Below are 57,671 nucleotides of genomic sequence, written 5' to 3'. Positions count from 1 at the left end.
AAACTCTTCATCGACTTGATGGGTTGGGATAGAAACGTGCTGTTCTTTACCTTTTGTGTCGGTAAAGCGTAAATCAACGAATTTCGCTTCGCTTTCTTTGATTAATTCTAAGGCCTTTGCTACTGACATGGTGTCCTCCAGGTTATAGGCGTTAATTTATAAAGTACAAAACTCTTTGGTCATTCGCACTGCGATATTCATGCCATGACATAATGGCCGGTCTAACCCGCATTGCTACATTCAAATTTATTCTCTGCCTTCTTGCGATGCACCAAAATGATGCAATCGTGCATTGTCTTGGTGCTTTTGAGCGTTGCGGGCTGCTAGTTAATGAGTCCTAGCATAGTCGTTAATTGCCAGATGTGTAAAACTTTAATCAGATTAATTGGGCAGATTCGGTTTTTGCTTAAGTTGATGGGGCAGTTTGGCTATTCTTGCGGGTCAGGTGTGTGTTTGCCAGAAGCTAAACCATAAAAAATTAGCTCAGTTGTTTAAATCTTCATCGCAATATCGCGCAGAAATCTGTACAATCCGCGCTCTTTAACTTACTGGCACATCCATTGCGTTTAGCGAAGGTAACAGTAAGGTGTTTTTCAGCCCTTTTTTTGGCATTAGGTAATGAACAAGACTGACATTAGCAAATTACGCAATATTGCGATTATTGCCCACGTTGACCATGGTAAAACGACTTTGGTTGATAAACTTCTCCAGCAATCCGGAACCTTAGAAGGTCGTGGTGAAGCGCAAGAACGCGTAATGGACTCCAATGATATTGAGAAAGAGCGCGGGATTACTATTCTTGCCAAGAATACGGCAATCAACTGGAATGATTACCGTATCAATATTGTTGACACTCCCGGACACGCCGATTTTGGTGGTGAAGTAGAACGGGTAATGTCGATGGCTGACAGTGTATTGCTGCTTGTCGATGCGCAAGAAGGGCCTATGCCACAAACGCGTTTCGTAACCCAAAAGGCCTTTGCTCAGGGTTTAAAGCCAATTGTGGTCATTAACAAAATTGATAAGCCGGGTGCTCGTCCTGATTGGGTAATGGATCAAGTTTTTGATTTGTTTGATAATTTGGGTGCTACCGACGAACAGTTAGATTTTCAGGTGGTGTATGCGTCTGCGTTGAATGGTTGGGCGTCAATGGATGCTGACGATCCGGCAACTGATATGACGGCATTGTTTGAAACTATCGTTGATAAAGTAGAGCCGCCAGCCGCAGACCCAGAAGGCGCGTTCCAAATGCAAATTTCTCAGCTCGACTACAACAGCTATGTTGGTGTTATCGGGGTTGGGCGGGTAACTCGTGGTACGGTGAAATCGAACCAGCAGGTCACAATTGTCGGCGCTGACGGCAAAAAACGTAACGGTAAAGTAGGTCAAGTCCTTGGCTATTTGGGGCTTGAGCGTCATGAAGTTGAATCAGCTTCTGCGGGCGACATTATTGCGATCACGGGTCTTGGCGAGTTAAAAATTTCCGATACCGTGTGTGACATCAATACGGTTGAAGCCTTACCGCCCCTGTCAGTAGATGAACCCACAGTAACCATGACTTTCCAAGTGAATACGTCGCCTTTTGCTGGTAAAGAAGGTAAATACGTGACGTCACGTAATATCTTGGAACGTTTACATGCTGAACTTGTTCACAACGTTGCGTTACGCGTAGAAGAAACCACTGATCCGGATAAATTTCGCGTATCAGGCCGCGGTGAATTGCACTTGGGTATCTTGATTGAGAACATGCGTCGTGAAGGCTATGAATTAGCGGTTTCACGCCCAGAGGTGATTTTACGCGATGTAGATGGTGAGGTGCATGAGCCTTATGAAACCCTAACTATCGACTGTGAAGAGCAACATCAAGGTTCGATTATGGAACAGCTGGGTATGCGGAAAGCTGAGCTGAAAGACATGTCGCCCGATGGTAAAGGCCGTGTCCGTCTTGACTTTGTCATTCCAAGTCGCGGGTTAATTGGTTTCCAAACCGAATTTATGACACTAACGTCAGGCTCTGGTTTGTTGTACCACACGTTTGACCATTATGGGCCGCATAAAGGTGGCAATATTGGGCAGCGTAAGAATGGCGTTTTAATTGCTAATGCACCAGGTAAGGCGTTGACCAACGCATTGTTTAACCTGCAAGAACGCGGGCGCTTATTCATTGGTCACGGCGTTGAGGTATATGAAGGCATGATCATAGGTATTCATAGCCGCGACAACGACCTAACCGTTAATGCTTTGAAAGGTAAGCAGTTAACCAACGTACGAGCTGCTGGTACTGATGAAGCACAAACGCTTGTGCCGCCCATTAAAATGACATTAGAGCAAGCGCTTGAGTTTATTGATGATGACGAATTGGTTGAAGTTACGCCAGAGAGCATCCGTATCCGTAAGAAGCTTTTGACTGAAAACGATCGTAAACGTGCGAGTCGGAGCAAAGATAAAGCATAAAGCGCTTTGCTGAAGTCGTAATAAGAAGCCGTTGATTGTTAGCAATCAACGGTTTTTTTTCGCTCAAATTTAGTGTCAATTAATGGTTGTGTTACGCTCGCGATTACGCAAATGATAGCGTTCATGATCCATTAATTGGTTTTCGGCAACTATTCGTTAGAGACAACTATGGACTTACAATTAATCGGCTACATAGCAGCAATTTGCACTAGTATGTCATTTTTACCACAAGCGATAAAAGTCATTAAAACGCAAGATACTGCGTCTTTGTCCTTATCAATGTATTCGGTTTTTTCCTTTGGGGTTTTAATGTGGTTGATCTACGGTATCGTCTTGCACGACGCGCCTATGATCATCGCCAATACGATAACCTTATTTTTTGCGCTGATCATACTGTCGATGAAAATCTATCATCGGTTGCAAGCGCGCGCCTGAGCGCGCGTTGCGTTAACTTAAATACTAGCCGCGAGCTCTGCACCTTGCCGGATAGCGCGTTTTGCATCAAGTTCAGCTGCCACATCAGCACCACCAATAATGTGTACCTGCATGCCTGCACTGGTGAGACTATCTTGGAGTTCTCGCAATGGCTCCTGACCCGCACAGATGATGATTGAATCGACGGCTAAGACTTTGGGTTTATCGCCAACCCTTATGTGCAAGCCTGCATCGTCGACCTTCTCGTAACTGACACTATTGATCATTTGTACTTTATGGTTGGCTAACGAAGCGCGATGCACCCAACCAGAGGTCTTACCTAAGCCTTTACCAACCTTTGTTGTTTTACGTTGCAGTAAATAAACCTCGCGCTCTGGCTCTGGTAGTTCTGCTGGTTTCAGTGCGCCCGGTTGAGAATAGTCTTTATCAACTCCCCAATGTGACATCCACTTGTTTAGGTCTGTGGTTAGATGCTCGTTTTCAACTAAGTATTCAGCAACATCGAAACCAATCCCTCCTGCGCCAATGATTGCCACGCGCTTACCTACGGGTTTGTGATCACGCAGTACATCCAAGTAACTCATAACGGATGGATGGTCGATCCCAGGAATAGTGAGGTTGCGCGGCTTGATCCCTGTTGCCATAACCACATGCTCAAAGCCTTTTTCCTTAAGCAGTTTTGCATCCACTCGGGTATTGAGATGCAAAGAAACGCCGGTAGTTTCGATGCGGCGTTGGAAGAATCGCAAGGTCTCGTAAAACTCTTCTTTGCCAGGTATTTGCTTTGCATAGTTGAATTGCCCACCGATTTGATCCGCTTGCTCAAATAGATGTACATCATGGCCGCGCTCTGCAGCGTATGTTGCGAAGGCTAGTCCAGCCGGGCCAGCGCCAATCACCGCGATAGATTTTGGCTGTACTACGGCTTTGAAAATGAGCTCGGTTTCATAACAGGCCTGAGGGTTGACTAAGCAACTAGCGCGCTTTTGCTCAAATGCATGATCCAAACACGCCTGATTGCATGCAATGCAGGTATTGATTAGATCCGACTCATTGCGCTCAGCTTTAATTACAAAGTCAGGATCCGCGAGGAATGGCCGTGCCATAGAAACCATGTCAGCGTGCCCCTCAGCCAATACTTGTTCAGCCACCTCTGGCATATTGATCCGGTTTGTCGTGATCAACGGGATCGACACTTCTTGTTTCATGCGTTGTGTGATCCAAGTAAATGCGGCACGTGGTACAGAAGTGACAATGGTTGGTACGCGTGCTTCATGCCAGCCGATACCCGTATTAATAAGCGTTGCGCCAGCCTGTTCAATGGCTTTAGCCAGATACACTACTTCTTCCCATGGGGCGCCGCCTTCAACTAAATCGAGCATGGACAAGCGATAAATAATGATAAAGTTACTTCCCACTTTTTCGCGTGTTTGACGCACGATTTCGACGGCTAAACGAGCTCTGTTTTCAAGACTACCGCCCCATTCATCATCGCGTTGATTGGTACGCTGACAAAAGAATTGGTTAATTAGATAGCCCTCTGAACCCATCACTTCAACACCATCATAGCCAGCCATTTGGGCATAATGGGCACAGTTAACATAATCCTTGATCGTGCTTTTAACCCCACGACTCGACAACGCGCGTGGTTTAAAGGGGGATATTGGGGCTTTAATTGGGCTAGCTGATACCGCAAACGGATGATAACCATAGCGACCAGAATGCAGAATTTGCATACAAATCTTACCACCTTCTTTGTGCACAGCTTCGGTTATCACGCGATGCTTCTTGGCGTGTCTGCGGCTGCTCATTCGCCCCGCAAAGGGTGCTACCCAGCCCGCTATGTTTGGGCTAATTCCACCCGTTACAATTAAACCGGCACCGCCTTTGGCACGTGCTGCATAAAACGCGGCGAGCTTCTCAAAGCCGCCCTTTTCCTCTTCCAACCCTAGGTGCATCGAGCCCATAAGGGTTCTATTTTTGAGTGTGGTGAAGCCAAGATCCAGAGGTGCCAATAAATGTGGAAAAGCGCTTTCGGTTGTCATATGGTTGCCCTTTTAGTTCATTCCCAAAGAGTATTAACCCGCTACGTATTATGCAAGTGATGTTAGTTTTTCGGGAGTAAATAGTCAGCATTTTGCCCTATGGTCGATTATCAACCTGTGCTCGACGCACTCAAACAGCGGTATCCAACGCAAAGTTTTGACAAGATGTTTCCAATTCAGTCCTTGTGGAGTGGTTATGGCGAGATCGCGCGCTTGCAAAATAGTGATCAGAGCTTGAGCGTCATTGCCAAGATTATTCAACCGCCGGTGGACCATTCGCATCCGCGCGGCTGGCATACCACAACCTCGCATCGGCGCAAGCTCGCTTCATATATTAATGAACAGATGTTCTATCAACATTATGCGCCCATGCTCAAAGGGCAATGGCGAGTGGCTAAATTGCTAGCCAGCGCACAAACGGGAGAAATCAGTTGGTTGCTACTTGAGGATTTGGATGCTGCTGGTTATCCGCAGAGGGTAGAGCAGGCTAGCGGTATGGCGGTGAACAGTATGCTCAAGTGGCTGGCTAACCTGCACGCGGTATTCTTACAACAATCTTGTGGCCGAGTCTGGCAGCGTGGCACCTATTGGCACTTGGCAACACGTCAAGATGAGTGGCAGGCAATGCCTGCGGGAGCGTTGAAGGAGTCGGCGGTGCATATTGATGCTCGCTTAGCGAACTGTCGCTTTAAAACGTTGCTGCATGGTGATGCTAAAGTCGCTAATTTTTGTTTTAGCTTGGATCTTAAGCAGTGTGCAGCCGTAGACTTCCAATACGTTGGATTAGGGGCCGGCATTCAGGATGTTGTGTATATGTTAGGTAGTGTGTTTAATGGCGTAGAACTCGAACAAAATTATGCAGTTGCCATTGAGTATTACTTTTCCTGCTTACATCACGCACTTGCACATACCACGCTTGACTATGACCAGCTTGAGGCTGAGTGGACCAACCTTCTACCGTTTGCGTGGGCAGATTTTGAGCGCTTCTTGTCAGGCTGGTCGCCAGGGCATCGCAAGCTCAATCAGTTTTCAGCGCAGCAGACATCGCTAGCACTTGCCGAAATAGCGTCAGCCAGAAACCCCTAATTCGCCCACAACCACCTGTAGATTTAGGCGTTCATTTGCACGCACGACTTCCAGTTGCATGACAGTTCCGGGAGCGGTTTCGGCTACGCGGTCAAGAAACTTGCCTGCACTTTCAACTTCGATCCCGTCAACGGCAATAATGGTGTCGCCAACTTGCAATCCAGCTAGCTCTGCTGGACCGCCGGCGCGCAGTGCGTTGACCGTGACCCCAGGGCGATTATTGAGTTCATTTCCGGCAAAGCCAAGCTCACCTCTTGTTACCTTACCGTTAGCGATAATTTCGTCCATCACCCGTTTCGCTAGCTCATACGGCACGGCAAAATTGACGCCATCAACACTGCGTACGCGCCGGCGATTATCCCTTACGAGGAAACTCGCATTAGTAATGCCGACTAAAAAGCCGTTACTGTCGACTAAAGCGCCGCCCGAATTTCCTTGGTTTAACACGGCGTCCGTTTGGATAAAGTCAACATAGTTGGCTAATCCGTTTCTACCTGCCGTGCGACTCACAATGCCATGGGTAATCGTTTGGCCTAAATCGTAAGGATTGCCGATGGCCATGACCACATCGCCAACCCGCGTTTTAGGGCTCTCCAATTGTGGAATAACATGCAAGTTATCGGCATTAACTTTTAATACTGCGAGATCAGTAAATACATCGAAACCGACCATTTCAGCTTCTAAAAGTCGGCTGTCTTGCAAGCGAACCATAATACTATCGGCATTTTCAACGACGTGGTGACAGGTCAAAATATAGCCGTTGGCAGTCATGATCACGCCAGAGCCTAGATTGATGCGTTCACGCGAGCGCGGTTGACTAAATAGATTATTAGAGACTTCGATGCTTTCGCTATATATATTGACTACGGCGGGTGCTGAAACACTCAGAGCGTCGTAATAAGTTGCACGTGGTATAGGTTCCGCTTTGCCACTGAACCACCCAGTATTAAATCCAGCGCCGATGCGTAGATCAGGAATAAATACCAAGAGTAACGCCGCGACAATCAGCCCAAGAAAGACAGAGCGCAGCACAAAGGTAATAAAAGCGGTAAGATTCGACATGACTGGCAGGAAACTCTCTTCGTTATGATTGTGATTGGGCTGCCGCGTAATCCGTAAAGTGTACCAATACTAAGCCAGAAAAGCCAAAGCACGATTGACGAATGCCCTATAAAAAAGGGCAACTGACGTTGCCCTTTCTGGATTCATACTAGGTATGCTAAAGATTATCGAATGACCAGATACAGCGTTGAATTACCCCTTTTAACATTCAATGCAATTACGCCGCTAGCGCCCTCAATCGCAGCTGAAAACTCGCCGATAGTGGTTACGCGCTGACGATTAACCCCAATGATCACATCGTCTTGTTGTAAACCAATCCTAGCTGCGGGGCTGCGCGCTTCAAGTTCGCTTACTTCAACACCGCGGTTACCGCTATTGTCTTGCCCATTCGCGAGAGTTGCCCCCTCTAATGCCGGATGGATATCTTTGGCACTGGCTACGGTCGCTCCGGCATCACCAAGAATCACTTTCTTGGTTATTTCTTCGCCTTGACGCACGATCGTTAATTCAATTTCGGTACCTGCGCCTAAGCTTGCAACCTTGGCACGCAACTCTTCGAAGGAATGCAACGAGCGGCCATTCAAGCCAATGATAATATCGCCGGGCTGCAAACCCGCTTTTTCGGCTGCAGAGTCTGGTGAAACTTCGTTAACAAATGCTCCCTTATTAACCTTTGACTCCATTGCTTCAGCAAGACCCGCGTCAATATTGCTACCTAAAATACCAAGTAAGCCTCGACGCACTTCACCATATTCTATGATTTGATCAACCAAACTCTTCATCATATTGCTGGGGATAGCAAAGCCAATACCTACATTACCGCCACCAGGACCAAAGATTGCGGTATTAATGCCGATAAGCTCACCGCGCAAGTTGACAAGCGCTCCGCCAGAGTTGCCCCGGTTAATAGCGGCATCGGTTTGAATGAAGTCTTCATAACCGCCAATGTTTAAGCCAGACCGGCCCAATGCACTGACAATGCCAGAAGTCACGGTTTGGCTGAGGCCAAAGGGGTTACCGATAGCAACTACAAAATCACCTACACGCAATTCGTCGGAGTCCGCTAACGGTATGGCTACTAGGTCCTTACTGTCGATTTGTAACAAAGCAATGTCGCTTTGCGGATCCGCGCCAAGCTTCTTAGCTTCTAACTCTCTTCCATCGGTAAGCTTAACGGTAATATTGTCAGCGTTATCAACCACATGATTGTTAGTGACCACGTAACCTTTTTCGGCATCAATAATAACGCCAGAACCTAACCCTCTAAATGGGCGCTCCTGCACCTGTTCATTCGGACCACCAAAAAAATAACGGAACATTTCAGGTACTTGTTGCCGTGCTGTTTGAGTGCCCTCGACGGCGATGCTTACCACTCCAGGTGTTGCCTCTTCAAGCATGGGGGCTAAGGAAGGTACTTCATCCTTACTGGAATTAAAAAATGGTAATGCAGACAAAGCGGAACCGCTCGCAAACACTGACACTGCTGCAATACTAAAAATAACTACCAACGACCGTAATTGTTTGCTCATTAAGGTTGATACTCCTATTTTATTCTTAGCTAAAATGACTGCTTTATCGAAAATAAGTTCAGCTCGGACTATTCTTTCGCGTTTGATTGCCGTTTATCATCGACGAATAGCCCCGATGCGCCCGTGCTAGCAAAATCACGCGGTTGTTCTTCAGAATTAGCGTTAGATGCACTCTTACGCTGACGCTGCGAATTTCTTAATAATGCAGTTGTTTGTTCGCCAAAAAAGGTCATTTTTGGTGAATCCTCATAAGCCTCATCGGGTTGAATTTGCGCTTCATAGTCACCGATTTGTTCTTCTAACACATCAATTTGATGTTTTAGCCCTTGTAAGGTTTGACGCGCCTGAAATACGTGATGTTCAGCTTGCTGCACCAGTACTGCACGAACCGATTTCTCGGCTGCTTTTGCTGCTAATTCACTCCCTTGCTGCGCGTAGACAAAACGTGCAACGAAAAAGCCGATTACGGCGCCAACGATAACTAATCCGATCGAAATCGCAATTTCCATGGTTACTCCATTCATGCTTTGGACTAATAACTGTTTAAACTATACCAAAGCATCATCGCATTTGCGCAGATTCATTAGTATGATTTACGCTTTGTTACTCTTAACCCCTAAATGGGGAGTCAGGGCTCAGTTTCAAGCGTAAGCACGAGTAAAAGGTAGTATTCATTCCGATGACGCCAATTGAAAAATATCAGCACGATCTTAAACAACCGGATTTTCACTATGACGCTGCGCAAGAAATGGCAGTGCAAGAGTTGCAGCGTCTGTACGATGAGTTGACTCAACCGCAGAAAAAGCTGACATGGCGAGTGAAAATAAAGGCAACCTTTGGTAAAGGGATGACGAAACCGTCAATCCAAGGTCTTTATTTTTGGGGTGGGGTTGGCCGCGGTAAAACTTATTTAGTTGACACCTTCTATGAATGCCTGCCCTTTGAAAATAAGCTGCGAATACATTTTCACCGGTTCATGCATCGCGTGCATCAGGCGCTAAAACCCTTAGCTGGGCAAAGTGATCCGCTCAAAACTATTGCTGCAGATTTAGCCAAGGAGGCCAGAGTTATTTGTTTTGATGAGTTTTTTGTTTCCGATATTACTGATGCCATGATCCTAGGGACCTTGTTTGAATATTTATTTGGGCATGGAATTGTGCTGGTAGCCACTTCCAATATCATTCCTGATGAGTTGTATCGGAATGGCTTGCAGCGAGCCCGGTTTTTGCCTGCGATAGATTTAATCAATCAGAACACCCGCGTGATAAACGTGGATAGTGGAGTGGATTACCGCTTGCGGACCCTTGAGCAGGCCGAAATTTATCATTATCCCCTCGATGCTGCTGCAACCGAGAATCTGCACCGATACTTTACGCAACTGGCACCTGATGTGGGTAAGGAAAACTGTGAAATCGCTATTGAAGGACGAAAAATTCCAGTTTTGCGAGATGCTGACGGTGTTGTCATGGTTGAATTTGCTGCACTCTGTGATGGGCCACGTAGCCAAACGGACTACATTGAGATAAGCCGGATCTATCATACGGTACTACTTGCGAATGTTAAGCAAATGGGCCAAGAAAACGATGATGTTGCGCGTCGCTTCATTGCTATGGTCGATGAATTTTATGAACGCCATGTAAAGCTGATTATTTCTGCCGACGTTGCGATGGAAAACTTATACAACCAAGGCCGCTTAAGTTTTGAATTTAAACGTTGTTTAAGTCGTTTACAGGAAATGCAGTCGCATGAGTATCTGAGCAAGCAACATTTACCCTAACTGCGACTGTTATCCCAGCCAGAAAATAGGTAGAATCCGCACACATTATAGATTCATTTATTTATCCGGTTGCGTCTGGCGACTAGTCACAGGCGAAATTGGTTTTAGTTTAGCAAAAGAGATTACGATGGGAAGAGCATTCGAAGTACGTAAAAATGCCATGGCAAAAACTGCCGGCGTGAAAACTAAGGTTTATTCGAAGTACGGTAAAGAAATCTATGTCTGTGCGAAAAATGGCGGCACCGACCCAGATGCCAATCTTTCTTTGCGCCGCTTAATGGACAAAGCTAAGAAAGACCAAGTACCGAGTCATGTCATCGAGAAAGCGATTGATAAGGCAGCAGGTGGTGCCGGAGAGGATTTTGTACCCATGCGCTATGAAGGCTTTGGTCCTGGTAATTGCATGGTGATTGTTGACTGCCTAAGCGACAACGCGAATCGCACCATTACTGATGTGCGTAACTGTTTTACCAAGACCAAGTCGAACTTAGGCGCGCAAAATTCAGTGGCGCATATGTTTGATCATCAGGCCATTTTCCAATTTGACGGCGAGGACGAAGATGCTGTGCTTGAAGTCTTGATGGAGGCTGATGTAGATGTAACGGACGTTGAGCAAGAGAACGGCAAGATCAGTGTGTTTGCACCGCATACAGAGTTTTATAAGGTTAAAACCGCGCTGACAGAAGCCTATCCGGACATCACGTTTGAAACAGAGGAAATCACCTTTGTGCCGCAAACACACGTGGACATTAGTGGCGACGATGTTGCGATGTTTGAAAAGTTTATGGGCATGCTAAACGATTGTGACGATGTGCAAGACGTTTATCACAATGCAGTTTTACCTGAGTAGTTTGCGCCTTCGTGTGACCTGACAACAATGTCTAAAGCCCTCATTTAAGAGGGCTTTTTTGTATGTGATTTGCAGACCCAATACTGGGCCATAGATCAGCTGTTTTTGCTTTTCTCCCATAATACACTGTTAACTGCCAATGGAGGCAATGATTTAAACAAAGGAATATGTATGAAAACGTTAACTAAGGTTGAAATAGCCGATGTATCAGGTGGGTGCTCAGAACATTGCTGGGGTGACTTTACTGCGGGTGGACTTGGGCTTTCTATGGCTGCAGGTTTAGTCGGTGGTATTCGCGGCGGATTGGGTTATGCGGGTAGCAAAGTCGGCGACAAAATGTCAGAAAGAACGACAGATACCTCTGATGAATAATGCTAGAGGGAGATGACTCCCTCTTTTTGGAGATACAACGATGTTAGCTAGAGTCAAGCACCTTTCATTTTTAGTGCTCTATGGTTTAACCTTGATTTTCGCAATAATCTTTGCTGCTCGACTGGCCCTTGGATTGTTCAATGTCAATGCGCAATGGCTGGAGATTGTGATCGTCGCCACGATAGTATTAGTTCTGGTCGGTTTGTTTACTGAGGTAGGGCGTAAAATGGGCTTGTTCCAACGCGACGAATAGATTTACCACTCGAGGTTTGTATTTCAGATTGCTGAGTGTAGGAAATCCAACGCTATTTTGTCTTTGATTTATTAGACTCTATGCGATTAATGGCTCCCACAATACGAGTTTTTCCTGTACTGCTGATTTAACCCACTCACTAAACTTATAGTTTTTTTAACTCTGTCATCTCTTACAGAACGTCAGTGGCAAATGCACATGTTGAATTTATGAACAGGGTAATTGGCGTTTCGATGAGAGCCGTTTCAGATATTTGCAGTTTATCTTTGTTAGTTTTTTCCATCAGTTGGAACGATATGTTATCAGCTAATCCCATATCAACTCTTTCCAACAAAACCAATTGTACGCTGGCTTGGATTGTTTCCACATAAGCCAGATCCATCCCAGCTTCGATAAACTGTTGACTAAACTCAGAATTTTCTCGAGTCCGTAATATGGCTACAGATTTGCCGCGAAGCTGCGCAAGTGAATCCCATCTAAATGGGGAGTCCTCAACCAACCTCACAAGGCCAATTTTTACCGGTGTTTGACTCAGCTTAATCGCAGTTACTCCATCTTCTTTATGTGGGGGGTAAAAGCTTCCACACCAAGCATCTGTTTGCAGCATTTGGGCTGCACGTGCAGGGGGGACAAAAAGTGGCTTTATCTTAACTTTATGCTCTCTCAATTTTTCTTTCAGTAAGGTAAAGGCGATGCCACCATTAGGCTCTGTCAGGGTTGTGAACGGCGGATATTCTATTGCGAGGATATTCAGCTCATTGGTTTTACTGAAGCTTGGATTAGAGCTGATAGACAGGCCGAGAAGTAAAACAGTCTGGAACAGCCATTGAATTTTTTTACGCAAAATCATTCGCATCATTGAAATTGTACCAAGCAAATCGATTAGTTCGAGTGATTACGGTTAACTAAATTATAGCGTGGCATATCGGCGGTGGCGGTTTTTATTCAGTCTTCGGTTCGATATGTACCACAACATCGTTAATGTTAAACTCCGTGGCGAGTAATCTTTCGATTTCATCAGCTAATTTGTGGGATTCAAGCGCGGTTAAATTTTGCGGGGTAATAATGGTGATATCGCCAATATGCCGTTCGCCATCGAACCGCGTGCGAACTTGACGAATAGAGTCAACGCCTTCTAAACCCTGTACTTTAGTTTTTACATCCCGGTGGTCGACCGTTGTGCTATCCACCAAAATCGGAATGGATTGCTTGAACAAGCGATAGGCAAGGTAGGCAATTATCATCGCCATGATGAGAGCGAAGACAGTGTCTAACCATGGCCACCCCAATACGGCCAACTGCCAACCCACGATGATGGCAATAGAAGACAACACATCACTTAAGGTGTGTTTCGCATCAGCAGCCAATAAATTGGAATCAAGGCGTTTAGCCCAATAGCTTTGCCATACGGTGAGGAGGACATTTGCGCCGAGTGCACCGAGTAAGATAATCAATCCGACGTAACTTTGATTGACCGGTTCGCCCAAGCGCTCGATGGCAGTAATGACCACTTCTACCGCCAGTACCATTAGCAGCGTAGCTAAAAAGAAAATCGCTAACGGGATAAATTTTTGATGACCATAGGGGTGATCACTATCTGCAGGGCGCTCCGCCTGCTGCAATGCGAACCATGCGACTACGTTATTACCCACATCAGTTAAAGAGTGAAAAGCGTCAGCAATAATTGCTGTGGAATGGGTGGCAAGACCCACCACCAGTTTACACGTCATGATCAACAGATTGCAGCAGCCTTCTATGATCAAAACATGTTTAACTTGCATACTGGGTTCTCTCTTTCTCAGCTGGCTATGGGCTCGTTATACTCGTTAACCGAATATTAAACCATCGCGCTACTGGGCAATAAGCTCTGCGTATAAGCGCCTTTAATCGTAAAAACCGTAGTCATTAATTGTCTAAAAATGTCAGGACTTCAGATGCGGCTAACAAGAATGCGCTTGTTCCAAAGTATTCGGAGTTGTCAAAGCGACTGGCACCCGGTTTATCAGCAAAAGATTGAACAAACCCTACGTTGCCGTTGGCGTCTATATTTTTTATAAGTGCTTGCCAAGACCTATAGATACTATCTGCATATTGGGTTTGGTCGAGAATGCCATTATTCACTCCCCATGTGATCCCATAGGTGAAGAAAGCCGTGCCACTAGTCTCTGGCTGAGGAAAGGCTGCTGAATTTAATAAGTCAGATGACCACGCTCCATTTGCCATTTGAATGGTTATTAATTTTGCAGAGAGACTTTTATACAAGCCAAGGTAATCTGCGTAATATGGATCTGTGACAGGTATTCTTTTGAGAATATCGACAATACCGGCGTATACCCATGCATTCCCTCTGCTCCAGAATACCCCTGGTTTGTTTCCATCGGCAAAAAAACGGCTATCGCGATAAAAGAGTTCTTGCTCGGTGTCATATAGCAATTCAGCTGACGCCCAAAACTCACGATGCGCAAACGCACTGTAGGCCGAGTCCCCGGTTAATGATGAAAGTGAATGCCAAATCGGAGGAGACATATATAAAGCATCCGCCCAACACCAACGTTGGATGCAACTAGGGTAACCATTTGCACGTTCAGCCTCTGTTGGAAAATATAAACTACCTGTTTGTGGACGAGCTAGAATAAAATCAAAGGTATTTTTGAGGTCAGTTAGGTCTGAATCTGTAGGGTTTAGGGTATACAGTTCCGTGTATAGTCTTCCAATCAAATGATCATCAGCTAAGTATGTGTCATCTCCTAATTGCCATGCGTTCATTTCTGCTGTAGTGAAAAAAAATGCCTCTAGCGCTGGATGTTGGATAATCTTATTGGCAGCAATAAGCCCTGGTATGGCGCTCGCCAAAACCCAGTTACGTGAGCCAAATTGACCACTCTCAGATTTAGACCGGGAAAACTCCGCTGGTAATTCTGACATTTGCTTTAACACAACCAAATTAATTAGCCCTTCCACATCAGAGGCTGTAAATTCATCGTACTCGTGCTGTATTGAATTGTCGTTACAACCAATACAAATTAGCAATGTTAATGAAATTAGAGTAGCGGTTTTGACCTGCTTTATATTCCACATTGATTACCGTCTCAAAGTTGACTAGGGTAACATTTACTCGGCTAATGTTACGCAAGGTTGCTGTTAAACACTAGCAAGAGAATATTGTGGTCATTATTGCTTTGCAATCGATAAGTCCCCTCTTGGAAAGTTTTAAATTGCTTCGCCTTCAACGCACGGTATAATGCTACCGAGCCAGCCAGACAATCGCTGTTTTACCTTGGTAAAAGAGAGGAAAGTCCGGGCTCCATAGGGCAGGGTGCCAGATAACGTCTGGGCGGCGAGAGCCGACGACAAGTGCAGCAGAGAGTAGACCGCCTAAGCATATTCGTATGCCGGTAAGGCTGAAAGGGTGCGGTAAGAGCGCACCGCGCGACTGGTAACAGTTCGTGGCGAGGTAAACTCCACCCGGAGCAAGACCAAATAGGATCCCATTTTGTGGCCCGCATCGGGATCGGGTAGGTTGCTTGAGCCAATGAGTGATTGTTGGCCTAGATGAATGATTGTCACGCTAGCAATAGCGCACAGAACCCGGCTTATCGGCTGGCTCAATTTCTGCTATACACTGGATTACGCCTATGGCCAGCCTATTGCGAAAGTGACATGTCTGAAGATTTAAACAAGCGAATCGAAATTCTTGAACGCAAGCTCGAACGTCAAATTAGGGCCCGTCGCAACGCGGAAGAACAACTCGAACGTTATTCCAAACAAGTTCATCAATCCAGTGAGGCCTTGCGCCAATCCGTGCTGGATGCACAAAAAAAACAGTCTGAACTCGAATTTTTAGCGCGTTCAACCACATATACAACGTCAGAAGATAGTTTAAGTGACTTGTTCTCTACCACACTGCAATTATGTGGCGAATTTAGCCATGCGCTATTGGGAGCATGTTTTTTTGTGCGTAAAGGGAAACTATCAGTCAATTCAAAGCCCTTGATTTGGTCACCGGAGCAACCGGTTACTACCTCAGGTGTTTTGCCCTCTGTTATCCTCGAATATTTGCCTTTTCAACATCAAGCGTTATTACAAAATTGGTCGATAAGAGAACTTGAAATAGCAGAGCGCCCAGAAATGAGATGGCTGGTAGCAATTAATTTTCCCTATTCTGAAGGTCAATTCGCTTGGATAGCACTGTGCTTACCTTCTCAGCTGCTAGATGAAGAAGCATTGTTTGTGCTGGATACTGCAAAGAAACAACTCAGACAAGGCGTGGATAAACGTTTAAAAAGCGCAACCTCATATATTCAACAATCTGTTCTTGAACAAACAGCAGAGCACCTTGCTTCAGCCAAAAAGCAGCTGATAAAAGCCGAGCGAATGTCAACATTAGGGCAAATATCAGCGGGGGTCGCGCATGAAATTAATAATCCGGTAGGATTTATTAAGTCTAATCTGGATATTTTGTCTGGTCATGTGAAAAACCTTACAGATTTTTATCACGCGCTCACAGCAACTTTAATTAACAAGCCAAACGCCGCGTCGGCAGTGACTAAGCTAGCTGATAAGTTTGATGTGGAGTATGTGTTGCAAGATAGCCTTGAGATTGTTGCTGACAATCAAGAGGGGGTACGGCGGATTAGCGACATTGTCGCAAACTTAAAAAGTTTTTCTCATGTTGCTGAAGTAGAATTTGAAAAAGTAGATATTAATCACTGTGTCGAGCAATCCGTGAAAATTGCCCGTACGTCTTTTCAGCAAGAGCACAAAGTGTCTCTAGAATTCGCCAGCGAGCTGCCAGCTGTGCTGGGTAATTCGGGGCAATTACAGCAGGTGTTTATAAATCTTATAGTAAACGCTGCCCAGGCGATGGAAGATGTGGGTCAGTTAAAAATTGAAACTCGCCATACGCCTAAAGGTGTTGGTATCACTATTTCTGATACGGGACATGGCATGGACGAGGCAACCCAAAGTAAATTATTTACTCCATTCTTTACCACCAAAGACGTTGGTGAGGGCACCGGTCTTGGCTTATCTGTCTCACGCACACTGATTGAAGCCCACCAAGGGGATATATTGGTTGAGTCAATGCCGGACATCGGCACGAAAATGACCGTATTGTTACCCGCTTACTTTGATTAATGCAGGTCAGATCGAATACAAACGCGTATTTCACTCTTAGTATTACGCTCGTAGGCAATTAGACGGTCGATAGTGCTGGCGGAAAAAATGTGGCCTTCAGACAGTAACATGACATGGTTCTCGGCAAATAATGGCTTAGCCAACACCATACCAGGCGCCAGTTGTATTGGCGATAATGTAAAATCATGGTCTGTTTGTACAGATGGTGTGTAGTTTTCTATAAGCTCAAGGATTTTCGGGTCATATAAAAATCCTTCCTGTTTTTTCATTTCCTTTAAGGTTTGCGAATGATTCAGTCGAACCTTCAGCATTGTGCCGTGTAAATAAGCACAATAATCTCGAGCGACATGCAACACCCGTGCAGCAATAGGAATGGCTTTACCTTTATGCCGCTTTGGGTAACCTTTACCTCGGCCATAGCCTTCGAACTGTAAACACAGCATTTCTTGCAAGCCGACAAGATGATGTACTGGTGAAAGGATCAAAGGTATTGCATTGACCTGCTGCATATACTGCTGTTGTTGTGCGTAGTTCAAACTCAAACGGGGTAAAGTGACTAGCCCTTTATCTAGCGTTAAAAGACCTAATTGATGCAGTAAACCACCTAAATAAAAATAACTCGATTCTTGCGGTGACAAAGCAAGTGCATGTCCAAGATATACGCAACAGTGAGCGACGTCACGACTAAGGCTTGGGTTGTATGATGGATGCGTATGTAGCAAGTTATACAGTACTTTTTCTGTCGATTTTTGCTCATATTGGATTTTTTGCACGGCCTGCTTTATTTGCTGAGTGCGCAATTTTACTTTTTGTTCTAGTCCTTCGTTGGCCTTTTTTAATGCGTTTCTTGACCGTTGTAGGGCCACTTTGAGCTGCTTGTTTTCTTCCTCCATGCGAATGCCATTCATCAGCTTTTCAAATAAAGCAACCAGCTGTTCTGAATCCCATGGTTTTTTCAATAGATGCTGAATACCCCCATCGTTGATCGATGCGATAATTGCTTCAACATCGGAAAATCCAGTCATGAGCAAGCGCTTGGTGTGCGGGTGATTATCAGCTACGTAAGCTAAAAATTCAGCACCATCCATTCCCGGCATTTTCATGTCGCTCAAAATTATGTCTATATTTTGAGTAGCGAGTAAGGCGATACCCTCTTCACCGCTATTCGCAAAATGCAAATGACCTGCGAGAGTGCGAAGACTACGTTTTAGAGACCGAAGGATCTGCAGATCATCGTCAACACAGAGTATATTAATTGTCTTTTTACTTTCTGAAAAAGCATTTAAAACAGTCACTTAATACTTCCTTTAGCAGTTTATATTTAATTATCAGTGCGCATATCAATTGTTGAGTTCGATATCGGAACAACATAAGCTAGCATTTCCAATAGTGCTTCACGTATTCAGTACAGCATGATGCGTGCCATTGATATAAACGGTAGGAAAACAATGGAATTACAACAAAGAATCTTGCTCGTTGATGATGAAGTGGCGGTACTTAACTCTCTGAAACGCGTGTTAAGGCCTTTGGATATGCAGATAACCACCGCATCCTCTGGTCAAGAAGCGCTTGTGGAGCTAGCGAAAAACCCAGTCGATATCGTTATTTCTGACCTCTCCATGCCTGGCATGTCAGGAATCGAATTGTGCGCAGAGATAGCCAAGCAATACCCTGAAACTATTAGGATTATGTTAACTGCCCATGCTGACAGTCAGCATATTTTAGATGCCGTTAATACTGGTCGAGTGTGGGGATATCTGCAAAAGCCTTGGGACAATCAACAGTTGATGATTTTGATTAAACAGGCGCTACGTGATCATCAACTGCAAGCGGAACGTCAACTATTACGCAATACCTTAGAGCGGTATCGCAAACGCAGGCGCAAAGACTTTGGTGGCTTTGTTGGAGACTCTATTGCAATGCAATTTGTGTATAACGCCATTGAAAAGTGTGCCCCCAGCACGGCATCGGTCTTTATTACCGGTGAAAGTGGCACAGGTAAAGAAGTTGCTGCAACCGCAATACATAATTATTCAAAGCGTAAGAATGATCCGTTTATCGCACTGAACTGTGCTGCTATACCTGCTGAACTAATGGAGTCTGAAATTTTTGGGCATGTAAAGGGGGCATTCTCAGGTGCGGTTTCCAATCGCGACGGCGCTGCAACGATGGCTCATGAGGGAACATTGTTTCTAGATGAGCTGGGTGAAATGGACATTAGTTTGCAGGCTAAAATTTTGCGTTTTATTCAGACCGGAACATTTAAACGCGTAGGAGCTAGCAAGGAAGAAAAAGTCGATGTTCGTTTTATTTGTGCAACAAATCGCGATCCGATGCAGGCAATTAGAGAAAACAAGTTACGTGAAGACTTATACTATCGCTTGAATGTTATTGCCATCGAATTACCCCCGCTCCGTGAACGTGAAGATGACATAATGCAAATAGCGGTGCACTTTTTACGTCGCTTCGCCGCTTTGGAAGAAAAGGAGTTTGTTGGCTTCTCAAGTGACGCAGAAGCGTTGCTCAAGGCATTTGCATGGCCAGGAAACGTTAGACAACTGCAAAACGCAATTCATGGCTGTGTCATAATGTCTGATGGCCCTTTGCTCAACAGTGACATCATTGGAAACCAATTAGGGTTGTCAAATCATGATATCAGGGAGCTGAGTGTAGCGACCAAAATGACTACTCCTAACACCCAACCTCAAGAGCCCGCTGAAGAGATAGTGGCGACGCCAACCGAGAATAATGCTGACCGTTACTCAACGACAGCGATTGAAACTCTCGCCACGGTTGAGCGGCGCGCCATTGAGCATGCTTTGACTTACTACCATGATAATGTGGTAAAGGCCGCGACAGCGCTCGGCGTAAGCCCTTCAACGTTATACCGAAAAATGCAAACTTGGTGAATATTGCCTTGTTGCAGTTTGCACAGTACGTGTTTGCAAATTGCAAATAGCATATCGAAGATATTGATAAAATTCATTTAAAACAATGGGTTAAAATTTTTTATTTAGTTGGAATGATAATTGGATAGTCACTACCACAGGAATTTAAATGTGGTGATGGCATGCGAGACAGTTATGCGCAAAGAATTATCAAACTGCTACGTCAACCGTTATTAACAAACACGGCTTGGTTATTGGGAACGGAGCTCACTGGGAAAGTCGCCAGAATTTTAACTGTGCTCGCTTTGGCGGCTTTTTTGGATACCGTGATCTATGGAGTGGTAATGCTGACAATGGCATGCCACGACCTTTTCAGGATCACGCTTAAATGCGGTCCTGGGTCACAAGTTATCCAATGTTCTGATGCGGATTTGGCGTCGTTTACCAAGAATGGAGCAGGGCTGCAGTGGATAATTTGTACTTTACTTGCGCTGCTCCAATTCATATTAGCGCTGGCTATCGGTGAGTTTTATCAGTCAGATGACGTCGCCTTTCTATTGCAATGCTTGGCCCCAGTGTATTTATTTTACCCACTTACGAGTAGCAATGTATTTTTGATCCAACGCCAAAATAACATGCGTTACTTTAGCCTCTGGAATGGGGCCTGCTTAACTTTTGAAAATCTTGTATTAGCACTTTGCCTGTTTCTTGATTACGGCATGTATTCAGTACTAATCACAAAATACTTTGGCGTGCTTCTCTGGACTGTCGGCTTTTGGTTTGCTCCAGTTAAATCCTACGGTACCGCTTTCGAGATAGCGGTGTTTAGTCGTTTATTTCGAACTTCTTCAACCTTGTTTTTTACCGAATTTTCACGGTCGCTAAAAGGGCATGCAGACCTGTTTATTGCTGGCAAGTTATTGCTACCCGAAGTGTTTGGACTTTATGCATTTGCTAAGTCGGTTAGTGTTGGTCTCAGTCAATCATTGATCAATGCGTTTTCTAACGCATTGTATCCGCATGTGTGCGCTCTGCATCGTGACGAAAAGCAGCATATAGCCCGCCGCCAGATATTAATCATGACCGTTTCAATGGCGGGAGTTTTACTTTTGCAGGGAATGAGTGCCCCGCTCTATGTGCCATTGTTATTTGGTGAAGAGTGGGCTGCAAGCATTCCCATGGTAACGATTTTGTGTGTCGCATCAGTAGGTAGCTTGGTCTTTGATATTCGCTGCCTGGCACTGCGAGCCTCAGGGTTATTCTCCAAGGAACTACAGGAGCAGTTAGTTTTTAGCGGTGTGACAGTCACCACTATTATCATTTTTTGGCCTACAGATGCACTGCAAATGTCACAGGCCGTTTTGCTCGGCACGGCGTTTGCCGCCACTTTCTATCTAAGTAAATACCTTTTCAATACCATTCTCGTTGGTGGGTTCATAAACCAACGAATTTTCGCGAGGTTTAAATAATGTCAAATAATCCAATCGTGTCGGTCATAGTACCCATGTACAACGTTGAAAAATATATTAAGTTCTCATTAATGTCAGTGCTAAACCAAACGTTAGAAAACTTTGAGGTTATCTGTGTTGATGATGGCGGTAACGATGGAACAGTAGCATATGTAGAGTCTTTGACTGATCCTCGCATCCGTTTGATCCGTCAGGCCAATCGGGGTTTAGCTGGTGCCCGGAATACGGGTATTGCGGCTGCTCGTGGAGAGTATGTCGCCCTGCTCGATGCCGACGATATTTGGCTCGAAGACAAGCTAGCACTGCACGTTGCACACTTGCATAATAGCCCTAACGTTGGCGTAAGCTATTGCCCATCTTTATTTATTGATGAGCAGGGAGAGCGGCTGGGCATTGGCCAATATCCAAAACTAACCGGTATTACCCGCAAACACATATTTTGTCGAAATCCGATAGGCAATGGTTCCGCGCCTGTGATCCGTAAAGAAGCGCTGGAGTCTATTGCTTTCTCGACGTCCTTAGAACCCTCTCGGCGACAGTATTTTGATGAAACGTTTCGACAGTCTGAAGATATCGAGTGTTGGTTGAGACTGGCGTTAAATTCTTTTTGGCAATTTGAAGGTATTCCTCAGCCCTTAACTCTCTATCGAGTGAATGCTTCTGGTTTATCGGCGAATTTGTCTAAACAGTATCAAAGCTGGCGCATGGCCGTTGCGAAGAACTATGTGGGCAATGAAAGTTTCTTTGCGCGCTGGTTTGACTTAGCAAATGCTTATCAGCTGCGGTACTTATCGCGTCGAGCTGTGCAATCGAGAAATCCAAAGAGCGCTTGCAAAATGATGTTTGAGGCCTTAGTAAGTTCGCCTCGAATGATTCTTGAAGAGCCTAAAAAAACATTCTTTAGTCTTATGTGTGCAGTTCTTGCTTGGTTACCTGCACGAGTTTACAGCGCTTTGGAAAGAAGTGCGATGTTAGTGCTAGGGCGCTGTCGCATGTCACTATAAAATTTATTGGCGGAATTGCTAGCCTCTGCCCAATGTGTGCTCGTCATTGACGAAGAGCACGTATTGGGCCTATTTATCTTACATGATATTTTCCTACCGAAACCCCCTTTGTCGTAAACCTCGGTGAGCATCCTGTTTATCACACGCACTGGTTGTAACAAATGAAACTAAATGCATAGTTAATAGCTTGTCGTATGCTGCAGATTGGGGTAGCTTGACCTTGAGTGTGCTCACGTCTTATGGGGTGAGAACTAGTTAAGAGCACTCGTCAGGCCTTGGTGCGAGACGAATGAAGTTAATGCCATCATCCCTTTTACTGCTTATTCTCTATCCCTGATCTCAATGGTTATCAACTAAATCATATCAATACATGTCATATCCATAGGCCACGTCTCTTGTATTGGTTTATGGATAATTCTCATTGTTGTGCAGAATCCGCTTTAACACGTAACTCAATAAATTGAACAGTTAGCTTATTCGTTGGACAGGTTTACAGGCAATAAAAAGGCCAGCGAAAGCTGGCCTTACCGTACTTAGTTAGAGTCTCATGAAGTGGCTTTGTGATTGCCCCCAAGCCCTTGTATAGCGATGTTGATAAGTGCTTTCACATTTTGCCAGCGCCACTGACAAAAGAACTTAATTTCTTTGAGTTGATAGCCTAACTTATCCTGCCAAGGTAAGTGATACTGATTGTCGTTATTGTATACGAATAAGGTTTTCGCTGGTTTCACCCAACTCGCAACTCGCTGTTTGGCTGTGACATGCACAAAATTAGCGGGATCACCAAACCGGATCTGATTTCGCTTTTCTAACTGCTTTAAAGTGCGGTGCGGGTAGTGGCGAATAATCGTCGCCTCCTTATATACCTTGTTAGAGAAGGGGGGGACCCGCGCAGATGTGCCCTCGGGCCACTTTTTAGAGGGATCGTTCTTAAAGAAACGCCATTCCTTCCAGTTGATCCGGTAATGTTGTCGGCGCAGGGCTATCGGTTGAGTGTAATCTTCTGTATCTGCGTTGCCCAAATCGATTTCGGTAAAGTAGAATTGCGCAAACCATGATTTAACACAGGTTTTTTTCGCTTCAGCAGCTTGAGATAAAAGCGGGACTGGCGATTCAGAAAGCATCTCATCAGCATCCAGAATATACCACCAATCATCACTGCTATATTGCTGATGATAGCGATTATACACACGATTACGTAATTGGTTACTGAACGGCTCATCACTGTGATAGGCGATTTCGATTTGTTTGAATCGTCCAGCCATAGCACAGATGGTTTCCCACGTGCCATCCGTTGAACCATTGTCGAATAGGTATATCCGATGACAGTACTTCATGGCATTTAGGAGTGTTTCTTCGATGATGTCGGCTTCATTTTTAAGGATACAAATGGCATTAATTTTCATGATTAACTCCTAACTGGCTGTGAACTTGAAGCGTTTTTTGAATTTCTAGGTCGTTTTATCACCAATAAGTAAAGTTGCTGGAGCAGCGCCCAAACAGTAAAAACGAAGAAGTGTTTTGGTTTACGCAGACAACGTTTATCCAGCAGCAAGCGCAGCGCCACTTGAGGCTGTTGATGCCGCAGGTTTTGTTTGGCTAGGTGACAGAGATGAGCAGCGGTATAGCGCAAGATTTGACGGCACAAATGCTTATTAACATTGGCTGTTTGAGCTAGCGTGTGTAAACGGTGGCTAAACCCGCATTCCTGATCGGGGATATTATTGTCGCACGCACGGTTTTGCGTATCGCGATGATAAAGTAAATTAATATTGGGGCAGTATGCGATATACCCATGGAGCGCAAGGCGAGCAAAAAGGTCTTGGTCCTCGCCCATTTTTTCACCGACGGGAAAGCCTCCGATTTCATCCAAGACTGACTTTTTGACCATCGTTGATGAGGTCATAAATGGGAGGTCACCCTTGGACGCTAATTCAAAATAATTGTCAACCTTCATGCCATATGGGTCAATGGTATCTAAGTGAATTTTGGCATCAACATAGATATTGCCGGGCTCAACACATTGATACCGGCTTGCATATGCACTCGCGTCAGGAAAGCGTTGCACCAAGTGCATCATTTCCTCGGTAAAAAAAGGTAACCATTGATCGTCGGCATCCAAAAATGCGATATAGGGAAATTTTGCCGCAGCAATTCCAGTATTACGTGCAACTGATACACCTTGATTTTGTTGCTTGATTAGACGCACGTTGTGGATATCACAAGCTTCTACCCATGCAGCGCCGTTGTCGGTTGACCCATCATCAACAACGATAATTTCAGAAACTGGGTAATGCTGGTCAATCACACTTTGAATTGTTTCAGCAATGTGTTTTTCTTTATTGAAAAGCGGGATGACAACCGAAATTTGTATGGCGTTCATAGTACATGCTCCAATTTTTCATAGTTTGCTCGAGTGCTTGGTGATGGCTGAAGGTAGTACCTAGCTGCCCAGTGGATAAGGCATTCATCACAGCGTTATAAAGTCGTGCGCGATCAATTTGATGGGCATCGAAAACGTAATCTGGGGATAAGCCGATTTGTTCAGCCCACGCAAATGATTTCGGGTGATAGCTCAAATTAATCGAGGGGGTTTCGGTTAAAAATGCGAATATGTTGGCGTGCAACCGCATACCTACCATTAACTTGAATTGACTGATCGTATTGAGAACTGCGATGGGATCAGGATGGTATGGTATCACGTGCACAGGCACTTGCTTATGCAGCAGTCGCTGTAACTGTTGTGAAACTTGTATATCACCTAACGTATCGTGACCGTTAAATTGCATCAGATAAATCGGTTCTGCGGATAATTGCCAAACCTGATTGATGATGTCAGCTAATTGATTTAACCGCTCTTGTTCGGCATGAGAATCGGTACTTCCATACGCATCTGTTGGCGCAGGGCAAACGTTGATTACGATCCCACGGCGCTGACCTTGGTTTGGCTTATAGTCTGGATGGGTAATGAGTAGTGGTGCTAAATCAAAGCTTCGGATGATATTGGCACGCGGTGCAATAGTTTTGGCGAGCTTGTAGCTATCGTCATCGCGCACTGCCACCAAGCCACATTGGTTAAGAAATTTTTGGCAGGCAGCTTGTGCAGCAGTTGTTTTAAAAGGCTCAATGCCAACGCCCAAGGCAAGTGCTTTTTGCGAGCCTGATAAATACATCATAGCGCGCTTGATATTGATATCGTGTTCACTATGCAGAACCGACCCCCCACCGAAAATCACCCTGCGGCAGCGCGCTGCATTACTATAATGGATTAACCGATTCTGACCACTGAAGGATTGGACTTGCTTAAGATTGGTAGGCCGAAAACCAAAGCGCTGTTCTGACAATGTCCCTGCGTTTGATACCAACGTATTAGAGGCGCCCAGAAAGCGCTGACTGCCAAGCAGTGTGGCGGCCAAAAGCGCATCATCACCGCTATTCTTCATCCCATAATAGCCCACCACGTAGGCATCGTATTGTTTTATCATAATGACAACCTGTTAAACCCGATAATCTGGTTCAGCAGGTATCAGGCCAACTTGTAAGCTATTGAAATGTAATGAAATATGAATATTTAGACGTTGGCTTTTGCAATTTGCGATGTACCAATATGCAAATTGCAAGAGCATGGATGATTTACCAGCGTTGGGTTTTTATTGGATTTAACGCCATACCGATGAGGATTAAAGCCGGCCAAAAAATGTACGCCAGAATCTCCAAGTTTTCGAAGAAGCTGTAGCACACCATAACAATCGTTAAACACAGCGCTATGTGGGCAAGGCGACTGGACTGGGAGTGCCAAAACAAATAGATGATTGTAACTCCCAGTGGCACTGCAAGAGCATACAATCCTACAAGTCCCTTGATAAAAAGTAGCCCATACCAGCTGTGGTGTGAACCAATGGCCATTTCTTCAACTATTTTCCCCCCCGATTCTACGACGCCATGGCCAAACCAATAAGCTTCACTTTCCCAGCGTTGCATAGCAATATTAGCCAGAGCAGTGCGCACTCGCGTTGAGTCGGGACGGGCCTCCTTAACTTGTTGATAAGAATCCATTACCCACTCAAATACGGGTTGTCCGAGGATCAATAAGGCAGGGACTCCAATCCCGAGAGTTAGCAATATCCACGGCTCTTGCAGTTTACGACCGAATATTAACAGTGGCCATAGCATCACAAAGATAACCAGACCTGCTCGAGATTGAGACAAAAGACACATCATGGCCGCACCTGCGATACCAAACCAGCGCCATTTTTTATCTTCTTCTAGTTGGCTGATCACGAAAAAAAGACAACCCAAGAACCCGGCTGCGGGTGCCCATGGACCAAAAAACTGCCAGCGACCAGCGCCGGTTTCAGGGTTTAAGCCATAGAGCGATACTGTGAATACACTCAAGCCCGGGCCCCCGATGGCTTTGAGTGGTGAAACATAGAGCTCGCCAGGGATACGAAGTATATAAGTGAGTAGTGTCAGACCTGCAAAAATCAGCGTATGCATGCCAACAATACACACCCCACGCGCGATCAATTTAGGGTTAAGGGGCATGCAGGCGCCAAGAAAAATAAATAGGGCGATGAGTGCCCAGCCTTTGGCCCATCCGATGGTGGATTTGATGGTTTTACCCGTCCCTAATGACCAGTTTGCATGGCCTATCCATAGCACAATTAACATGACTGCCATTGCCACAATCCACATCCATACCATCAGTGGCGTAATCGTTTTGCGCGGTTTGCCATGCACGAACCAACGTAACATCATTACACCAAATACCAACCAGCCCAGTAATGAGCCCACCAAATACAAGCTACCAAAAAGGTAGATTGGATAGGTGCCGGCCAGGCCTAGCCAAATTAGCTTCTCTTCAAGAGTAGATTGACTATATTGCTGCGTTGCCATGTGACAATTAATCCAAAGGTGATAAAAAAGACGCCCGCTAGACCTGCCGCAATTGCAATGACAGGGTTAGGACTGATTTGCTTGACTGGTGTTGAGGGAGTGGTTAACAGCTGTACTACGGGATATGAAGCAAAAACATCTGATTTACCTGCCTCAAGGCGTGCGGCTGCTGATGTGTATATTGCTTCAGCCATATCAAATTCTCGCTCTAAGCGATCAAGTTCCGCGACTTCTCTAGAGTAAAGTTTGAGTTCTTCCTCAAGAACTGAAATCGCAATACTTAAATCTTCAATTAACGCGTCCATGCCTTGTTTTTTAGCATTAGCGTTAATCAAATCAGCGAAGAGCTCAGCCCGTTTGGGATTATTTTCCAAATTTAATGCCATAAACTCATTCAATGCATCCACACCCGTTAACAGCATGCCGCGCTCAACCAGTGAAGTTCGGGCAAGTTCAACACGCTTTTGTGCAGCAATAACCTTGGGGTGCTTATTGCCCCATTTGGAGCTGAAATCAGATAATGTACTGCTACTCAACGCAAGCTCTTGATAAAAGCCACTGAATTCGGGATCCGATTTCATCGCCAATGCCTTACCCGCCATTTTGGGCGTTACCTGCAAGGTGAAGCTGAGTTGTTGAATATAATCATCAATTTCTGAAGCACTGGCGACAGCGTCGATTTTTTTACTTTTTATCTGTGACAAAGTGGCTATGGCTTGCTCCATTTGATCACTCGAGACCAACAAAGCCCGTTGTTGAAACTCAACGATATTAGCGCGGGCTGTATTGGTTTGCTCGCGATAGCCTTGCAGTACGTTTTTAATACTAGCGTCACGCCGTGATACTTCGTCGGCCCGCAGCACATCGAGTTCTTCTTGCAGCGACTCGTACAACGCCCATGCTTTATTGCTGGCCTGGTCGGGACTGCCGCCTTGCACGGTGATCGATATGATCGACGTTTGCTCCGTGAGTTTTACTTTAGGCATGCCAAATTGATGCGGAGCCAGGGTGAGTTTGTTTGCCGCTCGTTCTAACACGCCTCGGCTGGTTAACATCTCTTTGTAGTTAACACGCGGGTTAAATCCGCCAGCGCCGAAGGGCGTTGTTGTCTGTGAAACAACCTGACCCACCTCATCAAGGCTGACGTTGCTACTCGAACCTGTACCAGGTAGTACCAAATCCATTTCACTTTTAAAGGTCGGTGACTTCATAAGGTACAACGTTACCAAGGCACCGATGAACAGATAGCTCACCAAACCCGTCACAAAGTAGGGCCATTTCAAGATGCGGTAAACCGCGCTTCTGAACTGGTCCCATCGCGTGGGCACAACGAGTGGATAACGCATAATGCCTCCTTAAAACAACGCAATGGGTTTCAGAATGTCGTACAAGGTGCCAGCAATATCGCGCAGATTGGTCACATTTGAGTCATAGCAGGCAACGGCATCATCCGGCATTAAGTAAGGATTCATATCGTCACGAGTTGCGAACCGCACCAACTGCTCAACCGAGCGTTCAACCACTTGAATTTCACCTGTAATTGGGTGCGTGCTCGCTAACATAACGCTACGTGGCGCGTTGGTCCAGGCTTTGCCGCCAACACAGTTAGCCGAGATTGCCGCTTGTAGTAAGCGCGAGCCATACGTTAGGTTAGTTGAGTAGCGTCCCACCGATGCTGCGGCATTGCCGCCGGCGGAATCAATTAAGTTGGACATATAAACTCGGAAGCCTTTTGGGGTAATTTGACTGGGACGAACCAAATGGCGTTGAAAGCACCCTGTACTTGGCACAATAACGTGGTCTCCGGCAATTAAGGGAATATCTCTTACCGGGTTTCCAGTCAGAATTCCGGTAAGGTCTACCTCAACTTGCCAACCATTTCGGATCAAAATGATTTGGTCAACTTTTGCATCGGGGCGTGCGCCCGATGCAGCCCGAATCGCTTCAGAGAGCAGGCGTTTATCGGAAAAGTCGCCGTATGCCGCAATTTGCTCATCGAGTAAATTATTCGGGTTTTTGCTGTTGATCAGCACCCGGCCCGGTTGAAATACCGCACCGGCCACACTGACTTCAATACCAGCGAGGTTCATAATTTGCACCGATACAATGGCTGTCGCGGGTTGAAAAATTTCATTTTTAATTAGCGCTAGCTCAATCTCTTGAGCAACACTAACCGCAGGCTTACCTGCGGCATAGATTGGGCGTAATATAGGTAAATTAATATAACCATTCGGATCGAGCACGTAGCGACCGTTGAAACCATCACCATTTTCAATCACAACTTCTACCAAGTCGCCAGGGCTTAATGGTAGCCCGAACTTATGATCAGCGATGTGCTGCGGTGACGCTAAATGAGAATCTACGGTTTTTAAGGTTTTATCAACACGATAATGCAGTGGTGCAGCGAAATGCTGACGCTCAAGACAATCTATTTCAGCAGCAAAAATAGCTTGTGCAGGTTGCTCATGCGGCACCGCTGTACCTTGATTGTGTGTGCCACCAAAGAAACTACCCGATGCACTCTCAACCTCATGTAAACCATGCGTTTGTGTGCAGCCAATGAGTAGCCCTGCAAGCATCGCAGTCAGTGTTTGGCGTAATATGATGTGACTCATGATAGTTGATCCCACTAAGCTATTTGATATCTATTACGCAGTAACCAGGCCAACTTTTAAGTCGTTGAAATTATTTGTTTTATTTTATTTTTTCTAAGTTTTTTTGCAGAATGCGAGGGCGTTTTTTTTGCAGTTTGAAAAATGCAAAAAGACAAGATTATATTAAAACGCCCACCTTATAGCGTAAGGTAGGCGTGGATTCGCTTAATAAGCGCCCTTGGCTTTTAACACCGCAGGAATAGTAGACAGCAAAATGCCAATATCCATGATTATGGATTGTGCGTTGACGTAATGCTTGTCTAACCATATTTGTTCATCAAAATTGGTATCGGCACGACCATTCACTTGCCATAATCCAGTAATACCTGGCTTGCAAAACATACGCGGCATGATGTCACGATTGTAGGCACAATACTCAATATCTAACGGTGGACGAGGTCCAATCATCGCCATGTCGCCGGTGACGACATTCCACAATTGTGGTAATTCATCGATAGAGTATTTGCGAATAAAACGTCCTACACGCGTGATCCGTGGATCGTTAATGTATTTCTTGCAAATCCCGTCGCGATCACTTTGTGTGGGATCGGGTTCTTTGAATTTCGGGTCGGTTTTCAAATACATTGAACGTAACTTATAGCAACGAAAATGCCGTCCAAATTCTCCTATACGTACTTGCGAGAAGAAGATGGGTCCACGACTCTCTAATTTGATGCACAGTGCTGCAACGATGATTATGGGGGAAAGAACTAGCAAAGCTAGCGCTGCAGCGGTTTTTTGTAGAGCTACCGGGATCCCTTTATGAGCGAAATCCACGCGTTGCTTAACGGCTTTATATTTTGCGTTGTTTGTAGGTAAAGTCATAGAGGTCATGATCAGACTCCTTTAAAAACTTGTTGAGTGAAGAAAATACGCATTAAAAATTCGGGCGTACCCAGTACGTAGCGAGTAAACTTTGTCTTTGGCTCTTGCATTAATCGCCAGATCCATTCAAGGCCCATTTGACGCATGGCTATAGGCGCTCGGGCAATTTTTCCTGAGTAAAAATCGAATAGTCCACCGACGGCAATTAGGGCATCACACGTTAAGAATTGGGCGTATTTGGCAATCCAAGCCTCTTGCATTGGCGATCCAAAGGCGACGAGGACAATATCGGCGTTACTGCTGTTTATTTGGTCAATAATGTTTTGTGTTTCTGCATTATCAAAGTAGCCGTGCTGTATGCCGGCGATCTGTAGTTTCGGGAACTTCGATACTAAATTTTCTGCAGCTTTGGCGGCGACACCCGGCTTTGCACCGACCAAGAAGATACGTTTTTGCAGTCGCTCTGCTTGAGCACATAACAGCGGTAGCATATCGGTACCGTTAATGTTGTCGTGCAAGCATTTTTTGGCCTTTTGCGCCGCTAGACGCATACCACTGCCGTCAGCAAACAGTGCATTCGTACTTTTTAATGCTTTGGATAATGCTGGTGAGCGCGCCATTTGATTAATCGAGTGCGCATTAACAAAGCAATAAGTATTTGCTTTTTCCACTGTTTGACGTGGAGCCATAATTAAGTCAACGGCAGTTTGCATCGATTGATTGAAGATGCGCAAACCAAATAACTCAATTGAACTATCAGCTGTTGTGAGGGGCTTAGTGAAAAACGTACGACAGAACACGTATTTAAATATCAAACCTAATCGCGCTGTAACGCCCATACTTAATTGCTGTTCAACGAGTGACACTGCAGAGGTGAAGCTCACGCCTGTTTGTTTGTGCACATCCACAAGACTGACCAAGCCTGGTTTAAGCGCATGGCATCGCTGGCTGCGCAACCATTCGGTGACCGATGAATCGTTCTGCAATGGGATCCCACAAAACGATACTTGGCCAACTAACACATCAAAACAAACGGCACTCGATTTAGCGTAACCTACACTGAATCCGTGCAAAACCACAGTTCTGCCAAGCGCGTCCTCACGCTCTGTCAACGTAAATACCGGTTTATGAGTGACAATTGCTAGTAGTGCGTTAACAATCATGATGGGGAGCAACGCGAAGAGCCACAGAGCCGCTAAGATAATATCGAGATAGCGTTGGCTAGACTGCATATAAGCACTATTAAACGGAGTTATATTTCCCATTTGTAAGCTCCAAAAGCTGTGAATAGGAAACTAAAAGCGATTCGTGTGCCAACAATGCTTTTGCACTGTATCTTTATGTTTTTAAAAGGTTATCTTTGTGATTGGTTGATTGTGTGAGGGTGAAGTTTGCGTTTTGAAAAAGAATATTTTCAATCTGCAATACAGTTTGCAAATAACGTCTGTTGAACACATAAAGATAAGCAAATTTTGCGCTTAATCGTCACTAAACCAATCCCAAATTCCTAATGAATACTCGTCAAAAAGATTAATACCTAGCGCAGATTTAAGCAGATACAAAAGCAATAGTAAAAGGATGACCAGAGAGGTTGAAACCAGAGCCAAACAGAGCAGAAACACTAAAATGGCAATGCCTTTTTCCTTTTCGGAGAGCGCGCGTTTATTGCGCCCGACTAAAAATACCAAATAGTAACTAAACGGCAAGAAAGGCAAGCGAAACGTGGTTCGAAAGTCAATGCCATGTACTTTTCCGCCCCTTGTTCCAACGGCTTCTTGCAGACCAATTAGTTGCTCTGTGGAAAAGCTTGCTGCGATATTTTCCGGCATTCGATTTAACAAACGTTTAATCGCGGGATCATCTTTAGGATGTATTGGCACGTAACCTCCTTTTGTAATCAATGGCACAGAAATTGGAAGCAAGCTAAATTTGTTGTGTAAGTATACACAAATAAAAAGTACTGGCGCAGTTCAGCAAAATCCGCTTCACTTGATGATAAAGTTGAGCGAACAAAGAAATGCGTTTCGTGTAATTAACGTTGTTAATCTAGTGGTGGTGGTATGAAGGGGATCGTGTTTGACGAGTTTACCCAAATGGTAGAGTCTGAATTTGGCGAGGAAATGTTAGATACGCTGATCGACGAATGTGCAGAGCAACTGCCCTCTGGAGGGGCCTACACAACTGTGGGAACGTATGATCACAATGAAATCTTAGTATTAGTTGCTGCGTTAAGTAACAAGGTAGATACTCCTGTGCCAGATTTGGTGAAAGCCTTTGGTCACCATTTAGCGCAGGCGTTTCTGGCAAAATTTCCTGCGTTTTTCTATCAATGCAACAGCGCTATCGAATTTTTCAAGACCATTGATAATCATATCCATAAAGAAGTTCACAAGCTTTATCCAGACGCGGAGTTACCTAAATTCTCCTATGAGCAACAATCAGAACAGCAGCTAAAGCTAACCTATGAATCAGCACGTGATTTCTCCATGTTAGCGTTGGGACTATTGGAGGCAACGGCAAAGCATTACGGACAAACTCTTCGAATTGATATGCAACCAGAGCCCGCCGAGGATAAAACACGCGTTTGTTTTATGATTTCAGAACAACCAACAGCCACAACATAAATGACCGAGCAGCGACAAGTATCAGCCGCCAAGTTTGAGCGGGAACGGACGGCGCGCAGGCATGCCGAGCAATTGCTGGAACAAAAATCGCGCGAATTATATGAGAAGAACAGTGCGTTAGAAGCGCTGCATCTTTCGCTTGAAAAAAAAGTCGAAGAGCGCACTGCTGAAGCGTTGCGGCTAAAAAATGAGGCACTCGCCGCCTATCGAGTGAAAACTGAATTTATCGCCAATATCAGTCACGAACTTAAGACACCACTAAACGCCGTCGTAGGATTCGCAGAGAGTCTCAAGGCTGAGAGTTCTACCAGTGAAAATGCTCAAATAGCAGCCAAGATGATCCTGCAGAATAGTTTGCATTTAGTGGATATTTTTGAAGAACTTTTAGATGAAGCCGCGGATGATAGGGATAGTCAGTTGGTTGCTGAAAGGTTTAATTTGGAAAATGCTCTATCTCACGTATTGTTTAATGTTGAGTCAGAAGCCGTTACTCGTGGTAGCGAAGTTCATTTGCATTACGCGTCTGATTTGCCAAAAGACATTGTTGCGGATGAGCGTTTTGTCAAACGCGTGGTGACTAAACTGCTGCTCAATCTGCTGCAACAAACGAAAGACAGTGACCTTGCAATAGAAGTGGCATATGCACAGGCTTCGTCAGCTATTAGTGTTTTGCTAATGGTCAATGAGCGTGGTGCGCGTTGCGCGACGCTAGGTTCGCACGCTACTACCGCTGCGGACGAGCCACATCTAGAGCAAAATAATCAAGCGTTAGCCCTCGGAATGGATATTGCGCGCGGCTATGCCGCTATGCTGGGGGGCTCTGTAGCAGTGAAAAGCATTCCCCGCGCCAATTACGCAATTGAATTTCGTTTTCCGGTGTCTGCGGTGTTTGTTCAAACAGAGTTTGCCGCTGAAGAATCGATACCTTCATTATTAAAAGGAGTCACAGGGAAGATTTTGGTCGTTGAAGACAATGCCATTAATCAGTTATTGATAAAGCACATGCTCGTATCACTGGATGTGCAAATAGCGATTGCACATAATGGTGAAGAAGGTGTGAGTATGGCATTGTCGGATGACTTTGATCTTATTCTAATGGACATTCAGATGCCCGTGTTGGATGGCATCCAAGCGACACAGATGTTGCGCCAACTTGGATATAGTAAACCAATTGTTGCTATTACCGCTCATGTGTTGAAGCAAGATTTTGACGGTTTAAAACTGCAGGGCTTTAATGAAGCGATCCAGAAACCGATAAAAAAACTGGAGTTTGCGCGCGTGATTTCACGTTTTCTAAGCTCTAATGACTCTAATAATAAAGCTGGTTTGCAGTTAAGTGATGATAAGCGGCAAGAATTAGAATCTCTGTTTCTTGCATCGTTGGGGCAATACAGTGAAACTATCCAAAAGGCGTGTGACTCCGAAATAGAACAGCAGTTAGCCTCTGAACTTCATCAGTTAAAAGGTCTTTGTGGTAATTTCAAATTTACCGATTTGACTGCAGCGTCCGCTAAGGCCTATCAGTTAAATCGTGATACCCGCATGGCGCTTGAGAGTCTAAACACAATCATCAAGGAGCTAGTGAATGAGCGCACATAACATATTGATCGTAGACGATATCGCTACCACTAGAGAGTTGCTGCGGAGCTTGATCCTCAGTACCGCGCGAGAAAAAGAGCGAGAAGAAGAGATTGAGATTTTTCAGGCATCGACAACAGCTGAAGCGCTCAAGATTTTGGCTCGAGTCTCCATTAACTTGGTCTTTTTGGATATCGAACTGCCCGACATTAGTGGGCTAGATTTAATTGATGAAATACACAGTGATTATTCGCAAGCTAAGATCGTGATGGTCACTGGTGATAGTTCTATCGAAACGGTGAAAGCGGCGATCGCTAAAGGAGTTCAAGGCTACATTGTTAAGCCTTTTAACGCCGTTAGAGTCGCAGAAGCATTAGAAAACTGTTTAGCTAAGTGAGGTAATAATCCTTTGCCTTCCATCATTGATATAGAAGCCAGTGGTTTCGGCGCAGATAGCTACCCGATTGAGTTAGGTGTGGTGCGAGATGATGGTGCGCGCTTTTGTCGTTTAATAAAGCCCTTTGAAGACTGGTGTCACTGGGATGAGCAAGCTGCCAGTTTACATGGTATTACGCGTGACAAATTGCTGCGTCATGGCAATGACGGGATTGATGTCTGTTTGGCACTCAATGCCTTTGTTGGTGCGAGCACGCTTTATAGCGATGGTTGGGTGGTGGATCAGCCTTGGTTGATCAAACTCTATGCAGCGGCTAATTGTCAAATGACCTTCCGCGTTAGCCCATTAGAATCATTATTAAAAGAAGTACACTTACTTAAATGGGACATGATCAAATCGGATGTCACTGTTGAGTATGGTGGCTCACGTCATCGCGCCAGTGTTGACGCTATGATCATTCAACAAACCTTTCAACGGGTAACGAGCATCACTAATTAACTTTTGGGTTGATTTAACTAGGCGCAAAGTACAGGTTTTATGAGCCCAGTGCAGAACGGGTTAATTTTCTGACCATTGTGTTTCTTTTGGCAAAATAACTGTTACTTTGCAAATCTCAAATCTCAAATCTCAAATCTCAAATCTCAAATCTCAAATCTCAAATCTCAAATCCCAAATCCCATTTCACGGTAACCTGTCGAAGTCACAGAACTCTTCTACTTAAAGTACGCAGCTGCAGCAAGGTGTTTCGCACGAATTCAGCACTAGTTTTTAATCTAATTTTAATGTTTACGTAAGGTCTTTTTCAGGCTAACTCAATAAGCTCTGCACTCAATAATTAGTCTGTTAAAGGTGCTATATGAAAAAGTCTTACTTGTCATTACTAATTGCTGCATCTGTCATGGTGCCAATGTCGGCGTCTGCCTTTAAATATGGGGATATTGTGGTCCGCGGCGGCTTTGCTACGGTGAGCCCTGATGATGCCTCATCCAATGTATTTTTGGATGACACGGATCTAGGTTTTAACTTGAGTGTTGATAGCAACACGCAACTTGGATTAACCATTGCGTACTTCTTTGCTGACAACATGAATGTTGAAGTGTTGGCGGCGACCCCGTTTAAACACGATGTGAATTTTGGGGTAAATGACCCCTTGGGAACGGGAAATTTATTAGGCGAGGTCACTCACTTACCACCAACCGTGACGGTGAATTACTACTTAGGTGATAACCAAACAACCTTTAAACCTTACGTCGGGGTAGGCTTTAACTACACTATTTTCTTTGATGAAGAGTTTTCGGGTGCAAATACTAACGCGGGGCTTGCAAACTTGTCGTTGGATAACTCTTTTGGTCTAGCTGCTCAACTGGGCGCAGACTACATGATCAATGAGCGCTGGTTTGTTAACGGTGCTATCCGTTGGATTGATATCGATACGGAGGCAACGTTTGATCTTAATGGAACGCCTGGAAGCGTAGGCTCTATTCAAATCGATCCATGGGTGTATAGCTTAAGCATCGGTTATCGCTTCTAAAAAGGTAAGAAAAATCTTGCTTTTTAATTTGTAATTGCAAGGAAAAAACTGATCTAAAAAGGTTAATATACAGTTTAGATAAGCAGGGTAATTTCCGCTCTTATAATTGCGAGGAACACAAAATGAAAAACGTAACAACTAAATATAAATTGGGCGTAATTGCAATCGCAATGTCAGGTGCGATGGCATGCACGGCGACGGCAAAAAATGTGGATGACAGTGTAGTCGAAGCACAACGAGCAGCTTTGGCACAAAATACAGCAGGTAAAGGCTTTGGTCCGCAGTCGCCACGAGATATTGACCAAGCGTATGGTACAAATCAGCGAGTATTTGGTTTTGCGCCAAACCGGAGCCAAATGAATCTGTGTAACATCCACTTTCATAAAAACGCCGAGCATAAAGGCGGTGATTTTACGACTTATGCCGGTAATGGCGATGGTAAAGGTAAAAACACTGGTTACGTTTACGATGGTCAATTGTCTGATGCACAAATGAAGCCGGTTTCAGGCAACGTTTGTGGCGCCAAAGGTGATCCGTTACAAAGTGGCGACACCATCGAGGTGCATTGGGTCTTCAGTGCGGCACAGGTTGCACCAGGTCCAACGTTGGGGGCTTGCTTAGCTGATAGTACTATGAACCCAGGTTTACGGGTCGAAGGGCAAGTATTCGTTTTAGCGAATGATGAGAATGCGCTTGATTTTAATGAGTTGGCAGAAGTCGCGATGGTGAACGGTTATGCGCAGGCACCCAATATCCCAGCGAATACAGGCAAGCCGGTTGAATATTTAGGTTCAACTACTGGACCATCATTCAATGAACAAGGATCTCCTTTGCAAGTAAGCTGGAGCATGCGTCCCGAGACCGCTGTATTAGACATTAACTCAGTGGAAAAATGGTGCGAAGGAAATGTGTTTAACGAAGATCACGCCCATGGTGTGCGTAACCTCGTCGTTAATCCTGCTTTGTTGTCACCAATCAACTAAGTCTCTACCGGCTCATGTGCGAGCCGGTATCCATTTCCACGAAGTGTTTGGATAGTGAGTGCCGTTTCACTATCCAACTTTTTTCTAAGTTTACTAATATAAACGTCAATAATATTGGTTTGTGGATCAGAGTAAGCTTGCCACACACGACTCAATATCCGTTCACGCGACATCACTTTGCCCGCGTTTTGCGCTAAGTACAGCAGCAGATCAAACTCAAGTTTGGTCAGGTAAAGTTCTTCCCCATGTAACCAAGCGATACGCTCATCCAGCCGGATTTCCAAGCCACCGATGACTAAGCTGTTCTGTTTCGATGGTGACGCGGGCTCCAATCTTCGTTTCAGCGCTTCAATCCGAGCAAGTAGTTCGTCAAAATCGAAAGGCTTGCATAGATAATCATCTGCCCCCTGTTGCAAGCCTTTAACTCTTTGCGCGACTTCATCGAGAGCGGTTAGCATTAAAATCATTGGAGCAGACGGTAATGCCTTGATCTTATTGAGGAGTTGTAAACTGTCTTCATCGCCAAACAGTCGGTCAAGCACGACGATACTGGGTTTCCGTGTTTTTATGGCGCCGACAACGTGGTTGAAATCGTTCACGGTCGCACATTCAAAACCCTCAGCGACAAGCCCTTTTGCTATGAAACGTGCTAAGGGGATCTCGTCATCCGCGACTAATATAAGCATTATTTGACCTTCTTCAGTGTGAATGTAAACGCGCTGCCTTGGCCTTTTTCAGATATGACCTTGATCACTCCCCCGTGTGCTTCCACTATCGCTTTGGCAATGGGTAAACCGAGTCCAAGACCGCCTTCATGTTTCGAGAAACGCACAAATCGTTCAAAAATGTTTTCTATTTCTGTGGCGGAAATCCCAGTACCGCAGTCAGTGACATTCACTTCTACGTGATCCTCATTTTCTGCGAGAGAAATCGTAATCGCTGACCCGTTGGCTGAGTACTTTATGGCATTATCTAATAAGATAGCAACAACCTGCTGAATACGAGGTTTGTCAATCGCTACGGGGATCTCAGGCTGCTCTGAGTGATTGATAAATTGGATTTCTCTGTCTGCGTGTACACGCTGCCATTTTTCGCTTTCCATTTGGAGTAAATCGACAATGGGTGACGCTTGAATATCCAGGTGTAGCTGATTCATTTCAGCACGTGTAAGCAGCAATAAATCATCCACTAACCGGCTCAAACTGATGGACTGCTCCAGGATTGCCTCTAGTGTCTCTTTATAATCATCTTGTGATGCAGACTTTAGACGCAAAGTGACTTGTGCTTCACCGCGAATGATGGTTAATGGCGTTCGAAGCTCGTGTGACACATCGGCAATAAACTGACGCCGCCGTGAATCAATCTTAGTTAACTTTTGATTCGCTAGAGTGAGTTCCTTCGTGCGTTGTTCAACTTCAAACTCAAGTTCTTTCTGTGAGCGCTGGGCGTTAGATTGATGTTCATGTAGTCGTTCACTCATTTGATTAATAGCGATTGCAAGCGCTTCAAATTCATCATCCATTTTAACCGAGATGGCTTGATCATAATGGCCTGCGGCAATACGGTTGGTGGCTTCACGAAATATCACTAACGGCTGGTAAAGCTGATGAAATAGCCAATAGCAACCATATACGATAAGCGGAACTGCCAGTGCGCCGAGTCCAAGAATAAACCACACCATGGCGGTGTTGAGCGTATCAATGCGTGAGTTTATTGCCGCTACTACCCGACTTTGACGGGTAACAGCCGCATTAATCGACTCTCTAAACTGATTGTCGATAGTGACTTCAAGTAAGCTGCGAAGTTGTTCCTGCTGGCCTAAGGGGACTCCATTCTGAGCGAGATCGAGGGTTTCAAATTGACGAATTATTTCATCGATGATTTGTTCCAGTTCATCGGTATCTTCAACACTGCCTTGCGTGACTTCGATCCCTAATGCTTCGCGTTGGCGTATTTCTAGGCGGCGAATAGTGTTCAGTGATTGTTCGATTAACGAGCGTTTTTTGCGCACGTTAGCCTGATTGGCTTGTTGGCCAAAAATGACACCATCGGTGAGTTGTTTAAATAGTCGGTAAGAAATACTGGATAATTGTTGGTGCTCAGTCAGTAATGATTGCGCAATGGTGCTTTGTTTAATGTTCTCTCTAGTTAAGTGGGCGGAAATAGCCGTACAGGTGATCGCCACCATGAGAATAAACACGGTGGTGAGGCCAAAATAAAATAATTTTCTTTTATACACAGTCGTTTAAAGCTGAGAAAACCAATGCTAGAGATACGCAGGTCAGCGTAAAACGGACCATCCTCGAACAGTGAAAACTCAATTTGTACCGCCTTAGATAATCCCTAACTCAATACTTTTAAGTACCGCTCTAGTGCGGTCCCTGACGCCTAGTTTGGCCAGAATACTTGATACTTGGTTTTTGATAGTGCCTTCAGACTTATGCATACTGTGAGCAATTTCACGGTTACTGCAACCTGCTGCCATTAAACGTAATATTTCCTGCTCTTTGATGCTGAGTGGTTCAATAAGAGATTGACTCTCAGTTCCATTTTGCGCCGGAGAATTCTGCATACTCACCAACAAGCGTTCGGTTATCGCCGGTTGAATATACGATTGACCGTCAACCACAGCATCAATTGCCTCGATTAAGGTTTCTAATGATACATCCTTTAACAGATAGCCTTTCGCTCCGGCATGCACTGCTTGCAAGATCAATTGGTGATCATCAAAGGTCGTGAGCATCAATACTGGTGTCTTCACACCGGCCGCTACAAGCTGTTGCAATGCACCAATGCCGTCCAGTTGAGGCATTCGAATATCCATTAAAACGATATCGATATTGGGGGCGTTTTCGGCCGTCAGCCATTGTACAGCGGCCAGTCCATCGGAGCACTCATCAACAACAGTAACGCTTTCTGATAAGCTGAGCAGGCTCTTTATACCTGAGCGCACTAACGCTTGATCGTCAACTAGAAGAACTCGATGCGGCATGTTTATCGCTCCACTGTCGCGGTGGTTATGAACCCGCTGCCTGTGGCTTTGAAATGTACTCGACCACCCACGGCTGCCATCCGTTCCTCGATCCCTTTTAGACCATTACCGAGTGTAAAGTCTAAGTTTTTCTGAGTGCCGTTATCGGCTATCGTTAATTGCCAATGATCAGCAAAGTTGTGTAAAGAAATAGTGCACTGGGTTGCGTTACTGTGCTTGAGGGTATTGGTGATCGACTCTTGGACGCAACGCAGGATCGCTTCAGCTTGGTTAACATCTTCAATATTGACCTCTTTGGCAATATCATGCGTTAGCGTCAGTTGTGGAACCGCCTGTTGGATAGCCGAGATTGCGGCTACGATATCCAGCGATGACTTCTCTCGGATCTCGCTAACAGCTTCTCTGACGTCACTTAATAATAGTTTTGATAATTGGTAGCACTCATCGATGTGTTGTTTGGTTGCTGTATCACTTAAGCGGCTTGCAACCTGAAGTTTTATTGTCATTGCTGTCAAATGATGACCGAGCAGATCATGGATATTGCGTGCGATACGAACGCGCTCGGATTGCTTAGTGGCTTCCGTCAATAAAGCTTGAGTGGTAAGCAATTCACGGTTCTTCTCTTCCAGTGCTTGCTGTACCTTTTCAGCTTTTAGCATGGCGTTAATGATGACGATGGCAAATAGATTAAATGTCCAAAACAAGAGCGCTGTGATCAGCATACCCTCGCGTTGCCAATGCCATTGATAAATCAGCCAGAGCGGAATGGTTAACAAGAGCGAGACAAATACTGCCCGTGCAACGCTCATGAAATAGGGCAGCACAGTCCCCGCCATGACCATAAAGATAGCGTTGTAGGTATAAGGTACAGAATAGTAAATTGCCATAATGATGACCACTTGGATGGCAAATAGGGCAATCCGGTAATGCGGTTCTTTGTTGAAGGGCCGGTCGCGAATGGTGACTGTCCAAACCACAAAAAAACTAATGTACAAGCCGGCGACAATGAGCAAGTCAGTGAGCGAAAAATGCGCATTTTGCTGCATAAAGTACAGGCTAGAAAGGCTTACTAGCAGCCACGTGAAAAACGCGCTATACCACTCAATGCTTTGACTCAGGATTTTTGCTGTGCGGCTCATTATGCTTGTTGTCCGTAATTCCTTGCTGCAGTATGCCGAAAAATACCGACTAACCCAATAGGTCAAAAGTCATCTTTAAAGTAATGACTTTTGACACTACAGGGCCTCTTGCTCTGACCGTAACCTTATATCCGAGATAATTCAGAGGAATTAAGTTATGTCAGGCATACATTCAATTTTATTCGTTATTCATATACTGACGGGTACAGCCGCATTGATCCTATTTTGGATCCCAATGTTGAGTAAAAAGGGCCAATTGAATCATGTTACTTACGGGCATTTTTACGTAAACACAATGTATGCAGTAGCGGGCAGCGGAGCGCTAATGGCAATTATGGTTCTGATGGCGCCCATGGCGATAAAATCAGACCTGATCATTTACGCGAGCGACCCCGCAGCAGCAATCACCAGTATCAGGATATTTTGGAGCTTCTTATTGTATTTGAGTCTATTGTCGTTTGTTACTACGCGACACGGGGTTGCTGTTTTACAGGTGCGCCAGGATCGCGAGTCGCTCCGCCGTTGGCATTATATATTGCCACTCGTCATATTGGTGTTGGCGGGCTCAGCTCTGGCTGTCACAGGATTCCTAGCCAATCGCCACTTACACACGATATTTGGACTTTTGGGCTGCGTGTTGGGTTATGGATTGTTGCGCTATTGTTTAAAGACTCAGCTTAAGAAAGGCGAGTGGGTATTGGAGCATATTGGTACTATTATCGGGTCTGCTATCGGCGCTTACACAGCATTTTTAGCTTTCGGGGGGCGCGTCATCTTTGCTGAGTTGGGTCAATGGCAACTGGCGTTTTGGATCGCTCCGGGTGTAATTGGTGGTATTGCAGCTAATATCATCACCAAAAAATATGCCGTTAAGCTCGGTCTGCATCACGCTAAACCTTCAGCGCAATAAGCAACTCAAAAGTACAGGTGTTAAAATGCAACGTTTGCGCTAGCATAGTATTTATCGCGCTGTAAGTCAGCAGAGGTAGAGTTATGCTAGCCGAGCAAATGGTCGATCGCGTTAAACGCCTCAAGCATCGAGGGGTACGTTATCAACGTAATGTATTACAAGTAGGGCGGCTATACATGTTTCGAACCTATGGTCAGGTTGGTTACTGTCTTCGCTTGATGATTGCTCCACTCGTGTTTACTGTCAGTTTGGCAGGCATCGTTTTAATTCTCCGCGATTGGGAGCCGCTGCATTATGTCGCTATTTTTCCGGTGTGTGTATTCGCTGGGTGGCTATTTGAACAATGGATGTATCAGCGCATGGTTAGTCAGGGTGTCGATGTTTATTTAGATGAACCTGACAAGGCATTTTATCAAGAACCGCCCCTGCCGAATCATGCAAAGAATATTCACCGTTGTGGTATTCCTAAGGATTATCCTTTCGATCAGTTTTAATTCAGAGATCAATAAAGCGCTCAATTTTAGAGCGCTTTTTATTGTTTATCTGAATGTAGGTAAAAACAGAGTTGACTATTTTTAAGCCAACCGCTGAGCTGCTGCTTTCAAGGCGTCAGCTTTATCGGTTTTCTCCCATGGGAACTCGTTTCGCCCAAAGTGCCCATACGCCGCTGTTGGTTGATAGATAGGGCGCTCGAGGTCAAGCATTTTGATTAGTCCATACGGGCGCAAATCGAAGTGCTCGCGCACTAATTGGGTTAATGCCTGGTCGGCAATAACGCCGGTCCCAAAGGTATCGATATTAATTGACGTTGGCTCGGCAACTCCGATCGCATATGACACTTGTATTTCACAACGTTTCGCTAAACCAGCAGCAACAATATTCTTAGCTACATAGCGACCTGCATAGGCTGCACTGCGATCGACCTTCGACGGATCTTTACCCGAGAACGCACCACCGCCGTGGCGAGCCATACCACCATAGGTATCAACGATGATCTTACGACCAGTTAAGCCGCAGTCTCCCATAGGCCCCCCGATCACAAAGCGTCCCGTGGGGTTAATATGAAACTGAGTTTCTTTGCTCAGCCATTGCTCTGGTAGTACGGGCTTGATGATGTGTTCCATCACCGCTTCACGCAGGTCGGCTGTTGATACAGAGTCACAGTGCTGAGTTGACAGCACAACAGCATCAATCCCCACCGGACGATCATCTTCATACACAAACGTGACTTGTGATTTCGCATCCGGGCGTAGCCATGGTAATTCACCGGACTTTCGCATCGCCGCTTGACGTTGCACTAAGCGATGCGAGTAAGTGATTGGCGCAGGCATTAAAACGTCAGTCTCGTCGCTCGCATAACCGAACATTAAACCTTGATCACCCGCACCTTGATCCTCTGGACGGGCGCGATCTACACCTTGATTGATATCGGGAGACTGTTTACCGATCGCGTTTAACACTGCGCAAGAATCGGCATCAAAACCCATGTCTGAATGGGTATAACCAATGTTGCGTACGGTCTCACGCGTGAGTTCTTCAATATCAACCCAAGCCGAGGTGGTAACCTCACCGCCGACTAATACCATGCCAGTTTTCACAAAGCTTTCGCAGGCCACGCGGGCGTGGGGGTCTTGTTGTAATATTGCATCGAGCACTGCATCAGAAATTTGATCAGCGATTTTATCCGGATGTCCCTCTGAGACAGATTCCGACGTAAATAAATGTTTTGCCATTGCGGCTCCCTCTAACACAGACATTCAGTCAATGGGTTTAATGGGTATAGTCTAACGTCTCTATTGTAAATTACCAGTCTTTACTTCTAGACGTCTAAAAGTCTATTTGTTAACTTAGCTTGACACTTTCAAGCAATCTGGCACCTGCCGCGGCCTTCACCTCTTAACGAGGCTAAATTTCAATGCGAAAGCCGTTGAACTAAGGTCCTCTCTGAGTGAGAATAGCCGACCTCAAACGGTGACAGTGCAAGCAATCCAGAACGCCCTAGCGCTGGAAAAAGATCAATCAGGAGATGACATGTCTAATACACCCTCTCGTCGTGAACTCGCAAATGCAATTCGAGCGCTCAGCATGGATGCCGTGCAAAAGGCAAAATCAGGCCATCCAGGCGCGCCCATGGGCATGGCCGATATAGCACAAGTGCTGTGGGGTGATGTGTTATCACATAATCCAGCGAATCCAGATTGGGCTAATCGTGATCGCTTTGTGCTGTCGAACGGTCACGGTTCTATGTTGCTGTATTCGCTTCTGCACCTAACCGGCTACGATGTCTCGATTGATGATTTAAAAGCGTTTCGTCAACTCCACAGTAAAACGCCTGGTCACCCCGAATATGGTTATGCCCCTGGTGTAGAAACCACGACCGGCCCGCTTGGGCAAGGGATAACCAATGCGGTAGGGATGGCGATTGCCGAAAAAGCGCTAGCGGCGCAGTTTAATCAACCTGGATATGACATTGTTGACCATTACACTTACGCGTTTTTGGGTGATGGTTGCTTGATGGAAGGCATTTCACATGAAGCCTGTTCATTAGCTGGCACGCTGGGCTTGGGTAAACTCATTGCATTTTGGGATGACAATGGTATTTCAATTGATGGTGAAGTTGAGGGCTGGTTTACCGACGATACTCCAGCGCGCTTCAAGTCATATGGTTGGCAGGTGATCGCTGGTGTTGACGGTCATGACCCTGCGCAAATCGCTGATGCTATTGCTGCGGCGCAGGCCAATCCGCAACAACCCACATTGATCTGTTGTAAAACAGTTATCGGTTTTGGCTCGCCGAATAAGCAAGGTACAGAATCCTGTCATGGTGCGCCGCTCGGCGATGATGAAATTGCGCTAACCCGCGAGGCATTAGGTTGGCCATTTGCGCCATTTGAAATACCAGAAGCAATCTATGCTGGCTGGAGTGCGCTTGAAAAAGGTCAGGTTGCTGAGGCGGAATGGAACGCATTATTTGATGCTTATGCCAAGGCGCACCCTGCTCTTGCTGATGAATTCGCGCGTCGTCAAGTCGGTCAATTACCGGCTGACTGGGCTGAAAAGTCAACGGCGTATATCAATCAACTACAGGCCAATCCAGCGAATGATGCTACCCGTAAATCGTCGCAGAATTGCTTAAATGCATTTGGTCCATTATTACCAGAACTCATGGGTGGGTCTGCCGATCTTGCCGGTTCAAATCTGACGATTTGGCAGGGCAGTCAACCGTTAACCGCGGACGATGCATCCGGCAATTATATATACTATGGTGTGCGTGAGTTTGCCATGTCGGCTATCATGAACGGTCTCGCGTTACACGGCGGCTTTAAGCCTTATGGCGCAACTTTTTTGATGTTTATGGAATACGCACGGAATGCAGTGCGCATGGCAGCGATCATGAAGCAACCCGCGATTTTCGTTTACACCCATGATTCTATTGGTTTGGGCGAAGACGGTCCAACTCACCAGCCTGTGGAGCAATTGGTTGCGTTACGTTCAACCCCGAATCTAGATAACTGGCGTCCATGTGATCAAGTGGAGTCAGCAGTCGCTTGGAAAGCCGCAATTGAACGCACGGATGGGCCTACAACGTTAATTTTCAGCCGCCAAGGAATGCCGCAGCAAGCGCGCACGCCTGAGCAAGTCAATAATATCAGTCGTGGTGGCTATGTATTGAAAGATAGCGCGCAAACGCCGGATATTATTTTGCTTGCTACAGGTTCGGAGGTTCAGTTGGCGGTAGATGCCGCTGAGCAATTAAGCCAGCAAGGTAAAGCGGTTCGCGTGGTTTCTATGCCTTCCACTGATGTGTTTGATCAGCAAGATAAAGCTTATCGTGATAGCGTGTTACCGCCACAGGTAAGTCAACGCGTCGCGGTTGAAGCGTTGAGTAAAGACAGCTGGTATAAATATGTAGGCCTGAATGGGGCGATTATCGGCATGGATACATTTGGTGAATCAGCGCCGGCGGGTGACCTATTCAAGCACTTTAATATTACTGTAGACGCAGTGGTTGCTGCAGCATTGGCGCTTGACGCGTAAGTGAGCAGCGAGGTCCCTCAGGTGCTACGTATTGCCATCAATGGGTTTGGTCGGATTGGGCGGAATGTCCTGCGTGCGTTGTATGAGTCCGGCCGAACGCGTGAAATTGAGGTTGTTGCCATCAATGAACTCGCTGCACCTGAGGGTATTGCACATTTACTCAAATACGATACATCGCACGGGCGTTTTCACTACCCGGTCAGACGCGACAATGGCGATTTGTTAGTCAATGAACAGCGCATCCGCCTATTTCATCAGGCTGATCCAAGTCAGCTGCCTTGGGATGAATTGAATATTGATATTGTTTTGGAATGCTCCGGCGAGTTTAATTCGCGCGAACAGCTAGATTTGCATTTGCAAGCAGGGGCTAAACAAGTCTTATTGTCACAGCCCGGAACACCCGATCTGGATGCTACGATTATTTATGGTATCAATCATCATGAGCTAAAGCGTGAACATCGATTAGTATCGAATGGAAGTTGCACCACCAATTGTATTGTGCCGGTTATTCAAACCTTAGACGCAGCCTTTGGCGTCGAAAGTGGCACGATTACTACCATTCACTCTTCTATGCATGATCAGCAAGTGATTGACGCCTATCACCCTGATTTACGCCGTACACGTGCAGCGAGCCAATCGATAATACCGGTTGATACGCGGTTAGCGGCCGGGATTGAACGCATATTGCCTGCTTTCGCTGGTAAGTTTGAAGCCATCGCAGTACGTGTGCCCACGATCAATGTAACCGCGATGGACTTAAGCGTTACCGTGCATGAAAACGTGAACATTGAACGTGTCAATCAGGTCATTAAGCATGCATGCCGCGGCGATCTCGAAACGATTTTAAGTTATACCGAAGAACCTTTGGTTTCGTGTGATTTCAATCATGATCCGCACTCGTGCATTGTTGATGGCACGCAAACGCGAGTGAGCCATAAACATTTAATCAAAACCTTAGTCTGGTGTGACAATGAGTGGGGATTTGCCAACCGTATGTTGGATACCGCGCTTGTCATGCATAAAACTCAAACCCAAATTGAGGAGCTTCATTGTGAGTCAAGCCACTAGTAACATTAAAACCATGGACGATTTTGCTCTTGCGCAAAAACGCGTCTTGATAAGACAAGATTTGAATGTGCCGGTTAAAGATGGTGTGGTGACTTCTGATGCTCGGATTCGTGCTTCGTTACCCACGATCCAAAAGGCACTCGATGCCGGTGCAGCTGTGATTGTTATGTCGCATTTAGGCCGTCCAACTGAAGGGCAAGCCGAAGCGGAATATTCGCTTGCACCGGTCGTGAAGTATCTGCAAGAGGCATTGCCGGTGCACGTAACCTTAGCGACTGATTATTTATCGGGCGTAGATGCGAAGGTAGGTGAAGTCACAGTGCTGGAGAATGTGCGGTTCAATCCTGGTGAAAAGAAAAATGAGGATGCACTGGCCAAGCAGTATGCTGCCTTGTGTGATGTATTTGTGATGGATGCATTTGGCACTGCTCATCGTGCTCAAGCGTCGACTCACGGTGTTGCTAAATTTGCTAAAGATGCTTGTGCGGGCCCGTTGTTGGCGGCGGAGCTCGATGCACTGGGCAAGGCGTTAGAGAATCCTAAGCGTCCATTGGTCGCTATAGTCGGCGGTTCAAAAGTCTCGACTAAGTTGACGGTGCTTGAGTCGTTAGCGAATAAGGTGGATCAGTTGATTGTTGGCGGTGGGATTGCGAATACCTTTATTGCAGCCAAGGGCTTTGAGGTTGGTAAATCATTAGTGGAAATGGACCTAGTCGATGAAGCCCAGCGCTTAATGCAGCAGGCGGAGCAGCGCGGCGGCTATATTCCGGTGCCTGTTGATGTGGTAACGGGGAAAGAGTTTTCTGAATCTGCAGCGGCGGAAACGAAAGCCGTTGAGCAGATAAGTGCTGACGACATGGTGTTTGATATAGGTCCAGACTCGAGTAAAGAGTTGGCCGCAATTTTGGCCAACGCAGGTACTATTGTTTGGAATGGTCCAGTCGGAGTGTTTGAATTTGATCAATTTGGCGCAGGTACAAAAGCGCTCGCCGAGGCGATTGCAGCAAGCCCCGCGTTCTCTATTGCCGGTGGCGGAGATACGTTGGCTGCCGTAGATAAATACCAGATTGCAGAAAAGGTATCCTATATTTCTACCGGTGGCGGAGCGTTTTTAGAGTTTTTAGAAGGAAAAACCCTACCAGCAGTAGCGGTTTTAGCGGAAAAATACTGATAAACTATACGAAATAACAATAATAATAATGATTGAATCTTTGACCCTACATGCCTTACAGGCAATACAAAAGGAGTAGTCACATGGCGTCTGAAGCGCAATTGGCGATGCTTGAAAAAGTGAAGAATAACGCAGGATTTATTGCCGCACTTGACCAAAGTGGTGGTAGCACCCCGAAGGCTCTCAAGCTCTATGGAGTGGATGAGGATGCCTACAGCAATGACGACGAAATGTTCGCGGCTGTGCATGCCATGCGCACGCGTATCGTTACTAGTCCAGCGTTTAATGGTTACCGCATACTTGGTGCTATTTTATTTGAAAATACCTTGGATAGAACCATCGAAGGTAAACCGTCATCGCATTACCTCTGGCAAGACAAACAGGTTGTACCGTTTTTAAAAGTCGATAAAGGCCTTGCGGATGAAGAGAACGGTGCACAAGTAATGAAGCCAATGCCGGATCTGGATGCGTTGTTGGCCAAAGCTAATGCGCAAGATATTTTTGGTACCAAAATGCGGTCAGTGATCAAGATGGCAAACCTGGACGGTATCAAGGCGGTAGTCGAGCAGCAATTTGAAGTGGGTAAACAGATTATGGCAGCTGGCTTGGTTCCGATTATCGAACCAGAAGTGGACATTAATAGTCCACAAAAAGCGCGTGCCGAAGCCATGCTTAAAATTGAATTATTGGCGCAATTAAATCTGCTAGCCAATGACCAATTAGTGATGTTGAAACTGACCTTGCCTGAAGAAGCCAATTTTTATCGTGAGCTTGTTGAGCACCCCAATGTGCTTAAAGTCGTGGCGTTGTCTGGTGGTTATTCCCGCGAAGAAGCCAATGAGCGCTTAACTGAGAATAATGGCATGATTGCTTCTTTCTCACGTGCATTGACCGAAGGTGTGTCATACGCTCAAACGGATGAAGAATTCAATGCGACTTTGGATGCTACCATCGAAAGTATTTATCAGGCATCGTTGACCTGATAAGAAATAGCTAAACAGCATACAAAGGAGCTCGTTGAGCTCCTTTTTTTTGTCGCATTAATATCATTCATACACTTCAATTACTTGTTGTCGTATTTCACCACCGGTACGCTAAAAAACCTGCACAGTGAACGCTGATGTCATCCGTTTAAGGATAACCAAGGAGCGAATTCTAACCTATTGGGGCTGATAGGAGCTCCCACTCGTCACAAAGTGCATGAACCCCAGTAGTATTGGTCTATAGTATTACAGTTAGTCGCATTAAGGAGAGAACGATGCGAACAGCTGTCATGTTCTTGCTGATGTGTATAGCGAATTCAGCTCAAGCTAGTACACTACACACATCAGTGCATCATCTTACGCTGTTACAAGATAGAGTTACGTTGCCGCTGCCAACGGATACGGCCTTACAATCAGGTGCATGGCAAGCAACAATAGCTGAATTGGAGCCGACACAGCAGGTCTTGCAAATTCAGCGCTGGCTTGAACAGCTAGCCAAACGCTCGGCGGCATCTCCTGCGCAAAGTGAGTGGGTTAAGGCTATGCTTGCCGATCCGCGTGAATTGACAGTAGCTAACCCTGATCACCCGCACACGCTAATGAGTGTAGTCAATTTAGCTAAGCAGGCCAAAGCAACTCAATACATATGGCGTGTTAAACGCCTTACAGCTATGCTCGAACAGGATTGGCAGCAAGCTCAACTTAACTGGCCGGTGCTGCTGAATAATCTTGCAGCAGAGCAATCAGATGCTCTTGTGCAGTGGATAGACAGTCTTACGAGTGCAGAGGCACACGCAGTAGCCGAGCATTTTGAAAATTATGGCTTAGCTTATGTTGGAGATTCCAACCGGATACTCGCAAGGATCGCCTTGGTTGGCCGTTCCTCAACGCTCGCACGAGCCCTTCTGCAACGCAGAGCGGACGAATATTCCCATCGGTTTGTCCAACAGACTGTAGAGGCCTTTGATGACTATGCACTTGTAGACTTGCTAGGACGTGCAATAAGCAATCCTGCGCTGAGCTCACAAGCGTTGAATTTATTGGCTAGGCATCATAGTACGGATACACAGGCTCAAAAGTATTTAGAACAGGCTATCGAAAACCCTGAGTTGCAGTGGCAAGCGGTGGCTGCTTTAGAATTTATGCCGGAGAATAGTTTTCGTACCGCGTTAATAGAGAAAATCGAGCAGTACGATTTGCCCAGCAGAGTGCTCTTAGAACGCTTGCCCTCTCAAGGAGGTGAGCGATGAGAAGTATTGTCTGTGCTACCTTTGCTGTTTTGTCATCGTGCGCATTCGCGAATACCCTGATTTACACCAATACTGAAACGGGTCAAAACCTTATTCCATTGGGGTATGAAGTGCCTGTACCGATTGATTCTCTTACCCCAATCGATGGTTTTCGTACCTATCAAAGCCTGCATTTACGGCATCAACAACTCGCGGCTACTAGTCAAAATATCTCCCCAATACAGGTAGGGCAGACGTTAAATGGATTGCCCATTTGGGCATACCAACTTAGCGATGGCGATGCAGATATGAGGAATGGGGGAGTTGAGGGGAGTGCGCTGATCAATGGTGGGATCCACGCCAGAGAATGGCAATCTCCAGAAGTGACAACCGCGCTCATCGAGTATTTAGCAGCCAATGAAAATGACCAGCACTTAGCGCAATATTTGTTAGAAAACCTAAATCTACTGGTTATTCCAGTACTCAATATTGATGGTTATTTACAAACCCAACGCTATCCAAACCAAGTCACTAATACGCAAGCGTCACCGCGCGATGGCCGGATGCGGCGTAAGAATATGCGCAATGTTGATACATCATTAGATACAGATTTTGATAATTTAAACGGAATTGACTTAAATCGTAACAACGCGCCTTACTGGGGGACTAATCCACAACGCAGCTCTGATGATCCTGCATCTATTGTTTATCATGGTGCGGGGCCCGCGTCAGAACCTGAAACACAGGCATTGCAGCAGGCCGCAGTTGAGGCTGGTGAGACAAGGTTACGTTTTTACACCGATGTACATTCGTTCACGCAAGTGTATTTTGCACCGTACACGAGTAATATCAGGCGCAATGGGATCTTAGACCAACTTGCTACCGTTATGCGCCAAGCGAATCGCGATCCGCAAACCCAACGAGCCAAATACAGCTACGCCCCCTCGTCTTCAGGTGCAGGTATTGGTGCAACCGATGAATATTTTGCGCTGACCTATGATATACCCGCTTACACATTGGAGTTGGAGCCGCAAAATTCGGGCGCAGACTATGGTGGTTTTGGGGTATCGCACGATGGGTTTATTTTGCCCGCCAGTGAGGTGGCTCGCATGCGCGGGGAAAAGACACGCGCAACCATGGCGGGTTTGTATGCAATAACGGATGTACCCTACGCACAGCGTTTGCAGGTTTGGGATGCACACAGCGAGACCTTGCTTGTGGATCTGGAATGGCAGCAAAAGGGTAACGTTCGCGAATTGGTGACTTTGCAGTCAAGTGAATTATCTGCACAAACCGATTATCAACTCCATGTGATATTTAATAAACCCATGCGTTGGCTCGATGAAGGCGCTGTTGCTGGTTTCGGTTCATTGAGTGAGCCCGTAGATATCAGTCTTAAGTGGGTTGGGAATAATGGTACAACCGACAGAGAATGGGTTATTAATACAGCAGCGGGTCAATGGTTAAACACAGATGGCTTTGCCCGTTACCGAACGGATACATTTACCGTTGAGTTCACGCTGGGCAGTGATTTTGACTGGTCTGAACTAACCCGCCTAGCACTAGAAATTGAAACCAATGATTTTGCTGGCCAGCGTTTAGATACAAATCCGGCCACAGTAGTCGATTTTCAATCAGGCGCATGGCAACAGTATGAAAATACGACCGGTGATGCCGCAACCGATCGTGGCGGTAGCGATAAGTCATTACGCATTATTGATGATGGCAGTGACTTATTTGCACCTGATCCAACACCAACACCAACACCAGCACCACCAACACCAAGTCCAAATAATGATGGGAGTGGGGGATCAGTATGGGGATTGCTATGGTTGTTATTCGGCGTATTGGTTATCCGATATAGCGTTCCGCAAGGGCGTAAACGGCATAGACATAGATAGTAATTGGATTAAGCTTCGAATCACTGGCATTAAAACCAACTTGGATGCCGCATCTGGTCGAGTCGCAGATAGTCTTCCACAATCGCTTCAACCTCATCAACTGTTGCAATGGGCGTGTGTGATGGAAATACAACAGGTCGCACCAAATCATGCTTTCTGTAGTGGATGATGAGGAAATGTAAGTGCGCACGTACTGATTCAGAACTGTGCATCCACTGTTCATATTCACGTGTCAGTTGAATATAGTTAGCTAAAATTTTTTCATCACAGGGTTGTGACGGCTGCGCGCCTAAGGTGTCAACAATGTATGTCGCAAGCTCATCGATAGTTCCGGAAAGACTGTTGGTATGAGATACAAAGGCATTCTTGCTTACCTTAACGATCCGTTTCAGCTTTAATTCAGGATCGACGTAGTAAACAGTATGAAAATCAGATGTTTTATCAGTATTACCATGACCTAGCTCCCACCCATTAACGGTTAAGTCAGCGAGCAGTTTTTCAAGTAGATGGGCTTGATTTGATTCTCTCATTGTCACGGTTCCCTTGCTGCCTCGTCGTCACATCACCGATGCACAAACATTTTTGGTCTTGCTGGGAGCGCGCCACTACCCATCAATCACTAATTCCAAACCTAAGGCTGCAAAGTACACTTTTTCCTGCTCTAAATCAGCTTGGAAAATCGGTTTCTCATCAATCCAACCTTCGGGAAAACGCAGAGCTAATGCTTTTCCTTCACAACCTATATGGATGTCAGGTAAAAAGTCTGCTTGCCGTTTTATATTAAGCAGCACCGCAAGTCGCATCAACGCTATTAAACGCAACACTTTTTTGACATCAAAGAGGTCAAACTCAGGGATATCCTCAGTGCGGATCTTTTTGCGTTGGAAGCGAACTAACGTAGACAGCAGCAATTGTTCCTCTTGGTTAAAGCCGGGCATATCAACATTTTGCAGAATGTAAGCGCCGTGGCGTTGGATGCCTCTGGAATTTATTTGCAGCCCAACTTCATGCAACAAGCTAGCCCAACCCAACATGCTGCGTAAGGATTCATCAGCTAGTTTCCATGTTGCTGAACAAGCATCAAATAGTGCTAAGGCCATGCCATGAACCAAGGTCGCTTGCTCGGTATCAACATCGTATCGTGTTGCCAGACTCTGTGCTGTGCGACTACGAATATCATTGTGCTCTAGTGTTTCACTCATTTGATAGAGCACACCTTCGCGCAATGCTGCTGCGGAATATTCCATACTGTCTATATGCAAACTTTTAAACGCGGCAATTAAGACCGCTAGACCGGCAGGAAATACGGGGCGTCGATCCTCTGATAGATCCGGTAGACTCAAGGCGTCAATATGTTTAGCCGCGACACACTCTGCTTTAAGTTTCTTCAGTAGCTTTAACGTGATGGGGAGACTTTTATCTGTACCTTCTTGGCATAGCGTGTGAATTGTGCGGATCGTTCCTGATGTGCCAATGCATTGCTGCCATCCTAACCGCCGATACTTTATATCAATTAACTCGAGCGCTTGTTGCGCGGCAGTGATTGCTCGATTGAATGCGCTCTCAGTTAATTTACCGTCAGGAAAAAAACGCTGATTGTAGCTTACGCAGCCCATTTGTAGGCTACGGCACAATTTGGCGTCAAAGCCTTCGCCAATCACGAATTCGGTTGAACCACCGCCGATATCAACGATCAATCGTTGTCCTTCGGAATGTTGCGTGTGTGCTACGCCGCTATAGATAAGTCGCGCTTCTTCTGGCCCCGAGATGATTGCGATAGGGTAGGGAAACACCTTGCGCGCGCGATTGAGAAATACATGTGCGTTCTTGGCTTTTCGAAGTGTGTGGGTGGCTACCACTTTCACGCTCTCGCGCTCAAATCCCTGCAAACTTTCCGCGATAACAGCTAGCGTATCCAGGCCTCGCTGGATAGCTTCTTCCGTCAAATAACCCTCAACAAGGCCATCAGCTAAACGTACCTTCTGTTTTACCCTATGGACAATTTGTACAGACCCAGCAACGATACGAGCGACTACGAGGTGGAAGCTATTCGAACCCAAGTCCAGTGCTGCCACTTTTTCAGCATCGCGGACTTCAATGTCATTGAGAACATTATCAATCGGCGACATATTTCTCTTCTTGTTTTATTAGGTAATCATATATTTCTATTTGCGAGCGTAGCTTTTTACGGTTACCTCGTTTTACATAGTTGTTTTGTTGCTGTTCGTCGATAATTCGTGCTTTAAGTGTATCTTTAAACTGAATGTCCAAAATATCGATGAGTTGCTTGATAAGCTCTGGATCGTATATGGGGCAGCCAACCTCAATACGATTATCCATATTACGAGTCATCCAATCCGCTGAGGAGATAAAGACTTTTTTATCTCCCGCGTTTTCAAATACCATCACCCGCGGATGCTCTAAGAAACGGTCAACAATACTGATAATTTGGATATTCTCGCTTAGCCCCTTTTTACCAGGGATCAATGAACACATGCCCCGCACGATGCCTCTAATTTTTACGCCCGCTTGGCTTGCCCGATACAGGTCATCAATCAACTCCTTATCGACCAGATTATTGATTTTAAATGTTATCGCCCCTTTCGCCCCTTGGTTAACATGTTGGATCTCAGAACGGATCAACGACTGGATCTTGGTGCGCGCATTCAGCGGAGAGATTTGCAAGTGTTGAAATTTATAGCGGCGGTACGGGTAATTGATGAGGTCAAAGACGTTCACTGCCTCTTCGGCAATCTCTTGATTACGGGTAAACAATGAAAAATCGGTGTAGATCTTTGCCGTCTTCTCATTGAAATTCCCAGTACCGATGTGCGCATAGTGCACGAGTGAACCTTTTTCCTCACGACTGACCACACACAATTTACTGTGGATCTTAAGTGTAGGGATCCCCAGCACAACTCTGATACCTGCATCTGTCATGCGTTTTGACCATTCGATATTCGCCTCTTCATCAAAGCGCGCACGAAGCTCTACAACGACCGTCACTTTCTTGCCATTATCGACAGCATCGATCAAAGAGTTAATGATGCGCGAATGGCTAGCAACCCGATAGATATTGATGCGGATCACTTTTACGCTTGGATCGAACGCTGCTTGACGAACAAACTCGGTAAAGTGCAAAAACCTGTGGTAGGGGTAGTGCAATAGTATGTCTTTTGCCGTGATGGCATCAAAAACCGTATTGTGTGCGGCAAAGGCTTGCGTATTAATTGCCGGCATCGGTGGATTTTCTAAGTACTCTCGGCCAACGTTGGGAAAGCCAATAAAATCTTTAAAATTTCGATAGTGTCCGGCGGCTAGTACTGTATCGAGGCGACTGATTTTAAGGCGTTTACGCAGGTCTTTCGACATATCTTCAGGCATCTCTTTGTCATGAATGACACGAACCGGCTCGGCAATCATGCGCTGCTTCATACTTTCTGACATTTTTTCTACATAGCTTTCGTCGATCTCGTCATTGATAGAGTACTCAGCGTCACGGGTCAGTTTAAATGAGAAAGCTTCAAGAGAATCGTATTTTACAAAGCCGCGGAAGATATCATCCAAACACAACTGGATGATGTCGTCGACCAGAATGATATGCTTCTTTTTTCGGCTCTTTTCTGGGGGGATCACGACAAATCGCGACATTTCGCCGGTTGGTATCTGAATCACCGCGTACTTGGTATTGCGGTTTTCTCGCCGAATAGCAACGTATAAATAAACCGAAGTGCCATTGAGACGGTCGAGTAACTGGGTTTTGCTATCAATCAATATTGGCGCGATGTGACGCAAGATCTTATTCCGGAACAAGTCTTTTAGCCAATGACTTTGATATTCGGTCAGATCATTCTTGCGAATGATGTGGATATTGTAACGTGCCAGCGTTTTCTCTACATCACGATGTATTTCATTGAATTTCGCGGATAACTCGACCACTTTAGCTTGAATGTCGGCCATTAATTGAGTTTGGCGGGCGGCTTCTTCTTCATTATCTTCATTTAATGCAATAGTGATTTGGCGCTTTACATCTGCTGCACGGACACGATAGAACTCATCCAAATTGTTTGAATAGATCCCAAGAAACCGGATCCGCTCCACAATTGGATTATTTTTATCTGCGGCTTCCTGTAGGACTCTTTCGTTAAATGAAAGCCAACTCAGTTCTTTCGGGTAATACAGTTCTTCATCCATCATATTGCTTATTGCTCTTGATTATTAGCCAGTAACTATTTTATTAATCAACAATTATCACTGCATTTTACGACACTTTTGTGTCGGTTCGATGATTTTAGGCAAAGCTAATATCGACAACCAAATCATTCGCGATTGCCTCGAGGGCTTCTTGGATCGCATCTAATTCAACATCTTCAGGTAATGCAACGGTCAGCT

The 57,671-nt window shown here is 45.6% G+C and carries 52 protein-coding genes and 1 other RNA gene (2 of these 53 running past the window's edge); 26 read left to right on the top strand and 27 right to left on the bottom strand.

Annotated features, from left to right (window positions below):
- Positions 1-129: the 5' end (the start) of a glutamate--ammonia ligase gene (glnA, locus tag AC121Z_RS13340; RefSeq protein ID WP_498124510.1), read on the bottom strand. It extends 1,281 nt beyond the left edge of the window; the window shows 129 of its 1,410 coding nt (coding positions 1-129); the start codon lies at positions 127-129; its stop codon lies beyond the left edge, outside the window.
- Positions 130-618: 489 nt separating this feature from the next.
- Here glnA and typA point away from each other — a divergent pair, with 489 nt between their 5' ends.
- Positions 619-2,454: a translational GTPase TypA gene (gene typA / locus AC121Z_RS13335; RefSeq protein ID WP_498124509.1), complete on the top strand. Its 1,836-nt coding sequence runs from the start codon at positions 619-621 to the stop codon at positions 2,452-2,454.
- 168 nt (positions 2,455-2,622) lie between these two features.
- On the top strand, positions 2,623-2,889 hold the full coding sequence (locus AC121Z_RS13330; protein WP_498124508.1) for a SemiSWEET transporter: 267 nt from the start codon (positions 2,623-2,625) through the stop codon (positions 2,887-2,889).
- A gap of 17 nt (positions 2,890-2,906) precedes the next feature.
- Here the strand turns inward: AC121Z_RS13330 and AC121Z_RS13325 are convergent, their stop codons facing one another.
- Entirely contained in the window at positions 2,907-4,934 is a 2,028-nt protein-coding gene (locus AC121Z_RS13325) for an oxidoreductase (protein WP_498124507.1), read from the bottom strand.
- 99 nt (positions 4,935-5,033) lie between these two features.
- Here AC121Z_RS13325 and AC121Z_RS13320 point away from each other — a divergent pair, with 99 nt between their 5' ends.
- Positions 5,034-6,020: a phosphotransferase gene (locus tag AC121Z_RS13320; protein ID WP_498124506.1), complete on the top strand. Its 987-nt coding sequence runs from the start codon at positions 5,034-5,036 to the stop codon at positions 6,018-6,020.
- Here AC121Z_RS13320 and AC121Z_RS13315 read toward each other — a convergent pair.
- The 3 genes from AC121Z_RS13315 to AC121Z_RS13305 form a co-directional block, all read right to left on the bottom strand.
- The gene (locus AC121Z_RS13315) at positions 6,003-7,082 is read right to left on the bottom strand and encodes a trypsin-like peptidase domain-containing protein (protein WP_498124505.1); all 1,080 of its coding nucleotides are present in this window, start codon (positions 7,080-7,082) and stop codon (positions 6,003-6,005) included. The two genes, AC121Z_RS13320 and AC121Z_RS13315, sit on opposite strands and share 18 nt — an antisense overlap.
- A gap of 164 nt (positions 7,083-7,246) precedes the next feature.
- On the bottom strand, positions 7,247-8,611 hold the full coding sequence (locus AC121Z_RS13310) for a DegQ family serine endoprotease (RefSeq protein WP_498124504.1): 1,365 nt from the start codon (positions 8,609-8,611) through the stop codon (positions 7,247-7,249).
- 68 nt (positions 8,612-8,679) lie between these two features.
- The gene (locus tag AC121Z_RS13305; protein WP_498124503.1) at positions 8,680-9,120 is read right to left on the bottom strand and encodes a ZapG family protein; all 441 of its coding nucleotides are present in this window, start codon (positions 9,118-9,120) and stop codon (positions 8,680-8,682) included.
- Positions 9,121-9,290: 170 nt separating this feature from the next.
- Here AC121Z_RS13305 and zapE point away from each other — a divergent pair, with 170 nt between their 5' ends.
- From zapE to AC121Z_RS13285, 4 genes are all read left to right on the top strand, one after another.
- Complete coding sequence (gene zapE / locus AC121Z_RS13300) at positions 9,291-10,388, top strand: cell division protein ZapE (protein ID WP_498124502.1); 1,098 nt, start codon at positions 9,291-9,293, stop codon at positions 10,386-10,388.
- A 127-nt stretch (positions 10,389-10,515) separates the two neighbouring features.
- Positions 10,516-11,238 (top strand): YebC/PmpR family DNA-binding transcriptional regulator, encoded by a 723-nt coding sequence (locus AC121Z_RS13295; RefSeq protein WP_498124501.1) that lies wholly within the window; start codon positions 10,516-10,518, stop codon positions 11,236-11,238.
- 171 nt (positions 11,239-11,409) lie between these two features.
- A complete protein-coding gene (locus tag AC121Z_RS13290; RefSeq protein WP_498124500.1) occupies positions 11,410-11,610 on the top strand; it encodes a hypothetical protein in 201 nt (66 codons plus the stop codon).
- Positions 11,611-11,650: 40 nt separating this feature from the next.
- The gene (locus AC121Z_RS13285) at positions 11,651-11,863 is read left to right on the top strand and encodes a hypothetical protein (RefSeq protein WP_498124499.1); all 213 of its coding nucleotides are present in this window, start codon (positions 11,651-11,653) and stop codon (positions 11,861-11,863) included.
- A gap of 172 nt (positions 11,864-12,035) precedes the next feature.
- Here the strand turns inward: AC121Z_RS13285 and AC121Z_RS13280 are convergent, their stop codons facing one another.
- From AC121Z_RS13280 to AC121Z_RS13270, 3 genes are all read right to left on the bottom strand, one after another.
- Positions 12,036-12,722: a transporter substrate-binding domain-containing protein gene (locus AC121Z_RS13280; protein WP_498124498.1), complete on the bottom strand. Its 687-nt coding sequence runs from the start codon at positions 12,720-12,722 to the stop codon at positions 12,036-12,038.
- An 82-nt stretch (positions 12,723-12,804) separates the two neighbouring features.
- Positions 12,805-13,644, bottom strand: coding sequence for a cation diffusion facilitator family transporter (locus AC121Z_RS13275; RefSeq protein WP_498124497.1), 840 nt, complete (start codon positions 13,642-13,644; stop codon positions 12,805-12,807).
- A gap of 124 nt (positions 13,645-13,768) precedes the next feature.
- Positions 13,769-14,941 carry a glycoside hydrolase family 88 protein gene (locus AC121Z_RS13270; RefSeq protein WP_498124496.1) on the bottom strand — a complete coding sequence of 391 codons (1,173 nt, stop codon included), beginning with the start codon at positions 14,939-14,941 and terminating at the stop codon, positions 13,769-13,771.
- Between the two features lie 170 nt (positions 14,942-15,111).
- Here AC121Z_RS13270 and rnpB point away from each other — a divergent pair.
- Positions 15,112-15,475, top strand: an RNA gene (gene rnpB, locus AC121Z_RS13265) — RNase P RNA component class A.
- A 48-nt stretch (positions 15,476-15,523) separates the two neighbouring features.
- Positions 15,524-16,999 carry a sensor histidine kinase gene (locus tag AC121Z_RS13260; RefSeq protein ID WP_498124495.1) on the top strand — a complete coding sequence of 492 codons (1,476 nt, stop codon included), beginning with the start codon at positions 15,524-15,526 and terminating at the stop codon, positions 16,997-16,999.
- Here AC121Z_RS13260 and AC121Z_RS13255 read toward each other — a convergent pair.
- A complete protein-coding gene (locus tag AC121Z_RS13255) occupies positions 16,996-18,294 on the bottom strand; it encodes a response regulator (RefSeq protein ID WP_498124494.1) in 1,299 nt (432 codons plus the stop codon). The genes AC121Z_RS13260 and AC121Z_RS13255 overlap by 4 nt on opposite strands.
- A 153-nt stretch (positions 18,295-18,447) precedes the next feature.
- Here AC121Z_RS13255 and AC121Z_RS13250 point away from each other — a divergent pair, with 153 nt between their 5' ends.
- The 3 genes from AC121Z_RS13250 (at position 18,448) to AC121Z_RS13240 (ending at position 22,360) form a co-directional block, all read left to right on the top strand.
- The gene (locus tag AC121Z_RS13250) at positions 18,448-19,908 is read left to right on the top strand and encodes a sigma-54-dependent transcriptional regulator (protein ID WP_498124493.1); all 1,461 of its coding nucleotides are present in this window, start codon (positions 18,448-18,450) and stop codon (positions 19,906-19,908) included.
- Positions 19,909-20,069: 161 nt separating this feature from the next.
- Positions 20,070-21,356 (top strand): oligosaccharide flippase family protein, encoded by a 1,287-nt coding sequence (locus tag AC121Z_RS13245; protein WP_498124492.1) that lies wholly within the window; start codon positions 20,070-20,072, stop codon positions 21,354-21,356.
- Entirely contained in the window at positions 21,356-22,360 is a 1,005-nt protein-coding gene (locus tag AC121Z_RS13240) for a glycosyltransferase family 2 protein (protein ID WP_498124491.1), read from the top strand. Before AC121Z_RS13245 ends, AC121Z_RS13240 begins: the two co-directional genes overlap by 1 nt.
- Positions 22,361-22,905: 545 nt before the next feature.
- On the opposite strand, the gene AC121Z_RS13235 is transcribed toward AC121Z_RS13240, so the two are convergent.
- From AC121Z_RS13235 to AC121Z_RS13195, 9 genes are all read right to left on the bottom strand, one after another.
- Positions 22,906-23,766 (bottom strand): glycosyltransferase family 2 protein, encoded by an 861-nt coding sequence (locus AC121Z_RS13235; RefSeq protein WP_498124490.1) that lies wholly within the window; start codon positions 23,764-23,766, stop codon positions 22,906-22,908.
- Between the two features lie 2 nt (positions 23,767-23,768).
- Positions 23,769-24,743, bottom strand: coding sequence for a glycosyltransferase family 2 protein (locus tag AC121Z_RS13230; RefSeq protein WP_498124489.1), 975 nt, complete (start codon positions 24,741-24,743; stop codon positions 23,769-23,771).
- Entirely contained in the window at positions 24,700-25,845 is a 1,146-nt protein-coding gene (locus tag AC121Z_RS13225) for a polysaccharide pyruvyl transferase family protein (protein WP_498124488.1), read from the bottom strand. Before AC121Z_RS13225 ends, AC121Z_RS13230 begins: the two co-directional genes overlap by 44 nt.
- A 148-nt stretch (positions 25,846-25,993) precedes the next feature.
- Entirely contained in the window at positions 25,994-27,256 is a 1,263-nt protein-coding gene (locus tag AC121Z_RS13220; protein ID WP_498124487.1) for an O-antigen ligase family protein, read from the bottom strand.
- Positions 27,211-28,602: a GumC family protein gene (locus tag AC121Z_RS13215; RefSeq protein WP_498124486.1), complete on the bottom strand. Its 1,392-nt coding sequence runs from the start codon at positions 28,600-28,602 to the stop codon at positions 27,211-27,213. The genes AC121Z_RS13220 and AC121Z_RS13215 overlap by 46 nt, the downstream gene beginning before the upstream one ends.
- 9 nt (positions 28,603-28,611) lie before the next feature.
- On the bottom strand, positions 28,612-29,871 hold the full coding sequence (locus tag AC121Z_RS13210; RefSeq protein ID WP_498124485.1) for a polysaccharide biosynthesis/export family protein: 1,260 nt from the start codon (positions 29,869-29,871) through the stop codon (positions 28,612-28,614).
- Positions 29,872-30,075: 204 nt separating this feature from the next.
- Complete coding sequence (locus AC121Z_RS13205; RefSeq protein ID WP_498124484.1) at positions 30,076-30,744, bottom strand: sugar transferase; 669 nt, start codon at positions 30,742-30,744, stop codon at positions 30,076-30,078.
- 2 nt (positions 30,745-30,746) lie between these two features.
- A complete protein-coding gene (locus AC121Z_RS13200) occupies positions 30,747-32,000 on the bottom strand; it encodes a WecB/TagA/CpsF family glycosyltransferase (RefSeq protein ID WP_498124483.1) in 1,254 nt (417 codons plus the stop codon).
- 213 nt (positions 32,001-32,213) lie between these two features.
- Positions 32,214-32,615, bottom strand: a complete 402-nt coding sequence (locus tag AC121Z_RS13195; RefSeq protein ID WP_498124482.1) for a 3-phosphoshikimate 1-carboxyvinyltransferase — start codon at positions 32,613-32,615, stop codon at positions 32,214-32,216.
- 180 nt (positions 32,616-32,795) lie between these two features.
- On the opposite strand from AC121Z_RS13195, the gene AC121Z_RS13190 reads away from it, so the two are divergent.
- From AC121Z_RS13190 to AC121Z_RS13165, 6 genes are all read left to right on the top strand, one after another.
- Positions 32,796-33,359 (top strand): heme NO-binding domain-containing protein, encoded by a 564-nt coding sequence (locus AC121Z_RS13190; protein WP_498124481.1) that lies wholly within the window; start codon positions 32,796-32,798, stop codon positions 33,357-33,359.
- On the top strand, positions 33,360-34,958 hold the full coding sequence (locus AC121Z_RS13185) for a response regulator (protein ID WP_498124480.1): 1,599 nt from the start codon (positions 33,360-33,362) through the stop codon (positions 34,956-34,958).
- Positions 34,945-35,334, top strand: a complete 390-nt coding sequence (locus tag AC121Z_RS13180; RefSeq protein WP_498124479.1) for a response regulator — start codon at positions 34,945-34,947, stop codon at positions 35,332-35,334. The genes AC121Z_RS13185 and AC121Z_RS13180 overlap by 14 nt, the downstream gene beginning before the upstream one ends.
- A gap of 12 nt (positions 35,335-35,346) precedes the next feature.
- The gene (locus AC121Z_RS13175) at positions 35,347-35,832 is read left to right on the top strand and encodes a hypothetical protein (RefSeq protein WP_498124478.1); all 486 of its coding nucleotides are present in this window, start codon (positions 35,347-35,349) and stop codon (positions 35,830-35,832) included.
- 358 nt (positions 35,833-36,190) lie between these two features.
- Positions 36,191-36,865, top strand: coding sequence for an OmpW family outer membrane protein (locus tag AC121Z_RS13170; protein ID WP_498124477.1), 675 nt, complete (start codon positions 36,191-36,193; stop codon positions 36,863-36,865).
- 122 nt (positions 36,866-36,987) lie between these two features.
- Positions 36,988-37,848, top strand: a complete 861-nt coding sequence (locus AC121Z_RS13165; protein ID WP_498124476.1) for a delta-class carbonic anhydrase — start codon at positions 36,988-36,990, stop codon at positions 37,846-37,848.
- On the opposite strand, the gene AC121Z_RS13160 is transcribed toward AC121Z_RS13165, so the two are convergent.
- From AC121Z_RS13160 to AC121Z_RS13145, 4 genes are all read right to left on the bottom strand, one after another.
- On the bottom strand, positions 37,845-38,534 hold the full coding sequence (locus AC121Z_RS13160) for a response regulator transcription factor (protein WP_498124475.1): 690 nt from the start codon (positions 38,532-38,534) through the stop codon (positions 37,845-37,847). The two genes, AC121Z_RS13165 and AC121Z_RS13160, sit on opposite strands and share 4 nt — an antisense overlap.
- On the bottom strand, positions 38,534-40,087 hold the full coding sequence (locus AC121Z_RS13155) for a sensor histidine kinase (RefSeq protein WP_498124474.1): 1,554 nt from the start codon (positions 40,085-40,087) through the stop codon (positions 38,534-38,536). The genes AC121Z_RS13160 and AC121Z_RS13155 overlap by 1 nt, the downstream gene beginning before the upstream one ends.
- A 93-nt stretch (positions 40,088-40,180) precedes the next feature.
- Positions 40,181-40,840 carry a response regulator gene (locus tag AC121Z_RS13150; protein WP_498124473.1) on the bottom strand — a complete coding sequence of 220 codons (660 nt, stop codon included), beginning with the start codon at positions 40,838-40,840 and terminating at the stop codon, positions 40,181-40,183.
- A gap of 2 nt (positions 40,841-40,842) precedes the next feature.
- A complete protein-coding gene (locus AC121Z_RS13145; RefSeq protein WP_498124472.1) occupies positions 40,843-41,979 on the bottom strand; it encodes a sensor histidine kinase in 1,137 nt (378 codons plus the stop codon).
- Positions 41,980-42,136: 157 nt separating this feature from the next.
- On the opposite strand from AC121Z_RS13145, the gene AC121Z_RS13140 reads away from it, so the two are divergent.
- The gene (locus AC121Z_RS13140; RefSeq protein ID WP_498124471.1) at positions 42,137-42,889 is read left to right on the top strand and encodes a hypothetical protein; all 753 of its coding nucleotides are present in this window, start codon (positions 42,137-42,139) and stop codon (positions 42,887-42,889) included.
- 83 nt (positions 42,890-42,972) lie between these two features.
- Positions 42,973-43,383, top strand: a complete 411-nt coding sequence (locus AC121Z_RS13135; protein ID WP_498124470.1) for a hypothetical protein — start codon at positions 42,973-42,975, stop codon at positions 43,381-43,383.
- Between the two features lie 81 nt (positions 43,384-43,464).
- On the opposite strand, the gene metK is transcribed toward AC121Z_RS13135, so the two are convergent.
- Entirely contained in the window at positions 43,465-44,622 is a 1,158-nt protein-coding gene (gene metK / locus AC121Z_RS13130; protein ID WP_498124469.1) for a methionine adenosyltransferase, read from the bottom strand.
- A gap of 298 nt (positions 44,623-44,920) precedes the next feature.
- On the opposite strand from metK, the gene tkt reads away from it, so the two are divergent.
- The 6 genes from tkt to AC121Z_RS13100 all read left to right on the top strand — a co-directional run bounded on the left by tkt (position 44,921) and on the right by AC121Z_RS13100 (position 53,279).
- Positions 44,921-46,927, top strand: coding sequence for a transketolase (tkt, locus tag AC121Z_RS13125; protein WP_498124468.1), 2,007 nt, complete (start codon positions 44,921-44,923; stop codon positions 46,925-46,927).
- A 21-nt stretch (positions 46,928-46,948) separates the two neighbouring features.
- A complete protein-coding gene (gene epd, locus AC121Z_RS13120) occupies positions 46,949-47,995 on the top strand; it encodes an erythrose-4-phosphate dehydrogenase (protein WP_498124467.1) in 1,047 nt (348 codons plus the stop codon).
- A 13-nt stretch (positions 47,996-48,008) separates the two neighbouring features.
- Positions 48,009-49,166, top strand: coding sequence for a phosphoglycerate kinase (locus AC121Z_RS13115; protein WP_498128255.1), 1,158 nt, complete (start codon positions 48,009-48,011; stop codon positions 49,164-49,166).
- An 83-nt stretch (positions 49,167-49,249) separates the two neighbouring features.
- Complete coding sequence (locus AC121Z_RS13110) at positions 49,250-50,149, top strand: fructose bisphosphate aldolase (protein WP_498124466.1); 900 nt, start codon at positions 49,250-49,252, stop codon at positions 50,147-50,149.
- A gap of 275 nt (positions 50,150-50,424) precedes the next feature.
- A complete protein-coding gene (locus AC121Z_RS13105) occupies positions 50,425-51,399 on the top strand; it encodes a hypothetical protein (RefSeq protein WP_498124465.1) in 975 nt (324 codons plus the stop codon).
- Entirely contained in the window at positions 51,396-53,279 is a 1,884-nt protein-coding gene (locus AC121Z_RS13100; protein ID WP_498124464.1) for a M14 family zinc carboxypeptidase, read from the top strand. The genes AC121Z_RS13105 and AC121Z_RS13100 overlap by 4 nt, the downstream gene beginning before the upstream one ends.
- A 29-nt stretch (positions 53,280-53,308) precedes the next feature.
- Here AC121Z_RS13100 and AC121Z_RS13095 read toward each other — a convergent pair whose 3' ends face one another.
- The 4 genes from AC121Z_RS13095 to AC121Z_RS13080 form a co-directional block, all read right to left on the bottom strand.
- Complete coding sequence (locus AC121Z_RS13095; protein WP_498124463.1) at positions 53,309-53,809, bottom strand: hypothetical protein; 501 nt, start codon at positions 53,807-53,809, stop codon at positions 53,309-53,311.
- 75 nt (positions 53,810-53,884) lie between these two features.
- On the bottom strand, positions 53,885-55,408 hold the full coding sequence (gene ppx, locus AC121Z_RS13090) for an exopolyphosphatase (protein WP_498124462.1): 1,524 nt from the start codon (positions 55,406-55,408) through the stop codon (positions 53,885-53,887).
- Entirely contained in the window at positions 55,395-57,476 is a 2,082-nt protein-coding gene (ppk1, locus tag AC121Z_RS13085; protein WP_498124461.1) for a polyphosphate kinase 1, read from the bottom strand. The genes ppx and ppk1 overlap by 14 nt, the downstream gene beginning before the upstream one ends.
- Positions 57,477-57,570: 94 nt before the next feature.
- A protein-coding gene (locus AC121Z_RS13080) for a glycine cleavage system transcriptional repressor (protein ID WP_498124460.1) crosses the window boundary here: on the bottom strand, positions 57,571-57,671 show its end. Its footprint extends 403 nt past the window's final position; the window shows 101 of its 504 coding nt (coding positions 404-504); its start codon lies off the right edge, out of view; the stop codon is at positions 57,571-57,573.

It is taken from the genome of Alteromonas sp. DYW1 (genome assembly GCF_059752595.1).
This window is presented reverse-complemented; position numbering and strand designations above follow the sequence as displayed.

Excerpts from the sequence above, each read along its gene's own strand:
- AC121Z_RS13230 (WP_498124489.1), bottom strand. The coding sequence starts at position 24,743 with ATGAACGCCATACAAATTTCGGTTGTCATCCCGCTTTTCAATAAAGAA.
- AC121Z_RS13160 (WP_498124475.1), bottom strand. The coding sequence starts at position 38,534 with ATGCTTATATTAGTCGCGGATGACGAGATCCCCTTAGCACGTTTCATA.
- AC121Z_RS13200 (WP_498124483.1), bottom strand. The coding sequence starts at position 32,000 with ATGGGAAATATAACTCCGTTTAATAGTGCTTATATGCAGTCTAGCCAA.
- AC121Z_RS13235 (WP_498124490.1), bottom strand. The coding sequence starts at position 23,766 with ATGAAAATTAATGCCATTTGTATCCTTAAAAATGAAGCCGACATCATC.
- AC121Z_RS13140 (WP_498124471.1), top strand. The coding sequence starts at position 42,137 with ATGTCAGGCATACATTCAATTTTATTCGTTATTCATATACTGACGGGT.
- AC121Z_RS13105 (WP_498124465.1), top strand. The coding sequence starts at position 50,425 with ATGCGAACAGCTGTCATGTTCTTGCTGATGTGTATAGCGAATTCAGCT.
- AC121Z_RS13115 (WP_498128255.1), top strand. The coding sequence starts at position 48,009 with ATGGACGATTTTGCTCTTGCGCAAAAACGCGTCTTGATAAGACAAGAT.
- AC121Z_RS13295 (WP_498124501.1), top strand. The coding sequence starts at position 10,516 with ATGGGAAGAGCATTCGAAGTACGTAAAAATGCCATGGCAAAAACTGCC.
- metK (WP_498124469.1), bottom strand. The coding sequence starts at position 44,622 with ATGGCAAAACATTTATTTACGTCGGAATCTGTCTCAGAGGGACATCCG.
- AC121Z_RS13315 (WP_498124505.1), bottom strand. The coding sequence starts at position 7,082 with ATGTCGAATCTTACCGCTTTTATTACCTTTGTGCTGCGCTCTGTCTTT.
- ppx (WP_498124462.1), bottom strand. The coding sequence starts at position 55,408 with ATGTCGCCGATTGATAATGTTCTCAATGACATTGAAGTCCGCGATGCT.
- AC121Z_RS13225 (WP_498124488.1), bottom strand. The coding sequence starts at position 25,845 with ATGATAAAACAATACGATGCCTACGTGGTGGGCTATTATGGGATGAAG.
- AC121Z_RS13270 (WP_498124496.1), bottom strand. The coding sequence starts at position 14,941 with ATGTGGAATATAAAGCAGGTCAAAACCGCTACTCTAATTTCATTAACA.
- AC121Z_RS13095 (WP_498124463.1), bottom strand. The coding sequence starts at position 53,809 with ATGAGAGAATCAAATCAAGCCCATCTACTTGAAAAACTGCTCGCTGAC.
- AC121Z_RS13285 (WP_498124499.1), top strand. The coding sequence starts at position 11,651 with ATGTTAGCTAGAGTCAAGCACCTTTCATTTTTAGTGCTCTATGGTTTA.
- AC121Z_RS13190 (WP_498124481.1), top strand. The coding sequence starts at position 32,796 with ATGAAGGGGATCGTGTTTGACGAGTTTACCCAAATGGTAGAGTCTGAA.
- AC121Z_RS13210 (WP_498124485.1), bottom strand. The coding sequence starts at position 29,871 with ATGAGTCACATCATATTACGCCAAACACTGACTGCGATGCTTGCAGGG.
- AC121Z_RS13180 (WP_498124479.1), top strand. The coding sequence starts at position 34,945 with ATGAGCGCACATAACATATTGATCGTAGACGATATCGCTACCACTAGA.
- AC121Z_RS13260 (WP_498124495.1), top strand. The coding sequence starts at position 15,524 with ATGTCTGAAGATTTAAACAAGCGAATCGAAATTCTTGAACGCAAGCTC.
- AC121Z_RS13320 (WP_498124506.1), top strand. The coding sequence starts at position 5,034 with ATGGTCGATTATCAACCTGTGCTCGACGCACTCAAACAGCGGTATCCA.
- AC121Z_RS13245 (WP_498124492.1), top strand. The coding sequence starts at position 20,070 with ATGCGAGACAGTTATGCGCAAAGAATTATCAAACTGCTACGTCAACCG.
- AC121Z_RS13150 (WP_498124473.1), bottom strand. The coding sequence starts at position 40,840 with ATGCCGCATCGAGTTCTTCTAGTTGACGATCAAGCGTTAGTGCGCTCA.
- AC121Z_RS13290 (WP_498124500.1), top strand. The coding sequence starts at position 11,410 with ATGAAAACGTTAACTAAGGTTGAAATAGCCGATGTATCAGGTGGGTGC.
- AC121Z_RS13275 (WP_498124497.1), bottom strand. The coding sequence starts at position 13,644 with ATGCAAGTTAAACATGTTTTGATCATAGAAGGCTGCTGCAATCTGTTG.
- AC121Z_RS13145 (WP_498124472.1), bottom strand. The coding sequence starts at position 41,979 with ATGAGCCGCACAGCAAAAATCCTGAGTCAAAGCATTGAGTGGTATAGC.
- AC121Z_RS13100 (WP_498124464.1), top strand. The coding sequence starts at position 51,396 with ATGAGAAGTATTGTCTGTGCTACCTTTGCTGTTTTGTCATCGTGCGCA.
- typA (WP_498124509.1), top strand. The coding sequence starts at position 619 with ATGAACAAGACTGACATTAGCAAATTACGCAATATTGCGATTATTGCC.
- AC121Z_RS13165 (WP_498124476.1), top strand. The coding sequence starts at position 36,988 with ATGAAAAACGTAACAACTAAATATAAATTGGGCGTAATTGCAATCGCA.
- AC121Z_RS13325 (WP_498124507.1), bottom strand. The coding sequence starts at position 4,934 with ATGACAACCGAAAGCGCTTTTCCACATTTATTGGCACCTCTGGATCTT.
- AC121Z_RS13135 (WP_498124470.1), top strand. The coding sequence starts at position 42,973 with ATGCTAGCCGAGCAAATGGTCGATCGCGTTAAACGCCTCAAGCATCGA.
- AC121Z_RS13170 (WP_498124477.1), top strand. The coding sequence starts at position 36,191 with ATGAAAAAGTCTTACTTGTCATTACTAATTGCTGCATCTGTCATGGTG.
- AC121Z_RS13220 (WP_498124487.1), bottom strand. The coding sequence starts at position 27,256 with ATGGCAACGCAGCAATATAGTCAATCTACTCTTGAAGAGAAGCTAATT.
- AC121Z_RS13280 (WP_498124498.1), bottom strand. The coding sequence starts at position 12,722 with ATGATGCGAATGATTTTGCGTAAAAAAATTCAATGGCTGTTCCAGACT.
- AC121Z_RS13250 (WP_498124493.1), top strand. The coding sequence starts at position 18,448 with ATGGAATTACAACAAAGAATCTTGCTCGTTGATGATGAAGTGGCGGTA.
- zapE (WP_498124502.1), top strand. The coding sequence starts at position 9,291 with ATGACGCCAATTGAAAAATATCAGCACGATCTTAAACAACCGGATTTT.
- ppk1 (WP_498124461.1), bottom strand. The coding sequence starts at position 57,476 with ATGATGGATGAAGAACTGTATTACCCGAAAGAACTGAGTTGGCTTTCA.
- AC121Z_RS13310 (WP_498124504.1), bottom strand. The coding sequence starts at position 8,611 with ATGAGCAAACAATTACGGTCGTTGGTAGTTATTTTTAGTATTGCAGCA.
- AC121Z_RS13185 (WP_498124480.1), top strand. The coding sequence starts at position 33,360 with ATGACCGAGCAGCGACAAGTATCAGCCGCCAAGTTTGAGCGGGAACGG.
- tkt (WP_498124468.1), top strand. The coding sequence starts at position 44,921 with ATGTCTAATACACCCTCTCGTCGTGAACTCGCAAATGCAATTCGAGCG.
- AC121Z_RS13215 (WP_498124486.1), bottom strand. The coding sequence starts at position 28,602 with ATGCGTTATCCACTCGTTGTGCCCACGCGATGGGACCAGTTCAGAAGC.
- AC121Z_RS13110 (WP_498124466.1), top strand. The coding sequence starts at position 49,250 with ATGGCGTCTGAAGCGCAATTGGCGATGCTTGAAAAAGTGAAGAATAAC.
- AC121Z_RS13240 (WP_498124491.1), top strand. The coding sequence starts at position 21,356 with ATGTCAAATAATCCAATCGTGTCGGTCATAGTACCCATGTACAACGTT.
- AC121Z_RS13305 (WP_498124503.1), bottom strand. The coding sequence starts at position 9,120 with ATGGAAATTGCGATTTCGATCGGATTAGTTATCGTTGGCGCCGTAATC.
- AC121Z_RS13205 (WP_498124484.1), bottom strand. The coding sequence starts at position 30,744 with ATGACCTCTATGACTTTACCTACAAACAACGCAAAATATAAAGCCGTT.
- AC121Z_RS13330 (WP_498124508.1), top strand. The coding sequence starts at position 2,623 with ATGGACTTACAATTAATCGGCTACATAGCAGCAATTTGCACTAGTATG.